The 57,671-nt window shown below is 38.8% G+C and carries 60 protein-coding genes (1 of these 60 running past the window's edge); 31 read left to right on the top strand and 29 right to left on the bottom strand.

Annotation, left to right across the window (positions count from 1 at the left end; all coding sequences use genetic code 11):
* On the top strand, positions 1–69 hold the final stretch of the coding sequence (locus tag LXM54_RS21800) for an aldo/keto reductase (protein WP_233317349.1). It extends 756 nt beyond the left edge of the window; 69 of the gene's 825 nt are visible here — the last part of the coding sequence; its start codon lies beyond the left edge, outside the window; the stop codon is at positions 67–69.
* A 198-nt stretch (positions 70–267) separates the two neighbouring features.
* A complete protein-coding gene (locus LXM54_RS21795) occupies positions 268–522 on the top strand; it encodes a GlsB/YeaQ/YmgE family stress response membrane protein (protein ID WP_233317348.1) in 255 nt (84 codons plus the stop codon).
* A gap of 48 nt (positions 523–570) precedes the next feature.
* On the opposite strand, the gene LXM54_RS21790 is transcribed toward LXM54_RS21795, so the two are convergent.
* Entirely contained in the window at positions 571–1,497 is a 927-nt protein-coding gene (locus LXM54_RS21790; protein ID WP_233317347.1) for an RluA family pseudouridine synthase, read from the bottom strand.
* A gap of 155 nt (positions 1,498–1,652) precedes the next feature.
* On the opposite strand from LXM54_RS21790, the gene LXM54_RS21785 reads away from it, so the two are divergent.
* Both LXM54_RS21785 and LXM54_RS21780 read left to right on the top strand, forming a co-directional pair.
* The gene (locus LXM54_RS21785; protein WP_233317346.1) at positions 1,653–2,039 is read left to right on the top strand and encodes a DUF5365 family protein; all 387 of its coding nucleotides are present in this window, start codon (positions 1,653–1,655) and stop codon (positions 2,037–2,039) included.
* A 126-nt stretch (positions 2,040–2,165) separates the two neighbouring features.
* The gene (locus LXM54_RS21780) at positions 2,166–3,713 is read left to right on the top strand and encodes a bifunctional GNAT family N-acetyltransferase/carbon-nitrogen hydrolase family protein (protein ID WP_233317345.1); all 1,548 of its coding nucleotides are present in this window, start codon (positions 2,166–2,168) and stop codon (positions 3,711–3,713) included.
* A 54-nt stretch (positions 3,714–3,767) separates the two neighbouring features.
* Here the strand turns inward: LXM54_RS21780 and LXM54_RS21775 are convergent, their stop codons facing one another.
* Positions 3,768–4,013 (bottom strand): YhdB family protein, encoded by a 246-nt coding sequence (locus tag LXM54_RS21775; RefSeq protein WP_233317344.1) that lies wholly within the window; start codon positions 4,011–4,013, stop codon positions 3,768–3,770.
* A gap of 175 nt (positions 4,014–4,188) precedes the next feature.
* Between LXM54_RS21775 and LXM54_RS21770 the strand changes: the two genes are divergently transcribed.
* Both LXM54_RS21770 and LXM54_RS21765 read left to right on the top strand, forming a co-directional pair.
* A complete protein-coding gene (locus tag LXM54_RS21770) occupies positions 4,189–5,181 on the top strand; it encodes a M14 family zinc carboxypeptidase (RefSeq protein WP_233317343.1) in 993 nt (330 codons plus the stop codon).
* Positions 5,182–5,209: 28 nt separating this feature from the next.
* Positions 5,210–5,539, top strand: a complete 330-nt coding sequence (locus LXM54_RS21765; RefSeq protein ID WP_233317342.1) for a DUF3889 domain-containing protein — start codon at positions 5,210–5,212, stop codon at positions 5,537–5,539.
* 29 nt (positions 5,540–5,568) lie between these two features.
* Here the strand turns inward: LXM54_RS21765 and LXM54_RS21760 are convergent, their stop codons facing one another.
* From LXM54_RS21760 to corA, 5 genes are all read right to left on the bottom strand, one after another.
* A complete protein-coding gene (locus tag LXM54_RS21760; RefSeq protein ID WP_233317341.1) occupies positions 5,569–6,549 on the bottom strand; it encodes an ABC transporter permease subunit in 981 nt (326 codons plus the stop codon).
* A complete protein-coding gene (locus LXM54_RS21755) occupies positions 6,542–7,453 on the bottom strand; it encodes an ABC transporter ATP-binding protein (protein WP_233317340.1) in 912 nt (303 codons plus the stop codon). Before LXM54_RS21755 ends, LXM54_RS21760 begins: the two co-directional genes overlap by 8 nt.
* On the bottom strand, positions 7,446–8,237 hold the full coding sequence (locus LXM54_RS21750; protein WP_233317339.1) for an SGNH/GDSL hydrolase family protein: 792 nt from the start codon (positions 8,235–8,237) through the stop codon (positions 7,446–7,448). Before LXM54_RS21750 ends, LXM54_RS21755 begins: the two co-directional genes overlap by 8 nt.
* A 171-nt stretch (positions 8,238–8,408) precedes the next feature.
* Positions 8,409–9,278 (bottom strand): YitT family protein, encoded by an 870-nt coding sequence (locus tag LXM54_RS21745; RefSeq protein WP_396953795.1) that lies wholly within the window; start codon positions 9,276–9,278, stop codon positions 8,409–8,411.
* A gap of 191 nt (positions 9,279–9,469) precedes the next feature.
* Positions 9,470–10,420, bottom strand: coding sequence for a magnesium/cobalt transporter CorA (gene corA / locus LXM54_RS21740; RefSeq protein WP_233317337.1), 951 nt, complete (start codon positions 10,418–10,420; stop codon positions 9,470–9,472).
* A 146-nt stretch (positions 10,421–10,566) separates the two neighbouring features.
* Between corA and LXM54_RS21735 the strand changes: the two genes are divergently transcribed.
* A complete protein-coding gene (locus LXM54_RS21735; protein WP_233317336.1) occupies positions 10,567–11,193 on the top strand; it encodes a nitroreductase family protein in 627 nt (208 codons plus the stop codon).
* A gap of 159 nt (positions 11,194–11,352) precedes the next feature.
* Entirely contained in the window at positions 11,353–12,054 is a 702-nt protein-coding gene (locus tag LXM54_RS21730; RefSeq protein ID WP_233317335.1) for a response regulator transcription factor, read from the top strand.
* Positions 12,055–12,092: 38 nt separating this feature from the next.
* Here the strand turns inward: LXM54_RS21730 and LXM54_RS21725 are convergent, their stop codons facing one another.
* The 3 genes from LXM54_RS21725 to LXM54_RS21715 all read right to left on the bottom strand — a co-directional run bounded on the left by LXM54_RS21725 (position 12,093) and on the right by LXM54_RS21715 (position 15,945).
* A complete protein-coding gene (locus tag LXM54_RS21725; protein ID WP_233317334.1) occupies positions 12,093–13,469 on the bottom strand; it encodes a hemolysin family protein in 1,377 nt (458 codons plus the stop codon).
* A gap of 441 nt (positions 13,470–13,910) precedes the next feature.
* The gene (locus tag LXM54_RS21720; RefSeq protein ID WP_233317333.1) at positions 13,911–15,209 is read right to left on the bottom strand and encodes a hemolysin family protein; all 1,299 of its coding nucleotides are present in this window, start codon (positions 15,207–15,209) and stop codon (positions 13,911–13,913) included.
* 178 nt (positions 15,210–15,387) lie between these two features.
* Entirely contained in the window at positions 15,388–15,945 is a 558-nt protein-coding gene (locus LXM54_RS21715; RefSeq protein ID WP_233317394.1) for a GNAT family N-acetyltransferase, read from the bottom strand.
* Positions 15,946–16,232: 287 nt separating this feature from the next.
* Here LXM54_RS21715 and LXM54_RS28330 point away from each other — a divergent pair, with 287 nt between their 5' ends.
* Together LXM54_RS28330 and LXM54_RS21705 are read left to right on the top strand one after the other, a co-directional pair.
* Positions 16,233–17,474 carry a methyl-accepting chemotaxis protein gene (locus tag LXM54_RS28330; protein ID WP_442780527.1) on the top strand — a complete coding sequence of 414 codons (1,242 nt, stop codon included), beginning with the start codon at positions 16,233–16,235 and terminating at the stop codon, positions 17,472–17,474.
* 159 nt (positions 17,475–17,633) lie between these two features.
* On the top strand, positions 17,634–18,089 hold the full coding sequence (locus LXM54_RS21705) for a helix-turn-helix transcriptional regulator (protein WP_233317331.1): 456 nt from the start codon (positions 17,634–17,636) through the stop codon (positions 18,087–18,089).
* A gap of 51 nt (positions 18,090–18,140) precedes the next feature.
* Here LXM54_RS21705 and LXM54_RS21700 read toward each other — a convergent pair whose 3' ends face one another.
* Complete coding sequence (locus LXM54_RS21700) at positions 18,141–18,443, bottom strand: hypothetical protein (protein WP_233317330.1); 303 nt, start codon at positions 18,441–18,443, stop codon at positions 18,141–18,143.
* Positions 18,444–18,678: 235 nt separating this feature from the next.
* Here LXM54_RS21700 and LXM54_RS21695 point away from each other — a divergent pair, with 235 nt between their 5' ends.
* From LXM54_RS21695 to LXM54_RS21685, 3 genes are all read left to right on the top strand, one after another.
* A complete protein-coding gene (locus LXM54_RS21695) occupies positions 18,679–19,965 on the top strand; it encodes an MFS transporter (protein WP_233317329.1) in 1,287 nt (428 codons plus the stop codon).
* A gap of 418 nt (positions 19,966–20,383) precedes the next feature.
* Positions 20,384–22,150: an ABC transporter ATP-binding protein gene (locus LXM54_RS21690; protein ID WP_233317328.1), complete on the top strand. Its 1,767-nt coding sequence runs from the start codon at positions 20,384–20,386 to the stop codon at positions 22,148–22,150.
* Positions 22,147–24,147: an ABC transporter ATP-binding protein gene (locus tag LXM54_RS21685; RefSeq protein WP_233317327.1), complete on the top strand. Its 2,001-nt coding sequence runs from the start codon at positions 22,147–22,149 to the stop codon at positions 24,145–24,147. Before LXM54_RS21690 ends, LXM54_RS21685 begins: the two co-directional genes overlap by 4 nt.
* Before the next feature lie 61 nt (positions 24,148–24,208).
* On the opposite strand, the gene LXM54_RS21680 is transcribed toward LXM54_RS21685, so the two are convergent.
* Complete coding sequence (locus tag LXM54_RS21680; RefSeq protein WP_233317326.1) at positions 24,209–24,412, bottom strand: alpha/beta-type small acid-soluble spore protein; 204 nt, start codon at positions 24,410–24,412, stop codon at positions 24,209–24,211.
* 274 nt (positions 24,413–24,686) lie between these two features.
* Here LXM54_RS21680 and LXM54_RS21675 point away from each other — a divergent pair, with 274 nt between their 5' ends.
* A complete protein-coding gene (locus LXM54_RS21675; RefSeq protein WP_233317325.1) occupies positions 24,687–24,926 on the top strand; it encodes a hypothetical protein in 240 nt (79 codons plus the stop codon).
* A gap of 38 nt (positions 24,927–24,964) precedes the next feature.
* Here LXM54_RS21675 and LXM54_RS21670 read toward each other — a convergent pair whose 3' ends face one another.
* From LXM54_RS21670 to LXM54_RS21635, 8 genes are all read right to left on the bottom strand, one after another.
* Positions 24,965–26,062 (bottom strand): ABC transporter ATP-binding protein, encoded by a 1,098-nt coding sequence (locus LXM54_RS21670; RefSeq protein ID WP_233317324.1) that lies wholly within the window; start codon positions 26,060–26,062, stop codon positions 24,965–24,967.
* 162 nt (positions 26,063–26,224) lie between these two features.
* Entirely contained in the window at positions 26,225–26,851 is a 627-nt protein-coding gene (locus LXM54_RS21665; protein WP_233317323.1) for a metal-dependent hydrolase, read from the bottom strand.
* Positions 26,852–26,973: 122 nt separating this feature from the next.
* Entirely contained in the window at positions 26,974–27,873 is a 900-nt protein-coding gene (locus LXM54_RS21660) for a PucR family transcriptional regulator (RefSeq protein WP_233317322.1), read from the bottom strand.
* Between the two features lie 175 nt (positions 27,874–28,048).
* The gene (locus tag LXM54_RS21655) at positions 28,049–28,219 is read right to left on the bottom strand and encodes a hypothetical protein (RefSeq protein WP_233317321.1); all 171 of its coding nucleotides are present in this window, start codon (positions 28,217–28,219) and stop codon (positions 28,049–28,051) included.
* A gap of 42 nt (positions 28,220–28,261) precedes the next feature.
* Entirely contained in the window at positions 28,262–29,446 is a 1,185-nt protein-coding gene (locus LXM54_RS21650) for a YheC/YheD family endospore coat-associated protein (RefSeq protein WP_233317320.1), read from the bottom strand.
* The gene (locus LXM54_RS21645; protein WP_233317319.1) at positions 29,443–30,807 is read right to left on the bottom strand and encodes a YheC/YheD family endospore coat-associated protein; all 1,365 of its coding nucleotides are present in this window, start codon (positions 30,805–30,807) and stop codon (positions 29,443–29,445) included. The genes LXM54_RS21650 and LXM54_RS21645 overlap by 4 nt, the downstream gene beginning before the upstream one ends.
* Positions 30,785–31,879: a YheC/YheD family endospore coat-associated protein gene (locus tag LXM54_RS21640; protein WP_233317318.1), complete on the bottom strand. Its 1,095-nt coding sequence runs from the start codon at positions 31,877–31,879 to the stop codon at positions 30,785–30,787. Before LXM54_RS21640 ends, LXM54_RS21645 begins: the two co-directional genes overlap by 23 nt.
* Complete coding sequence (locus tag LXM54_RS21635; RefSeq protein ID WP_233317317.1) at positions 31,872–33,272, bottom strand: YheC/YheD family endospore coat-associated protein; 1,401 nt, start codon at positions 33,270–33,272, stop codon at positions 31,872–31,874. Before LXM54_RS21635 ends, LXM54_RS21640 begins: the two co-directional genes overlap by 8 nt.
* Before the next feature lie 284 nt (positions 33,273–33,556).
* Between LXM54_RS21635 and LXM54_RS21630 the strand changes: the two genes are divergently transcribed.
* A complete protein-coding gene (locus LXM54_RS21630; protein WP_233317316.1) occupies positions 33,557–33,910 on the top strand; it encodes a YlbF family regulator in 354 nt (117 codons plus the stop codon).
* Between the two features lie 84 nt (positions 33,911–33,994).
* Here LXM54_RS21630 and LXM54_RS21625 read toward each other — a convergent pair whose 3' ends face one another.
* A complete protein-coding gene (locus LXM54_RS21625) occupies positions 33,995–34,192 on the bottom strand; it encodes an alpha/beta-type small acid-soluble spore protein (protein ID WP_233317315.1) in 198 nt (65 codons plus the stop codon).
* Positions 34,193–34,403: 211 nt separating this feature from the next.
* Here LXM54_RS21625 and LXM54_RS21620 point away from each other — a divergent pair, with 211 nt between their 5' ends.
* From LXM54_RS21620 to LXM54_RS21575, 10 genes are all read left to right on the top strand, one after another.
* Positions 34,404–35,270: a Cof-type HAD-IIB family hydrolase gene (locus tag LXM54_RS21620; protein WP_233317314.1), complete on the top strand. Its 867-nt coding sequence runs from the start codon at positions 34,404–34,406 to the stop codon at positions 35,268–35,270.
* Positions 35,271–35,432: 162 nt separating this feature from the next.
* Complete coding sequence (locus LXM54_RS21615) at positions 35,433–36,929, top strand: coproporphyrinogen III oxidase (RefSeq protein ID WP_233317313.1); 1,497 nt, start codon at positions 35,433–35,435, stop codon at positions 36,927–36,929.
* Positions 36,930–37,122: 193 nt separating this feature from the next.
* Positions 37,123–38,421, top strand: coding sequence for an NCS2 family permease (locus LXM54_RS21610; RefSeq protein WP_233317312.1), 1,299 nt, complete (start codon positions 37,123–37,125; stop codon positions 38,419–38,421).
* Positions 38,422–38,545: 124 nt separating this feature from the next.
* Positions 38,546–39,445: an ABC transporter ATP-binding protein gene (locus LXM54_RS21605; RefSeq protein ID WP_233317311.1), complete on the top strand. Its 900-nt coding sequence runs from the start codon at positions 38,546–38,548 to the stop codon at positions 39,443–39,445.
* Complete coding sequence (locus LXM54_RS21600; protein ID WP_233317310.1) at positions 39,438–40,682, top strand: ABC transporter permease; 1,245 nt, start codon at positions 39,438–39,440, stop codon at positions 40,680–40,682. Before LXM54_RS21605 ends, LXM54_RS21600 begins: the two co-directional genes overlap by 8 nt.
* 120 nt (positions 40,683–40,802) lie before the next feature.
* Entirely contained in the window at positions 40,803–41,672 is an 870-nt protein-coding gene (locus LXM54_RS21595; RefSeq protein ID WP_233317309.1) for a S66 family peptidase, read from the top strand.
* A 64-nt stretch (positions 41,673–41,736) separates the two neighbouring features.
* Positions 41,737–42,951 carry a metallophosphoesterase family protein gene (locus LXM54_RS21590; protein WP_233317308.1) on the top strand — a complete coding sequence of 405 codons (1,215 nt, stop codon included), beginning with the start codon at positions 41,737–41,739 and terminating at the stop codon, positions 42,949–42,951.
* 3 nt (positions 42,952–42,954) lie between these two features.
* The gene (locus LXM54_RS21585; protein WP_233317307.1) at positions 42,955–45,951 is read left to right on the top strand and encodes an ATP-binding protein; all 2,997 of its coding nucleotides are present in this window, start codon (positions 42,955–42,957) and stop codon (positions 45,949–45,951) included.
* A gap of 52 nt (positions 45,952–46,003) precedes the next feature.
* The gene (gene yhaM / locus LXM54_RS21580) at positions 46,004–46,972 is read left to right on the top strand and encodes a 3'-5' exoribonuclease YhaM (protein ID WP_237940779.1); all 969 of its coding nucleotides are present in this window, start codon (positions 46,004–46,006) and stop codon (positions 46,970–46,972) included.
* 44 nt (positions 46,973–47,016) lie between these two features.
* Positions 47,017–47,304: a sporulation YhaL family protein gene (locus LXM54_RS21575; protein ID WP_311315889.1), complete on the top strand. Its 288-nt coding sequence runs from the start codon at positions 47,017–47,019 to the stop codon at positions 47,302–47,304.
* A gap of 39 nt (positions 47,305–47,343) precedes the next feature.
* On the opposite strand, the gene LXM54_RS21570 is transcribed toward LXM54_RS21575, so the two are convergent.
* Entirely contained in the window at positions 47,344–48,228 is an 885-nt protein-coding gene (locus LXM54_RS21570; protein WP_233317305.1) for a peptidylprolyl isomerase, read from the bottom strand.
* A gap of 358 nt (positions 48,229–48,586) precedes the next feature.
* Between LXM54_RS21570 and LXM54_RS21565 the strand changes: the two genes are divergently transcribed.
* Both LXM54_RS21565 and LXM54_RS21560 read left to right on the top strand, forming a co-directional pair.
* Positions 48,587–48,670, top strand: coding sequence for a YjcZ family sporulation protein (locus LXM54_RS21565; RefSeq protein ID WP_060670486.1), 84 nt, complete (start codon positions 48,587–48,589; stop codon positions 48,668–48,670).
* Positions 48,671–48,722: 52 nt separating this feature from the next.
* Positions 48,723–48,815 carry a YjcZ family sporulation protein gene (locus LXM54_RS21560; RefSeq protein WP_127736325.1) on the top strand — a complete coding sequence of 31 codons (93 nt, stop codon included), beginning with the start codon at positions 48,723–48,725 and terminating at the stop codon, positions 48,813–48,815.
* A gap of 101 nt (positions 48,816–48,916) precedes the next feature.
* Here the strand turns inward: LXM54_RS21560 and LXM54_RS21555 are convergent, their stop codons facing one another.
* The 6 genes from LXM54_RS21555 to LXM54_RS21530 form a co-directional block, all read right to left on the bottom strand.
* On the bottom strand, positions 48,917–49,096 hold the full coding sequence (locus LXM54_RS21555; RefSeq protein WP_233317392.1) for a hypothetical protein: 180 nt from the start codon (positions 49,094–49,096) through the stop codon (positions 48,917–48,919).
* Between the two features lie 157 nt (positions 49,097–49,253).
* Positions 49,254–49,799 carry a DUF3267 domain-containing protein gene (locus LXM54_RS21550; RefSeq protein ID WP_233317304.1) on the bottom strand — a complete coding sequence of 182 codons (546 nt, stop codon included), beginning with the start codon at positions 49,797–49,799 and terminating at the stop codon, positions 49,254–49,256.
* 187 nt (positions 49,800–49,986) lie between these two features.
* Complete coding sequence (locus LXM54_RS21545) at positions 49,987–50,556, bottom strand: HTH-type transcriptional regulator Hpr (RefSeq protein WP_233317303.1); 570 nt, start codon at positions 50,554–50,556, stop codon at positions 49,987–49,989.
* Positions 50,557–51,082: 526 nt separating this feature from the next.
* A complete protein-coding gene (locus LXM54_RS21540; protein ID WP_233317302.1) occupies positions 51,083–51,445 on the bottom strand; it encodes a YtxH domain-containing protein in 363 nt (120 codons plus the stop codon).
* A gap of 122 nt (positions 51,446–51,567) precedes the next feature.
* The gene (gene serC, locus LXM54_RS21535; protein ID WP_233317301.1) at positions 51,568–52,647 is read right to left on the bottom strand and encodes a 3-phosphoserine/phosphohydroxythreonine transaminase; all 1,080 of its coding nucleotides are present in this window, start codon (positions 52,645–52,647) and stop codon (positions 51,568–51,570) included.
* 255 nt (positions 52,648–52,902) lie between these two features.
* A complete protein-coding gene (locus LXM54_RS21530; protein ID WP_233317300.1) occupies positions 52,903–53,322 on the bottom strand; it encodes an HIT family protein in 420 nt (139 codons plus the stop codon).
* A 615-nt stretch (positions 53,323–53,937) separates the two neighbouring features.
* Here LXM54_RS21530 and LXM54_RS21525 point away from each other — a divergent pair.
* The 4 genes from LXM54_RS21525 (at position 53,938) to LXM54_RS21510 (ending at position 57,480) form a co-directional block, all read left to right on the top strand.
* Entirely contained in the window at positions 53,938–54,678 is a 741-nt protein-coding gene (locus LXM54_RS21525) for an ABC transporter ATP-binding protein (RefSeq protein ID WP_233317391.1), read from the top strand.
* The gene (locus LXM54_RS21520) at positions 54,671–55,888 is read left to right on the top strand and encodes an ABC transporter permease (protein WP_233317299.1); all 1,218 of its coding nucleotides are present in this window, start codon (positions 54,671–54,673) and stop codon (positions 55,886–55,888) included. Before LXM54_RS21525 ends, LXM54_RS21520 begins: the two co-directional genes overlap by 8 nt.
* A gap of 107 nt (positions 55,889–55,995) precedes the next feature.
* Positions 55,996–56,715: an EcsC family protein gene (locus LXM54_RS21515; RefSeq protein ID WP_233317298.1), complete on the top strand. Its 720-nt coding sequence runs from the start codon at positions 55,996–55,998 to the stop codon at positions 56,713–56,715.
* A gap of 108 nt (positions 56,716–56,823) precedes the next feature.
* On the top strand, positions 56,824–57,480 hold the full coding sequence (locus tag LXM54_RS21510; protein WP_233317297.1) for a phosphatase PAP2 family protein: 657 nt from the start codon (positions 56,824–56,826) through the stop codon (positions 57,478–57,480).
* A 58-nt stretch (positions 57,481–57,538) separates the two neighbouring features.
* On the opposite strand, the gene LXM54_RS28600 is transcribed toward LXM54_RS21510, so the two are convergent.
* Positions 57,539–57,671: hypothetical protein (locus LXM54_RS28600; protein ID WP_442780525.1), on the bottom strand; the 133-nt coding region annotated here is incomplete at its 5' end.

Below are 57,671 nucleotides of genomic sequence, written 5' to 3'. Positions count from 1 at the left end.
ATGAATTTAATTGACAGCCTAAATATGAATGAACGAATTGGCCAAGATCCAGATAAAATGATTTTTTAATCTAAAGTATATAAGAAGGTGCAAGCTGTTTTGACGGCTTGCACCTTCTTGTTATACTGCTAGGTTTAAAAATAAAAACATGTGGTAAATATAGAGTACAAGCAGATAGCATAAAAGAATTACAAACAAGCTGCAGCTAATGTTACCTTGCTATCGCAATTTTTACTTAACAAAATGGAACTAAAAGGAGTGTTTAAGATGGGCTTTATTTGGTCTTTAATTATAGGTGGTATTATCGGTTGGCTTGCAGGGCTGATTGTCGGGAAGGATATTCCAGGAGGAATTATCGGTAACATTATCGCCGGATTTGTCGGTGCATGGTTAGGGTCATTAATTCTAGGAGATTGGGGTCCAACACTTGCTGACTTCGCTATCATTCCAAGTATCATTGGAGCAGTAATTCTAGTGTTTGTTTTAAGCTTTATTTTGAGAAAGATGCGCAAAACAGCGTAAATATAACTAAAAAACGGGATAAAGGCAGAGTGCCTTTATCCCGTTTTTTTATTCTCCGAGCAGCGTAAGTGCATTTTCAGGAAATACTGGCGGATCATCAAGGAAAGGAGCATATACTGTTAAGCTTTCCCCTGTAATCGGATGTGTCAGCTCAAGCCTTGCTGCATGCAAAGCCTGCCTGCTATACACAGGTGTTCCGCCGTACAGAATATCTCCTGCAAGAGGATGGCCGATGGAACTTAAGTGGACGCGGATTTGATGCGTTCTGCCAGTATCCAGACTGCAGGAAACTAATGATAAATCTTTTTCAGGAAAATAAGCAAGCTTTCTGTAGTTGGTGACAGCGGCTTGTCCATTTTCTGAGATCCTTCTTCTTGTAGCATGATGACGGTCTTTACCAATTGGCTTGTCAATCTTGCCTTTTTTTCCTTTAACATATCCGTGAACAAGAGCTAAATAGGTTCTTTTTATTTTCCGTTCCCGCAAAGCATAATCTAACATATTTCCAATTAGTTCATGCTTGGCAAATAATATACAGCCTGTTGTATTCCGATCTAGTCGATGAATATGTTTAAGCTGTCGTTCCTCTCCATTCATTAACAAATGAAATGCTGCCCCGTTTGTAAGGGAGGAAACATCTTCTAAGGAATTAGGATGGGTATCTATCTCTGCAGGTTTATTTATGATTAATAAGAAGTCATCTTCATACACAATGTTTAGCTCCATATAGGTAGGTTCTATATTAGCAGACTGCGAATCAAACATCTTAATGGATAACGTATCACCAGTAGTTAATGTTGTGAGCCAATTTGTGATTATTTTATTGTTCAGCATTACTTTTTTTTGCATCTTGAAAAGATGCACTTGTTTTTTAGATGCAAGCATTACCGTGCGGAATAAGTCCTCAAGAGACATATTCTTCCATTTAGCAGGTATAGCCAGCTGCATCCATTCTCCTTTTCTTTCGAAATGCATAATTAAACCTCCATTAGTGCTGGTTTTGGCAATTATTAATAATCTTGCATAACCCATCATATCATGGTTTTAATTACCACGGAAAACTGGATGTGGTCTATGTTATTCTATTGATAATACTTTATGTATATTTTTAAAGAGGGTGGTAAAATCCAATGAAGGTAGCTTATGCTTCAACACCTGCACAGGAAGAGCAAATAAACGAACTTATACAAACTTTTTATACGTCCATTTTCCCCGACTTTTTTTCTGACGATGAAATTAACAAGTTCTCACGTTTGAATGTACTGCGTTTAACACAAGAGCAAGCCTATATGCTTAGCACCCTAAAAAACTCCTACCAAGTTATAGCAGCATTGCAGACCATTATTTCTATCGTCGAGAATGCGGAAGAAAGTGACCAATATGATTCATTATTCGAAAAGAATGTCGAGATTTTAGATGAGTTCGAGTTATTTTTCCCTTTCCGTCTGGATAATTTCACAAAAAAAGATAAAAGCCTAAGTATTTATGTAGAGGCAGCCAATGAACATTTAATATAAAGATGCCGCAGGATAAGCCTGCGGCTCTTTTTTTTGCATATACATAATATTATGTTCATAACAAGATTATCTTACAGGGAAATAGGGAAATGTAGAATTAAAAAGTGGAAAAAGGGAGCAGCTTAAATGACAAAACTAGATTTATCCAAGTTTGAAAAGCGGTTGATTATCAGAAATACAGAATATAAAGATATAGACAAAATTATGCAGCTTCAGGCAGAGTGCTTTCCTGGCATGGAACCGTGGACGAAAGCCCAGCTAAAAAGCCATTTGGATTTATTTCAGGAGGGGCAATTTGTTGCTGAATATAATGGAGAAATTATTGGGTCATGTTCTAGCCTGATTATCAATTTTGATGAGTATGATGACAGACATACATGGGATGATGTTACAGACAAAGGGTACATAACGAATCATAATCCAGACGGCTATAATTTATATGGTATTGAAGTTATGGTTGATCCAAAGTATAGAAGAATGAAAATAGGTCATCGCCTCTATGAAGCGCGCAAAGAACTGGTACGCCGCCTAAATTTGAAAAGCATCATTATTGGAGGCAGAATCCCGAACTTTTATAAATATGAAAATGAAATGTCTGCGAGAGAGTATGTGGAAGAAGTTATCCATCACCGGATTTACGATCCTGTATTATCCTTCCAGCTGATTAACGGTTTTACGATGATGCGCATAAACCCTAATTATCTGCCGGATGATAAGCAGTCCAGCAAATATGCGACGTTAATGGAGTGGAATAATGTTGAATATTTGCCGCAGTCAAAGCGTTTTTTCAAAAGCAGTTATCCTGTCAGAATCTGTGTAGTTCAGTATATGATGCGGCAAATTGACAGCTTTGAGGACTTTGCTAACCAAGTTGAGTATTATACAGATGTTGCATCAGATGCCTCATCTGATTTTGTTGTATTTCCTGAAATTTTTACAACACAGCTTATGTCTTTCCTTGACGAGAAGATACCGATAAATGCTATCCGTAAAGTGACGCAATATACAGAGCAGTATATAGAGCTGTTCTCCAGTCTTGCGATCCGATACAATATTAACATTATCGGGGGCTCCCATTTTGTGCAAGAAGACGATGAAGAGATTTATAATATCTCGTATTTATTTAGACGAGATGGAAGCATTGAGAAGCAATATAAGCTTCATATTACTCCGAATGAGCAGAAATGGTGGGGAATCAGCCAAGGTGATCAAGTTCGTGTATTTGACACAGACTGTGGTAAAATTGCGATTCTGATTTGTTATGATATTGAGTTTCCGGAGCTTGCAAGGATTGCGACAGATATGGGCGCAAAAATCATCTTTACACCATTCTGTACAGAAGACCGCCAAGGATATTTACGTGTCCGCTATTGTGCTCAAGCAAGAGCTGTGGAAAACCAAATTTACACTGTTATCGCTGGGACTGTCGGTAATTTACCGCAGACCGAAAACATGGATATTCAATATGCCCAGTCTGCGATCTTTTCACCATCTGATTTTGAATTTGCAAGAGATGGAATTGTCGGTGAGACGAATTCAAATATTGAAATGGTCATGATTGGCGATGTAGATTTAGAAGTGCTTCGCCGTAAACGGCAAAATGGTACAGTAAGACATTTGAAGGACAGAAGAGACGATCTTTATGAAATTAATTATAAACATAAAAGATTTTAATGAAGTAAAAACCGCGGAACCCTAACCGCGGTTTTTTTTTGGTGGAATTCTTTTTTACATCATTGTTGTGTGAATGTCATATCCGCTTACATTGTCGTTGGCATGGTCAATGTAGCGGAGCAAAGAATATAAATGATTCTCGATTACAGTATAATCATGTTCGAAATTATAGGCGTGCAGGAAATGTTCAATTTTTTTTGAAAGAAAATGATCCTTAGTGCGCACCATTAATATTAAAAGATTATCCCATTCTGAACGATGGGTGTAGTACAGTGCACGATCATAATCGACTTTATTCAAGCTGTCCGCCTCCTTTTGTTTGAAGGAGATACTTATAGTATATAGCTGATCTGAACAAAATCTCATTCTAAAACTTGGCTATGTTGAATTATCAGGGTTTTCTTTTTTTACCTGTATAAAAAAGCTGAATAAAAATCTGTAATTGATAAAAAATAAAAGGGAAAAGGAGGGCAATATGAAGAAAATAACCATTTTTATGCTTTGCCTTGCACTTTTCCTTCCATCTTCAGCTAAAGTTTTAGGAAAGGAGCTAAGCAGGGAGGAGCAATACACATATGATGAATATCAGCGAGATATATGGAAAATGAAAAGCAGATACAAAAGGCAATTGGAAGTACATACAATTGGCTATTCAGAATATGGGAGAAAGCTGTACGGAATAAAAGTTGGAAAAGGTGAAAAATCCATTCTGATTAGCGGAGCGCATCATGGCAGAGAGTGGATCACTGCTCTTTTAATGATGAAAATGATTGAAAATCAAGTGCAGCAGGAGGATTTGTATAACCGTATGGGAGAGTATTCTATCTGGTTTGTGCCGATGCTCAATCCAGATGGTGTTACCATCCAGCAGGGAGACCTGCAGAAGTTTCCGCTGTTTTCACGTATTTCTTTAAAAAGGATGAATGAAGGATCGAAAGACTTCACCCGCTGGAAAAGCAATGGAAGAGGAATTGATTTAAACCGTCAATATCCGGCAGGCTGGGATGAGTTGAAGGGTGAAAGTCCGAAGCCTTCTTATAAGAATTATAAAGGCAAAAAACCGCTTGAAGCAAAGGAGGTTCAAGCGATCGTAAGCTTGACGGAAAAAATCAAGCCGACAATTGCTGTCGCTTATCATTCCTCTGGCCAAGAGATTTATTGGGAATACAACAATAAGGAAAACACAGAAAGAGACCGAGCTATTGCTGCAAAATTGGCAGAAACAACAGGCTATGACCTCGGCACTCCTGATGTGGACGCAATTGGCTCAGGTTATACAGACTGGTTTATCAGCACCTATCATTTGCCTGCATTCACCATTGAAATTTGTCCTTCTGTTGAAGAGACAAATCCGCCAATGGACACATTCGGTGAAGAATGGAAGCGGAATGTTCATGTTACGTCTGTTTTGCTCGAGGAAGCAAAACAATTGGAAAATGTACATAAAAAGAATCTAGACTACAGATAATAGGAAAAAAACCAAACGGAGGATTACTATGAAAAATCGGGCTTTTCCTATTTTAGTTGCTTCTATTCTTATTATGGGATTTTTGTTTCCGTCCCATAATATAGCAGTCCAGAAAGTGGATTATGAAAAGTATGGGAGCATTGCCATTGCTGTAGTCAAAGCAGATTATCCTGAACAAGCTGTTACAGACTATAAATACATGGGCCGAAAGAAAATATCGACAATGGAAGTGGAAGACAGCTTTCAGTTTATAGTGAAGGAAAATAGCAAAGAGAAAACAGTTCAAGTGACAATTAAACATGATATAAAGAATGATAAGTTTATTTCTTTAACGGTAAGCGAACCTGAGCAGCCATAAAAAAAATCTGGGGGGAACCCAGATTTTTTTTAATAGACATCCTTTTTTGTAAAAGTGAAAAAGGAAACAGCTAATGCCGCGATTCCCCAAACTGCCAATACTGTTAACGAAAACGGCAAGGACATGCCTTCAATAGGCGGGATATTTCCTTGCAAATAATCGGTTAGCCTCAAGTTCACCATAAATAAATATTTGGCAGCTTCCCATGATGATGCAATATTAGAGATGATGGTCCCAGAAATTAAAAAGGCAAGCATCACTCCCATGCCAGCAGCTGTACTCCTGACAAGAATAGACAGCATAAAGGAAAGGGTCCCGACAACAAGGGAGACAAACCAGGCTAAACCAAACACCATCAATATATACTGCCATTGAGGAACGAGATGGACTCCTGCAGTATTAAGCTCTCCAGCTTGGACCGTAAATCCAGTCAAGATTGGAGCAGTCCAGCCTACATAGCCAAAGAACAGTCCGCTGATAAGATAAGAAAATAAACCGAACATAAACAAGATGAACGAGATGGACAGCACCAATGTGATGTATTTGCTGAGCAATATTTTCCAGCGGCGGACCGGCCTTGTTAAGAGCAGCTTTATGGTGCCGATGCTCCTTTCAGATGAAACTAGGTCGGCTGCGACAATCATCACCATTAACGGCAGCAAAAGCTGCATAGAGTTATCAAGAAACACTCGCAGAAATGTTGGCGCCCCAGGCTCCTGCGGATTAATATCATGATCAAGATAATATTGGGATTGACTGATTCGGACTTTTAGCTGATTCCGCCATTCGTCAGAAATCCCGCTTGAGCCTATTCTGTTTTGAGTGTCGATAATGGATTGCTGCAAGGTTGTCCGCCAATCCACATCTCCTAATCGTTTCTTTAAGTTTTCCATTTCGCGAAACTGTGCATATGTGAACATAGCAATCATCACGGCAATAATTAAGGTAACAATATACAGCCTTTTGCTCTTAACAAGCTTAAGCATTTCGTTATAGACAAGATTACTCAATCGTGCCACCTCCTGTCAGTTCAAGGAAGAGATGCTCTAAAGAAGGAATTTGTCTATTCATTTCAATTATATTAACATTCGCCTCAAACAACATTTTGCTCCACTTGCTTGCCTCTTCTTCTAAAAAAGGCGTAATGACGTTTTCGCCGTCAATTTTGACAGAAGGAGAGACGCTCTTTAATAGATCAATACCAACATCCATAGGAGTAAAGCGCCAAATAATTCTTTCTTGTGCAGTAAGCAAGGATTGAACAGATTCTGTATGAATAATCTTGCCATTCAAGATGATTGAGACTCTGTCACAAAGCAGCTGGATTTCACTGAGGAGGTGGCTTGAAACTAAAACACTTAAGCCTTCCTTTTCCGCCAAAAAGCGGATAAATTGTCTCATTTCTCTTATGCCGGATGGATCTAAACCATTTGTCGGCTCATCAAGTATTAAAACTTTAGGTCTGCTTAAAAGTGCCTGCCCGATGCCAAGTCTCTGTCTCATCCCGAGTGAGTAGGTTTTTACCTTATCATGAATTCTGTCTTTCAAACCGACAAGCTCGATGATATCTTCAATCCGTTTATCATCAACCCCCTTTAACATGCGCGCAAAAAATTGCAGGTTTTCCCAGCCGGTTAAGTAAGGATATAGCTCTGGATTTTCTACAATGCAACCAAGCCTTTCCATTGCTTTAGAAAAATCCTTTTTAACATCATAGCCGCAAATTTGGATGGAACCAGAGGTTGGCTTAATCAAACCGACAAGCATTCGAATTGTTGTTGTTTTTCCGGCTCCGTTTGGTCCAAGAAAACCAAATACTTCTCCGCTTTTCAGTTCAAAGCTGATATCTTTAATAATCTTTCTTTTCCCAATCGTTTTCGTCAGGTTTTTAACTGCCAGTGTTGTTTCACTCATTTTCTTCTACCTCCCAGGAAATTAAGGAAGCGACTCTGTCTGCCATCAATTCGTATCCTTGTTTGTTCGGATGGAAATGGTCTGAATAAAGATAGGTTTGGACATTCTGCTGGAAAATATCATATGTAGGAACAAAGATTGTCTTCGCAAAAGCTGCACTCGTTTCCGCACTTTCATAATTCCAGTCCCGGACAATTTTAGAGGTAAGCTCACTATCTTCCAAATCACTGAAAGGATTATAGAGACCAATCAGGTAAATTGGTGTCTTCTCATTTGTCGCTCTAATTGTTGTCAAAATATCCTCTAAATTCTGATTATAGGTTGCGGATAATTTGGAAACAGTACCATCATCAAAATGGGATAGTGTTTCTCCACCCTGGAATAAATCATTTCCGCCTATCGTAATAAAAATGATGTCGGCATTTTTAATTTGCCGCTGTATTTCCTGCTGCTTGACCTGGGCCGAGAGCTCTGTAGAGGTTTGGCCTTTAATACCATAGTTTTTTAGTGTAATGTCTTCATCTGTTTTATCAGACAGCTTGTCTTTCAGATAGCCGATATAGCCTTTTCCTGCCTCATCGCCAGTTCCCCTTGTAAGAGAATCTCCTAGAGCTAAAAGCTGTACCCCTCCAGATGGTGCTGCTTCTGCAGGTTTATTGGATGTGTCTAATTCCTTCTTAGAGCCTTGGGCATAATCGACAAGCACCCAGCCGAGACCAAACATCCACATCAAACAGACGAGCAAAGAAAGCGAAGTAATATAGATGGTTGCCTTCTTTTTCAATATGTCTCCCCCTTTTTCTTTTTTAAGTTCTTATGTCATATTTTATCGATGCTTGTAAGCGGAAGCAAACAATAGCTAGTTTTAAGTGTTGACAAGTAAAAGATTAAATAGACGTTATCGATGTTAAAGCAAAAAAAGAGTCAGGCAAAAGCGCAAGACTCTATTTCTATGTTAATGAATGTCCTTTTTCTTAAAGCGTCCGCCTCGAACCTCTGCAATATTAGCTACTGCAAGGAAAGCAGTTGGGTCCAGCTCCTCTACAATCAGCTTCAGCTTCGCTTCTTCCAATCTGTTGATGACACAGAAGATGACTTTCTTATTATCTCCAGTATAGGCACCTTCACCTTTCAGATAAGTTACCCCCCGTCCTAATCTTGCGATAATTGTCTCACCAATCACTTCAGCATTGTCGCTGATAATCCAGGCTGACTTTGATTCATCGAGTCCAGCTATGACAATATCGATCACTTTAAAGGCAATAAAGTAAGCGATGATGGAATACATTGCACGATCCCAAGTGAAAACAAAACCTGCCGTAATAAAAATAAAAAAGTTAAAAAACATAATAATTTCTCCGACAGAAAAGGGAAGTTTCTTACTGAAAAGAAGTGCGAGTATTTCGGTGCCATCCAATGAGCCTCCGAAACGAAGAACGATGCCAACGCCAACACCAAGAATAATTCCGCCGAAAACAGTTGCAAGCAGTAAATCTTCTGTAAATACAGGTACATCATGAAGCAGAATGGTTGTTATGGAAAGAACCGTTATTCCTAATAATGTGGAAAGGGCGAATGTCTTCCCAATTTGTTTATAACCGATGTAAAAAAACGGAATATTCAAAAGGAAGATAAAGAAGCCTAGCTTAACGGATAGCAAGTGGGAAAGGATAATGGAAATACCGACAATTCCGCCATCAAGGATTTGATTAGGAACAAGAAATTCTTCAATGCCAATTCCCATCATGACACTTCCTAAGATAATAAAAAGTGCTCTTTTCAATAGAACGCTTTTAGGCAGCACTTTATGCTGCGGTTTTTCCATATTTATAGATGTTTCAAGCTGTGGTGATTCCATTCAGTTTCCTCCAATCAATATAGTGAATTTTAAGAATTATTAAAATTTAAAAAGGGCAAATATAAAGGGGATACTCTAAATAGAGGGGTTAGTATTATTTTATCATACAGATGTTTAGTTGGCATATTCTAAAGCTTAAAGAAGAAGCTAGGCTGGCTTTATTTAAACCAGCCTTTTCGTTTGAAGTATAAGAACATGCAGCAAGCTATCAGAACCATTGTTCCTAATAAACTAAAGTAACCATATTTCCAGTTTAACTCAGGCATATACCGGAAATTCATGCCGTAAAGGCCAGCAAGAAAGCTCAGTGGCATGAATATGGTTGTAATCACTGTCAGGATTTGCATAATGCGGTTGGACTGGTGGGCATTATAAGACAGGTAGCTGTCTCTAATATCAGCAGTCATTTCTCTGTTAGATTCAATTACTTCTGCCAGCTTCAATAAATGGTCGTAAATATCTGAGTAGTATTCCCGTTTATTAGAAACAGCTGTTAATCTTTTTGTGTTTAACAATGTATAGAGGAGATCTCTCATCGGCACAACTGTATGGCGCACAGATAATAATCGATGCCTTGTTTCATAAAGGTCGTCTAATAATACTTCCATTGATTTGTTTTCAGGGTTTTCGTCAATTTCATTCAGAAAATCTTCAATTTCATAAATAATGGGTATATAGTTGTCAACAAGTCGGTCTAATAATTCATAAAGTACAGTGAATTGACTCCACTTAGCTGGCTTTTTTTCACCTAAGAGCTTTTTGGCCACAAATTGGACTTCGATGGAAGGTTCCTTATGAAAGCTGACGATATAATTATCACCTATGAAAAGATTAAGTTCTTCTTTCGCATATGTTTTAGCTTCAAGACTGTGGGTAACCAAAAAAGTATACTCGTCAAAATAGTCTATTTTAGGACGCTGCAGATTATGGAGGCAATCTTCAATAGATAGGGGATGGAATTGAAGAGGCTCCCGTAAATATTCAATTTCACTATCCACAGGGCTATTGAAATCAATCCAATACCACTCATAATTGCCTTCCTGCAAGTCCTCCATAGTCAGGCCAGTTTCTAACGTATTCTGTTTTGTTAATGCGATAATGTCAATCATGTTTTCTCCTTAATACTGGGAGCAAGGATATACCTTATGTCCATAATAATAATAGTGTATATATTATCATATTCTTGACGAAAAAACTTTTCAAGGTTATTATTTCATTAGTTAGTTACAAAAAGTAAGTAAAATGGAGGGTACCAATGACTACAGAAATTAGCAGTGAACAGTTTATGGATATATTAAAAGCACGCAGAGCCGTGAAAGTTTACGACGAGAGCTATCAATTATCAAAGGAAGAAATTGAAGAGCTTCTTGAGTTAGCAGGTAGAGCGCCGTCTGCTTGGAATCTGCAGCATTGGCATTTTGTTGTTTTTCATGGAAATGAAGCACAAGAAAAACTTCTTCCGATTGCTTTCAACCAACAACAGATAACACAGTCATCTTGTGTTATCGCTGTGCTAGGTGATTTAGAAGCAGATAAAAACGCAGAAGAAGTATTCGGGAAAGATATGGAAAAAGGCAGAATAAAAGAAGAGCTTGCTGATGTTATTAAAGGCCAGATTAAAGGAGCATACTCTAACGACGTATATCCTAGAGATGCAGCTAACTCTAATGCTTCCTTGGCTGCTATGCAGTTAATGATTGCAGCAAAAGGCAAAGGACTGGATACATGTGCTATCGGCGGTTTCAACCGCGGGAAGTTTGTGGAAGAGTTCCAAATCTCTGAGCGCTATTTGCCGATAATGCTTATCACAGTCGGAAAGGCAGCTGCTCCTGGTAGAGAAACAGACCGCTTGCCATTAGAAAAAACAACTACTTGGATTTAAGGAAAAAACCGGACAGATGTCCGGTTTTTTGTCTATATGCCCATTCTTTTATGAGGCTATACATAACGATTTTTTGCATCAGAAGTAATGCTTAAATGCTTTTTTTGCTATAATAGTGATAATTAAATCGCATGTTAATGCCTGTGAGGATGAATGGATATGAAAATACTTGTTATAGAGGATAATGAAAGTGTATGCTCCATGCTGGAGATGTTTTTTCTAAAGGAAAACTATGAAGGCGTATTTATACATAATGGTAAAGAAGCGCTAGATTATTTTATGGAAAATCAGGAGTGGGATATCATCATTGTCGACTGGATGCTGCCTGGAATGGAGGGCGTGACAATCTGCAGGAAAATAAGAGAGGTCAGCTCTGTTCCAATTATCATGCTGACTGCAAAAGACAGTGAGTCAGATCAGGTGCTCGGACTGGAGATGGGTGCAGATGATTATGTGACGAAACCTTTCAGCCCATTGACACTGATGGCGAGAATTAAAGCTGTTACCCGCCGTTATCAGAAGGATGCTGTCAGCAAAGTGGATTCTAATTTCCTGACAAGCGAACATTTTAAAATCAGCAAAGAAACGAGAGAAGTAATCTATAATGGCAAGACACTTTCCAACTTGACTCCGAAGGAATTTGATCTGCTTTATTATTTGATAAGCAATCCGAAACAGGTGTTCACTCGAGAGCAGCTGCTTGACAGAGTATGGGGTTATCAGTTCTATGGAGATGAAAGAACAGTGGATGTTCATATTAAAAGGCTCCGCAATAAGATTGGCACAAAAGAACAGCCGTTTATTCATACAATCTGGGGAGTAGGATATAAGTTTGACGAAAGTGCCGGCAATGGAGAATAAAAGAAAAATAAAAGAGGAGGGATTTGTCCCTCCTCTTTTTATACGATTTCTGCTTCTGATGGGGAAACAGCTGGCTGAGCTATCTGCCTTTGGCTGGAGCTTCCAGGAAGCTCCTCAAGCTCGCGCATCTTCATTACTTCCACATATTTAATATGGTGGTCTTCCATTTCAATTATTTTAAAGCTGTAGGAATCGAATGTCAGGATATCTCCTTCTGTTGCATCATAATCAGAAGTCAAAATCCAGCCACCTAATGTATCAATATCCTCATCATCCATCTCAATGGACAGCAGGGAGTTGACTTGTGTTATCAACAGCTTTGCATCGAGGATAAAGTGGTTTTCCTTCACCTTTTGAATGCTTGGAATCTCATCCATATCAAATTCATCGCGAATATCACCGACAATCTCTTCAATGATGTCCTCAACTGTTACTAAACCTGAGGTTCCGCCGTATTCGTCCATTAATATCGCCATATGAATTCGTTCCTTCTGCATTTTAACGAGCAAATCATGGATTGGAACGGTTTCAATGACTCGGATAACTGGACGAATATAGGAATCTAGCTTTTTCGCGCTTAAATCTTTTGAACGAATCAATGCGGTCATAATTTCCTTGACGTTAATCATGCCGACAATATGATCCTTGTCACCATCTGTAATAGGGTATCTTGTAAACTGTTCACCTTGAATGACGTCCATTAGGTCATCAAGGTTGCTTTCTTGTTCCAATGAGATGATCTCTGTACGCGGAACCATAATTTCCTTTGCGATGCGATCATCAAAATCGAAAATCTTGTTTACATACTTAAACTCTGATTGGTTTATTTCGCCGCTTTTAAAACTTTCAGAGACAATAATGCGAAGTTCTTCCTCCGAATGGGCTAAATCATTTTCAGAAACAGGCTTTAATCCAAACATGCGAGTAATGATTCTTGCAGATCCGTTTAAGACCCAAATGAATGGGTACAGCACCTTATAAAAAGCAATCAATGGTCTTGCTGCCATTAAGGTAATTAATTCTGCTTTATGAATAGCGAATGTTTTTGGAGCCAATTCTCCCACTACTACATGAAGAAACGTAATAATGGCAAATGATATGGAAAAGGACAAGATTGTCACAGCTGCTTCCGGAATGTGAATAAAATGGAATAAAGGTAACAGAATGTCATGAATTGTTTCCTCACCAAGCCACCCGATGCCAAGTGCTGTAATGGTGATACCCAATTGACATGCCGATAAATATTCATCAAGGTTTGTGATGATTTTTTTTGCGGCAATGGCATTTTTGTTGCCTTCCTCCATTAACTGGTCAATTTTAGAACTGCGCACTCTGATAATAGCAAACTCTGAAGCTACAAAAAATGCAGTAAAAGCAATCAAAATGGCTATAATAACCAAGTTAAATATGTCCAATAAGTTTCCTTATCCCGCAATAGGCGAGTAAGGAGTCACCTCCTGATTAATACATGATATTAAATTTTCAAATGGCTAATTGACATGTCTATATTTCTGGATCCTTTTTTAAAATGAATGTGATCTAGTCTTAGTTTGTATGAAGCTGATTGTAGGTTCTAGGATATGATCAATCATTTTAGGAAAAGAATCAGAAGTTCTTTTTAGATTTACGATCCCATCGTACCACCTCAATCTTTCCGTTAGATATAATAATAATTATACTTTAAGCCAAACTGCGCAGTCAAACGATGCAATTTTTCAATTTTCAGTTTATTGAATGATGGCTAAAGCTCTTATTTATCATTTTATGTGAAAGAGAAAAAAATATGTTTAAGCATTGTTTGTCTTTTTGCTCAATATTTAGTGCGGTCTTTAAGCTTTGACCGCACTCTTATGTAGTTATTTTGCCTTTACCACTTCTATAGAAGAAATGTGATCGTTTTGTACTTCGGCTACTTTGAATATATAGCCTTCATATTCAATAGAATCTCCTAAACTTAACTCAGAGCTGACAGAAAACAGCCAGCCGCCAATCGTGTGCATTTCGTCATTTTCAATGGAAATGGAGAGAAGTTGGCTCACATCATTTATATGAAGTTTAGAATCGATTCGATAATGGTTTTCGCCGATTTTCTCGATGGAAGGCTTTTCGTCTACATCGAATTCGTCCATAATATCTCCGACTATTTCTTCTAAAATATCTTCGACAGTAACAAGCCCTGCTGTCCCGCCAAACTCATCATGAAGAATGGCAATGGAAGTCCGTTCCTTCTGCATTCTTATTAAGAGCAGTTGGATTGGTATTGTTTCCATCACATGAATAATCGGTTGAATATACGTTTTTAATGGAGAATTATCCATGCAGCTGTCTCTAATACAATCAGTCAATATTTGTTTTGCATGGATAAAGCCGACAATCATATCCTTATTCCCGTCTTTCATAATCGGAAATCTTGTGTAGCGATTAGAGCTGATTGCTGTAATGGCCTCATTTAATGGCATGTCCTCTGATAATGCTACCATTTCTGTTCGCGGCACCATCACTTCATGAGCAAGTCTGTTATCAAACTCAAAGATTCGTTGGACATAACGATATTCCGTCCTGTTTATTTCTCCATTTTGATAGCTTTCCTTCAAAATAAGCTGAAGCTCTTCTTCTGACAGTGCGTTGTCATTCGTATCAGTGCTTTTGACCCCATATAAGCGGGCTACTAGTCTAGCTGCATGATTCAATACCCATATAAAAGGGAAGGTGATTTTATAAAACAAAATGAGAGGTTTCGATAAAGACAAGGTGACTCTTTCCGCATAACGGATAGCGATAGATTTAGGAAAGAGCTCCCCAATGACAACATTAATATAAGTGACAACAGAAAACGCCAGCACAAAGGAAATAATATGTGCTGCAGAATCTGGCAGCTGTAATTTTGCTACAACCGGCGCCATAATTTTCAGCACAGTCGGTTCACCGAGCCAGCCTAAACCCAATGAGGTTATGGTGATTCCGAGCTGGCAAGCAGATAGGTAGCTATCCAAATGGGTCGTGATTGTTTTGGCAGAAGCTACGTTCTTATGTCCAGCTGCCTCCAAAGAATTCAACCGGCTTGGTCGCACTCTGACCATGGCAAATTCGATTGCAACAAAAAAGGCAGAAAAGGCTATTAGTACAAGTATGAGAAGAAGATTGGAAATAATCACTGCGCTCAACACCATTCGTTATTGTCTTTGCTGCTACTCCTAAACTAATTGTTAGTCTGCACTAAATGCAGAATTCTTAGTAAGAATTTAAATAGCATTATTTTTTAAATAGCGCATTTCCAATAATTTTAAACATTTTAGTGTTTTTAGAAGAATTCAAAAGGGGAAAAGGAGGGGATTAGGTACGGCGATTTAATGCTGTCCAATCTCGCTCTAGCATGCTGTACAAATATAAATCATGGTAATGATCATAAAGCCATTCTCCGTCCCTAAGGATACCTTCCTTTTTGAAGTGGAGCTTCTCAGGTATTGCTTGACTTTTGAAATTGTTAACTCCACAGCGTATTTCAATTCTGTTGAGGTTTAAATAATAAAAAGCGTGATTTAAAACAGCAACGACACATTTAGTCATGATTCCTTTTCCTTGGACAGCTTCTCCTAAATAATAGCCGATGCTTGCTTGGCGGCTCATCCAGTCCAGCTGCTGAAGAGATATCATACCGATAAGTTTGTCTCTGTAAAAAATTCCGGCCTGGAAGCCATTGTTATCTGCAAGCTGTTTATGCCAGTCAGGAATGATCGACTGGTATTGATAAGGAGAGATAATATGATCAATCCAAGGAAGCCATTCCTTTAAATAGGCACGATTCTGGTCAACAAGCTGAAAGAGCTCATTGCTATCCTGCATATGAAGCATGCGGATGTGGATTTCATGATCGACAGCTAAATGAAATATATAGAATCATTCCCTTCTATGAATGATAATTAATTCCCTTTAGCTTATGCCAAACTAACGTTTCTTGTTATCAGAAATGCTTTAAATTCCAACGAGAATAGGCGTTTTGACTAGAAAAGGAATATTGCAAAAAATATAAAAAATAGCTTAATATTCTCCTATATACGCCGATAGACATAGTAAATGAGTAGTTATTTTATCCTATGTTGTTAGCGCTTTTATAAAGCGAACTAGTTTGCTGTGAAGGGAGATAGATTGTTGTGAAAAAGAAAAGTTTATTAGCTAAAATGGTGGCACTTGTATTCCTAGCTGTCCTAGTTGGTGCAGCTGCAAGTGGAACGGCAGTATATTTGTTAAACAGCGGGTTTGAACAGTCTGTTCTCTTGATTGGAGCTGTTGCATTAATTCTTGCTGTCGTACTTTCTGCTGTATTCTACATAGTCTGGAGAAGGAAGTTTGTTGTATTAGCAAATGTAAGCGAATCCTTCATGAGGCTGTCTGAGGGCAATATGAATATCAATATGCAAGCTCATTCATCAAAGGATGAGGTAGGGATACTTTGCAATGCGATGGAGAATTTAAAAGATCAGCTTGAATATTTGCTGAATGAAAGCAGCAATATTAGTAATTTAATTTTAGAATCATCTGCTGAACTATCAGCTGTTGCTGAGCAAACATCTGCAAGCTCAGAGGAGATAGGCAGAGCGATGGGAGAAATCGCCCATGGTGCAGGAGAACAGGCTGCAGCATTAGAGGATGTAAATAAGGAAATGGGAAGACTGAATAATTCTATTAACAAAATGAATGAAAAGAATGACCAAATTGATAATGCCGCTCATAGCTCAGAAACGGCAACTAAAAAAGGGCAAGAAATGATAAACCAACTGAAAAAATCAAATGAATTGGCAAAGAAAGCGACAGATGAGGTAAGTGTCGGAATTTCAAGCCTTTATACAAAAATTCTTGATATTTCAAAAATCACGGTCACAATTGACCAGATATCCGAACAGACAAATCTGCTTGCATTAAATGCCAGCATTGAAGCGGCTCGTGCCGGAGAGCATGGCAAAGGATTCTCTGTTGTTGCCAGTGAAGTAAGAAAGCTGGCAGAAGGAACGAATCTGGCGACAAAGCAAATTCAGGAAATGATTCAAGCGATAGAAAAGGAAACTGAAAAAACGGTTCAAGCATTATTTGAAACAACCTCTCAATCAGAAGAGCTGAATAATGCCGTAAATGGGACAGAAAATGAATTCACAAACATATCGGCTGCTGTTAATGAAACAATCCATGCTGTTAAGGATCTGGGAAATGAGCTTGCATCCGTGGTAGATCAAAATAATCATATTTTAGAATCTGTTACTGCAATATCTGCTGTTTCTGAAAGTGCAGCAGCTGCAGTTGAAGAGGTATCCTCATCAACAGATGAACAAATTGCTGCAATCAGTAATGTGACAAAGGCAGCAGAAGCAATGATCAGTCGCGGCGAGCAGCTGAAGGATATCTTAAAAAATTACAAACAGCATTAAATATACTGGCCTGCTGCAAAATGTGCAGCAGGCCTATTCTAGGTTAGTCAAGCAAGGTTTATAAATGATTAGGCTAAAAATTGAAATTTGACTTATATAAGCTTATAATATAGATATCGGTGTAAAATTACACATAACTAATAAGGGAATGAATGCATTTTGACAAGAGAAGAGATTATTTTTAATGTATCGGAAAAAATGCGGTTAATACGAACGGAAGCAGGTTATACCCAGGATAAGATGGCAGAGGTTATTGGCTTGTCTAAAAAGACATTAGTTCAGATTGAAAAAGGACGACTATATGCAGGCTGGTCGACTGTTGTTGCTGTGTGTGCGCTTTTTAGGGAAACAGAAACAGTGCGTTTCCTTTTTGGGAATGAGCCATTGGAAGTGCTAGAGACAGTTGCGCGCGACGGCATGGATTATCGGAAAGAAAAGACGCTCGGAGGCAAAGTATGGTGGCGTGAAGTCGACCGGAAAAACGGCTTTATTTTTCAGCAAAACATCATTAGCCAGCATTACAGAATTATTGATGAAGATCATTTTCGCATCTTTTCAAGCTTTGATGAAAAGGAATCAATGGAAAGATTTCAAGAATTATCGACAGCACAATAATTTGCCAACAAAAAGCTTGAAATGATCAATCATTTCAAGCTTTTTGTTCTTTTAATATTCTTCTGTTAGATTGTTTCTGTTATATGACTTTACGAAGGGATTTTCACCATTGGAAAGCAGGCTCTTCCAAAAGGTGTTTGCTTGAGTTCCCTCCAGCTTAATTTGGATATCTTGTCTTGCGCCTGCCGTTAAGAAAAAAGAAACAAGCTTTGGAAGGCTGGTCGTCTCCACGACGTGTTTTTTGCAGAGCAGCTGACATTTCACATTAAATTTCTTTGTTGCCTCGTAGAAAGATAAAATATCTTTCACCGTCATATTTTCATGAAGTGTAACCTTTTTCAAAAATGTCTCCATTATCCTTGCTCCTTTTTTTAGAATTTTATATTTGAAGTATCGTCCATTATTTTTTTGTTATGTAACAACAAGTACCCGCATCTGCTCGAATTAAACGTTCAGATGGGAAAACACGACTTAAATACTAAACGAACTCCGACTTAAGGCTGAAATCAAAACCATCTACTGGCTATTATCGCAACTACCAGAAAAAGGTAGAATGGACCTTATCACATAAGAAGATGAGGGATGCAAAGTGAAGCAATTTTCAGAGGTATTCAGCAATAAGGATTTCAGGAAGTTATTTATGGCCAACATTACTTCGCAATTAGGCGGTTTAGTTGGGCTGACTGCGTTTATGTACTATATACTGGACCGGTTTACGAGCCAGCCTGCATATGCATCTGTAACAGAGCTGATGTATTCTGTGCCTACACTGGCTGTGTTTTTGTTTGTCGGTGTAGCTGCAGACAGGCTGGACAGACAAAAAATTGCTTATACATGCAATTGGGTAGCAGCTTTTTCTTCACTATGCCTGCTTGTGGCAGTTGCCATCGGATGGATGCCGCTCATCTTTTTTATTCTGTTCCTGAGAAGCGCTGTTCTTAAGTTCTTTTTTCCGGCAGAGCAAGGGCTTATGCAGGGGATTTTAAAGAAGGATGAATATACAATAGCAGCAGGGCTTAATCAATTCGTGAACAGTATTTTCATGCTCTTTGGCAATGCTTTAGGGATCTTTGTTTATTGGACATTAGGGATATATGGAGCAATACTGATAGATGCAGGAGCTCTGTTAATTGGCAGCCTGCTTATCAAGCTGACGCCTCTTAGTGAAAATATTAGAATGCCAAATGGAGAGCACCGCATTCAGGATTTAAACTTAAAGATTGTCTGGCAGGATTTTAAACGAGGTTTTACGTACATTCTAAATAACAAGCTGCTGCTTGCGCTTATTTACGGGTTTATTGCATTTGGAGTTGTTAATGGCGGTTTTAGTGTAATGCAGGTGTTCATTTTAAAATATAAGCTTTCTCCATTAAACTATGAGGAAATGTCGATATATTTAGGAATTGTCTTTGGCAGCGGCATCTTGATTGGAAGTCTGGCAGCATCATTGCTTGCTCAAAAGGTCAAGCTTCATAAGCTCATCATTACTGGTGTACTGTTTGTAGCTATATTTACTATCGCAGCATCTTTCGCCGCTACCACAGCAGTATTTATGGTGTTCTATTTCTTTATTGCTTTAGCATTGCCACTGATTAATATTGCAATCGGAGGGTGGATGCCTACCATTATTGCGCCTGAAATGATGGGCAGAGTACAGGGCTGGATAAACCCGCTTATGATGCTTGCACAGTCGATTACATTAGGTGTTATTACGATCGGCTTTCCTGGTGTAATTTCTATTGAAGCTATATTCTGGTTAGTGGGAGCCTGCTTTATTGTCGTTGGCATCTATTACAGTCTAGTGCTCCCAAAGCTTGCGAAAACCTCGGGAGAAACTGAAAAGAGGGAAGCGGTTGTGCCTGCCCATGAAGGGTAATTTGTCGAAATATTGGCAATTGACTTTAGTATAGGAGCATGTTAATCTTCTATTATATTATATTGGAAAATTAATGAAATGAAGGGAGGCGACTGACATGAGAAACAAAATCAATCTAAATCGTAATAAATTTTATATGTCAGTGGCCTTCGCTTCTGTTAAATAATTGATGCATTAACCATAATTGCCATTTTGTGGCTGTTACGGCCGTTTTATGAGCATCAAAAAGAGACAGAAACGCATGTAGCGGGTCTGTCTCTTTTTTCGTGGCGAGAAATAGAGGAAAACCTCTTTTCTATAGATACTTGAAAATTTAAGGAGGAAGATGTTAATGATTGTAATGAACAGAAGTCATGGAGCAAATAGAAAGGATATAGAAAGCGGCTAGTAAAGTTAGTTTAGAAGAGGAGAGAACAGCATGTTTTCCATATTATTAAAATTGAAGTGGTTTTTTAAAGAACATTGGAAAAGATATACGGTTGCTATTGTCCTGTTAATCATTGTTGGTGTAATTGATATTTTACCGCCGCAATTGCTCGGGATGTTTATTGATGAAATAAATGTCGGGACTCTGACAAAAGCAAAGACAGCCCAGTATTTGCTGGGTATTGCGGCAATTACAATCAGCTCTTATGTGATAACTTATTTTTGGATGTATAAGCTGTTTGGAGGGGCTATAGTGCTTGAGCGGAAGCTGCGGAGCAACTTCATGGGACATTTATTGAAGATGACTCCGACATTTTTTGAGAAGAACCGTACAGGCGATTTAATGGCAAGAGCGACAAATGACTTGAAGGCAATCAGCATTACAGCAGGATTTGGTATATTGACACTCATTGATTCAACAGCGTTTATGATTACAATTCTTATCACAATGTGTCTTTTAGTAAGCTGGAAGCTCACACTTGCTGCCATTTTGCCACTGCCGATTATGGCAATTATGATGCAAATATATGGAGATAGAATTCATAAACGATTTATGGAGGCTCAGGATGCTTTTGGTGATTTAAATGACCGCGTGCTGCAATCCATTGCTGGGGTCCGAGTTATTCGGGCATATGTATTAGAAAAGGATGACGAAAAAGAATTTCACCACATGACAGAGGATGTTTACAATAAAAACATTCGAGTTGCGAAAGTGGATTCACTGTTCGAACCGACAATCCGTATTCTTGTAGGGCTAAGCTATATTATCGGTTTAGGCTATGGATCTTATCTCGTCTTTCAGCAGCAAATAACGATTGGGCAGCTTGTGAGCTTTAATGTTTACCTCGGTATGATTGTGTGGCCGATGTTTGCAATCGGTGAGCTGATGAATGTTATGCAACGGGGAAATGCTTCATTAGACCGGGTGCAGGAAACATTAGATTATAAGCCTGATGTCTTAAACCATGGTGACAGTAAAGCAGTAGCTGTTCCTGATACGATCGTGTTTGATTCTGTCCAATTTCAATACCCATCTTCGGCTGTGAAAAATCTCGATGATATCGATTTGAAAATCACAAGGGGAGAAACAATTGGTGTTGTTGGGAAAACGGGAAGCGGAAAGACAACGCTTATTAAGCAGCTGCTCAGAGAGTATCCAAAAGGAAAAGGGGAGCTTTCTGTCAATGGAATAAGCATTGATGATATCAGCTTGGATAAACTTCGCGGCTGGATTGGATATGTGCCACAAGATCACGTCTTATTTTCAAAAACAGTGAGAGAAAATATTCTGTTTGGCAACAAGGAAAACGCATCGGAAAGTCAGCTAAAAGATGCGATTCAGTTGGCATCGTTTCAGCAGGATATTGAAATGCTTCCTGAAGGATTGGAAACGCTTGTAGGAGAGAAGGGTGTTGCATTATCAGGCGGTCAAAAGCAGCGAATATCCATTGCGCGGGCGTTAATTAGAAATCCTGGGATTCTTATTTTGGATGATTCGTTGTCAGCAGTCGATGCGAAAACAGAGCAGAATATTATCCAAAACATCAAAAAAGAACGTGCAGGAAAAACAACAATTATTACCACCCATCGCATGACAGCCGTTCAGCATGCTGATCAGATTATTGTCCTTGAGGATGGAAAAATCGTCGAGCGCGGCTCACACGAACAGCTTATGCAAAAAAATGGCTGGTACAAAGAACAGTTTGAAGTCCAGCAAACAAAAACCGCACAGTCTGCAGGACAGGAGGTGCAAGCATGAGTACTGGCAAAAGATTAGTGCAGTATGCCTTACAGTTTAAAAAAATAATTATCTTTGCCTTAATTATGCTGACAATTGCAGTTATAGCAGATTTAGCAGGACCTTTTATCGCAAAAAAAATAATTGATGATCATATTATGGGAATCGAAAACAGCTGGTATGAAACGTCTTCAGGTGAAGGGGCCGTGCAGTATAAAGGCAAATATTATACGAAAGAGAAACCACAGGCAGCCGATGATGCTGATGCAAGAGTATTGCAGGCCGGAAAGGATTTTTTGTTTATAGAGGAGGAAATTTCCTTTGACGGAGAGAGAAGCTATGCCGATGGAATCTTGACTATCTCATCAGGAAATGAAGTGGCCAAGTACGAGGCTGACCGTCTCAGAGTTGAACAGGTTTTTGCCTTTTACAAACCGGAAGTTCCATCGATTATTAAGCTGCTTGCCTTTTATTTCGGGCTTGTTATCGTTGCTTCTGTGTTTCAGTATGGACAGCATTTATTTCTGCAGAAATCTGCAAACAGAATTATTCAAAAAATGCGGGAAGATGTGTTTGCGCAAATCCAGCGCCTGCCAATTAGGTACTTTGATAATTTGCCTGCAGGCAAGGTTGTAGCAAGGGTTACAAATGATACAGAAGCAATAAGAGAGCTGTATGTGACCGTTCTTTCCAACTTTTTCTCAAGCGGAATTTATATTATTGGAATTTATGTTGCCTTATTTATTCTTAATCCTACGCTTGCGGCAATCTGCCTCATCCTATTGCCGATCCTTTATGTATGGATGATTGGATACAGACGCTTTGCGGCTAAATATAATCATGTGATAAGAGCAAGAATAAGCGACATTAACGGTATGGTAAATGAATCGATTCAGGGGATGAACATCATTCAGGCTTTTGGTAAAGAAAAGCACACAATGGGTGAGTTTGAGACGTTGAATGAAGAACATTTCCGTTACCAGAACAAGATGCTGAATTTAAACAGCTTGACTTCCCATAATCTTGTAGCAGTATTGAGAAACCTAATCTTCGTAGCATTTATCTGGTTTGTTGCAGGTCAGACATTAAGCGTGTCTTCTGCGATATCATTAGGTGTTCTTTATGCATTTGTTGATTACATTAACCGCTTGTTCCAGCCTGTGCAGGGAATTGTTAATCAACTGGCAAATCTTGAGCAAGCACTTGTTGCCGGGGACAGAGTATTTGAACTGCTTCGAGAAGATGGCATTGATGTGGCAGAGCCTAGCACGGAGAGGTACAAAGGCAATGTTAAGTTTGATCATGTTAACTTTGCATACAAGAAAGAAGAATATGTTTTAAAAGATATTTCCTTTGAGGCAAAGCACGGAGACACTGTTGCGCTTGTCGGTCATACCGGTTCAGGTAAAAGCTCTATCATGAACTTATTGTTTCGATTTTATGATATTCAATCAGGAACGATAACAATAGACGGCAAGGATATCTCCAAAATGCCGCGGCAAGATTTACGGAAGCATATGGGAATCGTACTGCAAGATCCATTTTTGTTTAAAGGAACGATTGCCTCCAATGTGACATTAAATAATCCTGCCATCACGAGAGAAATGGTTGAGAAAGCATTAAAGGATGTCGGTGCAGACAGGGTTCTGAAAAATCTTGAAAATGGATACGACGAGCCTGTTATTGAAAAGGGAAGCACATTGTCAAGCGGACAGCGTCAGCTTATCTCCTTTGCCCGGGCTCTTGCCTTTAATCCGGCGATACTCATATTGGATGAGGCAACCAGCAGTATTGATACAGAAACAGAACAAATTATTCAGCACGCGATGGAAGTGCTCAAAAAAGGCAGAACCACCTTTATCATTGCACATCGCCTTTCGACTATCCGTAATGCGGATCAAATTATTGTCCTAGATCATGGGGAAATAGTTGAAAAAGGGAATCACGAAGAATTAATGAACCTAAAAGGAAGATATTATCAAATGTACCAACTCCAGCAAGGTACGAAAGCAGGTTAATTAGGTAAGCCCCCATTTTAAAAAATGGGGGCTTTGGCCATTTTATATTAAGTTGTGCAAATTAGAATTGAGAACCGCCAAGTTGACGTTCAGCCATTTGAACTAAGCGTTTAGTGATTTCTCCACCAACTGATCCGTTAGCACGAGAAGTAGTTTCTGCACCTAAGTTAACACCGAACTCTGATGCGATTTCGTATTTCATTTGATCTAGAGCTTCAGATACTCCTGGTACTAAAAGGTTGTTAGATGAATTGTTGTTTGCCATTGTGTTTCCAGCTCCTTGTAAATTAGTTTTTTTTTGGTTGGACCAGCTGGATTTGCACCAGCAAGTAAGAGAATCTTACTACCGCTTGGTATGGCCCAATGCTTTGTCGCTGCTTGTAATCTTATTATGGTCTGTGACTGTGTTTCTATGCATTTGTTTTTAGATGAAATTTATTCCAATTTTTCTGCTTGTTTAAAATAATTCCTAAAGAATAGTTTCTTCTTGACCAACAAAAAATAAACGGAAATATGAAAGGTTTTAATGAGGTGAAGGAATGAATATTTGCCCTTTATGCAATGGCTTTGAACAACTGAACAAAGTCTGTGCTGATTGCGGACAGCAGGTAGAGGACAAGGGAAGAATTATGGATTATTATGATGACTATAGTGCGTATATGCCAATTGACCAAATGAAGCTGGAGAACGGCTATCCCGATTTGGAACAGCATTTATGTCCCCATCTTGTCCTATGCCCGTCATGTGAACGTGAGGATTTAGTTTTTATTCAGGAATAGAAAAAAGGAAGGGGAATTCCCCTTCCTAATCTTTGATATTAGCGGATACGGTTTTCTGAGTCTTTGTCAAAGAAGTGGCCTTTGTTCATATCAAAGCCTAGTTGAACAGTAACTCCTGCTGCCAAGTTAGCTCTTGAATCAAGGCGAGCAACGAACTCTTTCCCAGCAAGCGTTGAGTATACTAAGCTTTCCGCACCAGTCAATTCAAATACATCAACTCTTGCATCAAAGCTTGTATTTTCAGAGCTGCTCAAGAATAATAGCTCATCGTGAATATCTTCTGGTCTGATGCCGAAGATTACTTCTTTGCCGATATAGTTTTGCTCACGAAGGATTTTCAATTTGCCTTCAGGGATGACAAAGGATGCATCGCCGATGACTAATTTATTGTCCACGATTTTTCCAGTAAAGAAGTTCATTGCTGGAGATCCGATAAATCCGCCAACGAAAACATTTTCAGGTTTTTCATAAACTTCTTTCGGAGCACCAACCTGCTGGATAACGCCGTCCTTCATAACAACAAGTCTTGAAGCCATTGTCATCGCTTCTGTCTGGTCATGCGTAACATAAATAGTAGTAGTTTGCAGTCGTTGATGCAGCTTGGAAATTTCAGCACGCATCTGTACACGAAGTTTTGCATCAAGGTTGGAAAGAGGCTCATCCATCAAGAACACTTTTGCATCACGGACAATGGCACGGCCAAGGGCTACCCTTTGGCGCTGACCGCCTGATAATGCTTTTGGTTTTCTTTTCAGGTACTGCTCCAAGCCAAGAATTTTTGCAGCATTATTCACACGTTGTTCAATTTCTGCTTTTGGAAATTTTCTTAGCTTTAATCCGAATGCCATATTATCATAAACAGTCATATGTGGATACAAGGCATAGTTTTGGAATACCATGGCAATATCGCGGTCTTTTGGAGCAACATCGTTAACACGCTGTTCATCAATAAAGAAATCTCCTTTTGAGATATCCTCCAAGCCTGCAATCATACGCAATGTCGTAGATTTACCACAGCCTGAAGGCCCAACAAATACGATAAATTCCTTATCTTCAATATGTAAATTAAAGTCGCGAACCGCTTCTACTTTTTCATCATAAATTTTATAGATATTTTTTAAGACTAACTCTGCCATCTTTTTCATACCCCCTGCGATTTGATATATATAATGTAACATGTTTGGGAACGTTTTCAAATTGGCGGTTTGCATGAAAAAAACCAGTGTTGTTTTGAGCAAGTTGCACTAAAGCGCTTTCTTTTTATAAAAAAAGAGAGGAACTGTTTGTCCCTCTCCTTGTCAAAATTCCTTCGATGAGAAGGGAAGAAATAATTTAACTCCTCTTCTGTTAAATGGGAAAATCGACATATCTGCTACAAGATGGCTGATATAAGCTAATACACATGTCCAAAACACACCATCAATTTGCAGAGATTGTGCAAAATGAAACGATATGTAGGCAAAATAAACGGTTCCAATGATGGAATGTGTATAGCTTCTATGCGGTACGAATGAAGCAATCAATATAAAGACAGCCAAAAGGATAAGCCAGTATTCCTGAAGGGAAACCCCGCCAAACAAAACACCAGCGCCAGTGATTGTTAACATATGCCGCTGCTTAATTAAACTAGAAACGAGTATGATGGCAATCCCTGCACCAATGCTGAATAACAGCTCTGACGCGCTTCCGGCATAAATACTGTATAAAATCATCAATGCTCCAACTGCTTGGGCAATGGATCGAAACACCTTATGGGAAATCGTAATTTTGTTGCTTAGCTTACCGTCAATGTCCATATCAGGCATCAGTGCCGAAATACCGCCAATCCCGACTAAAAGCAATGTAGTGGAAGGGGAGGCATCAAAATAATTCGCCGCTGCGAATCCAACCCCTGCTCCAATACAAGAATGTGCTGTACCTTTCAACTATAATCCTCATTTCTTTCTAGCATATAAACTAGCATTCTAGTGCTCTATTATATGCCAAGAAAAAAGAGTTTACCAGTTAATAAATGGAAACATACGTTCTTGTGAAAGATTTGTTTATTCTAAGCCTTTTTTTGGCTGAAATATAGGCAGGCTAAATAGGCGGTAAAGAAGTTATGATAATTTTTTAAAGGCAATCCGGTTTTTTCAGTGAATTTGTCTAATCTGTATTGCAATGTATTGCGGTGGATAAATAGTTTTTTTGCTGTATTTGTATTATGTCCGTTGTTTTCAATGAATGTTTTAATTGTTAACAGCAATTCCTTATCTTCCCCTAAGATAGAGAACCAGTTTTTAAATGGCTCCAGCTCATGCTGATCAAGCCTGCTTATTAATAGATGAGGAAGGATTGTTTCAAAGGATAATACTCTTTCAGAAGAAATCACAGATAAGCCGGCTGTGAAAAAATCCCGTTCCTGAGTAAAGACGGTAGGACTTTCCATTATGAAGGGCAGGATTTTTCCAATATAAAAGGTTATCGTAAAATAAAAATCGGACTGCAGGGCTTCGGCAAAAGAGGAATATTCCTCATCCTCAAGAAAGTGCCCGTCTCGCTCTAAAATACTTCCTCTATTAGCACCATTCCAAATAATGATGCTGCTGCTGTGAATAAATCCTTTGAATACAGTTTCTACAGCTTCTTTATCAATAGGAGTGTTATTTATTTGAAATTGTATAACCCGGAAATTTTTACATACTTTTTCTGGCATGCTACCGCCGAAAAATAAGAATTGGCTCCATTTAAAGTCCTCTGTATTTTCCTTGTTGTTTTCCGGTAAATAATGCTGAAAAAGCGTTTTTAATAAATCAAGTTGAGAATCGTTCATCTCATTTTTTTGAAAGCCAAACCACCCATTTTCCCCTTCAATGTGAAACCAATGGTAGTCAATTAGCTGTGGTTGAGAAGGAGGTGCAGACTGCTCTACCGCACCTGGAAAATAGGTTAATAATTTTTGTTTCATCGTCATTCCTCCATTTAGAGATGAAAGCGTTTGAAAAAGTAAGCAAGTACGATTGCTTCTTTTTACCTAAAAACTGGCCTGAGTAAAGTGTAATCGTTACCATTATCTTATTATAGTTACAGAAAAACGGCAAACAAAAAAACACAGTCTAATAATGACTGTGTCGAATGAAAGCTCATTTATTAGGAGGAGCTTCTTCTCCAAGTTCCCTTGCTTCTTCAATATTTGTGCTAGTATCGTGACGAAAGACTTTTCCGCCAGACATCCCTTCGTTTATCATTCTGTCGATGTCTAAATAAGCTTCTTTTTTACCTTCATATTGCAGGTCATCGTTTTTATTTCCCATAAATATCCCTCCTGCCGTTAGAATGTGTCAGGAAGGTGTATTTCATTCTTGCTGTTTAAAGCCAGCAAGCTCATAAAAAAGCTGGGCTAGCTGTCTGCAGCGGTTCGTTTCAATTTCTGGCTCATCAAATAACATCGGTTTAGAGTTTACTTCAAAAATATAATAATTGCCTTGTTTATCCACACAAGCGTCAATGGAAAATTCTCCGAAAAATCCATGCTGGCTTGATAATAATGCTCCGCAATGTTCAATAGCAAGCTTAATAAAGTGATCATGTTTTTTTGTTCGCACAGCTTCATATGGAATGATTTTTCCACCTGCAGGCACATGTGTTGTGACATCTTGAAGGGAGGACTGTCTTATACCAACTCCCGTTAAGCGGTAATTACCGTCGAGATAAGTAGCCAGTATTCGAAAATCAAAGCGTTGTCCATCGAAAACATCCACATCTATTTCTTCCTGAACAATATATTCCTTAGAAGTCCATTGTGGTAAATAATCCTCGATAATTTCCTGTAATGTATGAAAGCTTCTTGTCCCTTGAATGTCTCCGAGGAGGAAGGAATTATCAGGATTTCTAGTTAGCCTGTATAAATCCTTGCCTTTAGAGCCTGAAGCAGATTTAACATAAATGGAACCATGTCTTTGGAGGAAATCAATCAGTTCTTGTTCAGATTGAAGCAGTGCGGTTTCAGGGAGAAACTTTGCTAATATTTCCTGTTGCTTTAATGCTTGATATAATGCAAATTTATGAATGAAATGCGGATTGAAAAATGGTATGTCAAAGCTTTTGATGATAGAAATAGCTGCTGCGAAATGATCGCCATCCTCTGTTTTGCGGAAAGGCACACGATTATATATAACATGGGGAAGAGGGGTTGTTATAGGAAGCCATTTATCTTTAGCTGTGATATACGTAAAACCGTCAATTTTAGTATTTGTCAGTCTTTCAGGAGGAAAGACGACAATCATTCCCCCAAAAGAATCTAGTTCTCTTTGCAGCTTTTCAAATAAAGACCGGTTGCCGATTAGCTTGTTTTTGGAATTGTAGGAAGTCAGTATGCCGACAATTGGGCCTGCATTGTTTGCCTTGTAGATCATTTTAAATGGCTGGAACTCTTTAAGGAAAGGGAATAAAGGCAGCAACGGAAGCTGATTGCTTCCGAAGGTTAATCCAGGCTGATTAGAATGCCAACTCTTTGCATTGCCATCATAGTAAATATTCATTTAAATATATCCTCAGGCTTTTTAATGCTCTGCTCATACAAGTAGATGGCATATTCTAGCGACATTCTTCTTGTCAGTAAGTCGTCTTTTTTAAGTGAACTGTGTTTAAAGATGCTTCTTCCAGGCTTAGAATTTGCTTCAAAAAGCCAAACTCTTCCTTTACGGTCTACTCCGATATCAAAGCCAATCTCTCCGATTGTTCCCTCCGTGTACTTCTCAAGTGTCTTAGATATTCTTAATGCAGAATTGATAAGCTTCTCTTTAAGCTGTTCCTTATCCTTGTCAACATCTAAGAGCTCGTCAATCGATTTAACAATACCGCCGCTATTCATATGTGTAGTTGCACTGCCTGCACCGGCAATTTTGGCGGCAATTGCGGTGACTTCCCATTTACCTTGTTTATTCTTATTAGTATGAACTCGGAAATCAATCGGTTTTTTCTCTGAGCGCATAAGATGAATGCCTTGTTGGACGAGAAGATTATTAATATTTGTTTTTGCTGTAATATGCTGTATCAGCTTTTCTAATGTATCGAATTTAAGCAGTCGTTTTTCTCCGCTCGGTTCTTTAAAACGTGTATAGTAGTTTTCGTCTTTCTTATTATAGATGACTTGATAGATTCCTTTTCCCAGGCTGCCATTCTTCGGTTTAATGTAAATATGCCCATAGTTGCTCAGCATTCGTTCTACGACAGAAAAAGAAGTGAAGGGAAGCGTTTCAGGCAAAAAATCGGCAATGCTGTTTTCTTGAAGCAGACGTTCATATATATCAAGCTTGTTAAAGAAGCCTGGATTATACCACGGAATCATATATTCCTGTTGAAGACGGTACTTTACCTTCTTTATTTTTGGCAAACTCTCTGTACGGCGATTAGGGATACGATCATAAATAACATCTGGAAACGGAACTTCAAACCGTTTCCAGCCATCATGATAAAACAGTCCGTTAATTGTGCCTTTATCCCAATCAATATGCTGGGCTCCAAATAAAAAGGCGGTGACACCTGCTGTGTTTTGGACAGCTAACAGCTTTGAAAAGATAATAGTGCGTTCACCGATTGGTTTGACCTCGACTGAGCTGAAGCCAGAGGTGAATATTCCAACAAGCGGACCGATATACAAGACATCTTTATCGTAAAAAACATGTAAGATAGGAAGAGTTGGTGGTATCTTTAAGGCTTGTATTAAATCTTCACTTATTCTAATTACATTGCCTCCGAATTTTTGGACAGCAATGAAAGCTTCTACCTTCATTGTTCCGAAGGCAGCCCGCTTAAGATTACTTGGTATTGATGCATCTGCAGGAAGGTAGATTGTATTAGTGCAATCATTTATCACTTCAATAGAGTAAAGTTTTTTCATTGCTGTTCCTCCTCTGTCCATCTCGCAGCATGGCTGCATAGGCTAGCGGTGCTTTATACAGCCTTTCACTCAAGTCTGGGTATGCCAGGAGAATGACTTTTCTGCCAGGCTTGCTGTTGACGTCGAGTATCCATAACGAGCCATTTTCGGTAATACCTATATCAACTCCTAACTCGAAGAGGGCAGGAAAGGATTGTTCTAATATAGGTGGGAGGCTAGAAAGAATGTCGTTTATTTCATTCTCAATAAAACTCTTCATTTTATAGGGAGCTGTATCAAGCCATTGTTTAAAAGGAATTACTTCTGCTCCTGCACTAAGATTGGAGATGATTCTGTCTTTGGCGCCAAGTCTTATCCCCTTTTCAATGATTTCCCATTTGTTTTGCCCATTTTTTTGCAGCAGTGCTCTAATATCAAACGGCTGTTTATCCTGATTGCATAAAGGTAAATAGCTTTGGCTAAAATAATCATTTTTCTGAAGCAGAGTAGTCAGCCAGCGTGAGAATTTTTCTTTATCTTTAAAGATATGTTCCACATGTCGCTCTTTTTTATCTGTTCTGACAAAAATGCGCTTATGTTGTTCTTTAATAAAATAAATGCCGTTTCCCTGTGAGCCGTTAATTGGTTTTAAGATAATCGGATTAACAAATCGCAAATCTTCTAATAATTCATCAGCTGAAATTACTTGTTTTGACTTAGGAATATAAGGGGCCAGCTTAGAAGCTTTCAATACATCATACAGCTTCAGTTTGTTTGGGAGCCCATTGCCAATAAAGACAATATCCTTTTTCTGTTTCAGCCACTCAACGATGTTTTTGCATTGTCTAGAATGAGAATTTTCTTGGTAATAGCAGCGGTCATATAAAAAGGAAGGGACGGGAAAGTCTTGTGTGAGCCAGCAGTTCTGCTCACTATCGAAAATCTTGCCAGATACCTTTTCTGTGAGAGGATTGTAGCTTGAAGGTACGAAATGATAAACATCAAAGGCCAGCGATTTTCCCAGTTTAGCAATTTCCGTGATATAGCTTTTTTCATTTTCTAATGAGAGTGACATGATTCCAAAACTAGACATCTTGTTGTTCTCCTTTTTTTATATGTGGAAAAGAAAGGCTCAAACAATATTCCAGTAATGCCTTTGTAGAAGGCCTTCCTTTATTTGTTGCCGAATCAAGATTTTTAGACGGTTTAGAATTGACCTCGATAATCCAAAGCCCGCCATGTATGTCAATGCCCATATCAATTCCGAGCTCGCCTAAGTCTCCGGTCATTTGCGACGACAGGGCCTCAGCTGTCTGAAGAGATATCTCTTTAAACTGTTGCTCCACCTGCTTAGCAGAAGCTTCACCAACTAATGCTTGAAGCACAGATTTTGATGAGATCATTTCTGCACCTTGATACAAATTAGCGACAAATGCTTCTGGCTGGGCACATCTGGCGACAATAGAGGTTATCTTCCATTGGTGCCGTATATCCTTATGGCAGAGAATTCTAAAATCAAGGGAACGATTATGATATTGTTGAAAGTTAATGCCTTCCTGACAAATATAAGCGCGTTTTTTAGTCAATTGCGAAAGCCATCTCCATAATTTATTAAATGAAGAAAAGAAGCGGATTTTTCCTTTTTCTTTACCAGAAGAAACGCTCGTTTTCCATGCATGTTCCTCGCGGCGTATCTGGATAATTTGCCGGCCTTGACTGCCATGAATCGGCTTTACATATAAAGTGCTGAATAGATTTAACATTGCTTCCAGTACCTCTTTAGAGAGCAGGTTCGTTTCTGGAATATATTTTTTTAATGCAGGAAGTTTGTTTAAGATTAAGGAGGTATCATATTTAGAAAAGAATTGTGCATTAAAGATAGGAATATTTCGTTTTTGCAAATCCTTTTTTAGGTCGTTAAATTGCGTTGATGCTTCTGCCTTGCGTATATGAATGCGATTATAAACAACATTGGGATATGGCAGGGCCGTCTTTTTCCAGCTGTCCTGCTGGTAAGAATAGCCTTCGACATATCCTTCTTTCCAATCATAAAGGCTGCATACATAAAGAATTCCGCCAAGGCGTGACAGCTCTTGCTGAAATTCCTCGCAAAACTGATGAATGGAACGGAAAGAAGGTCCATCTTCCGCAGAATCATGTGCAGGAGCATCTGTCAAAATGGCTATTACCGGCCCAAGTGTTAATGTCTGGCTCTGTTTATTGAAATGACTGAGCAGTGTTAAATCTTGATTTGGCACTGCTAATGACTGAAGCAAGCTGTCACAGAAAAATATCGCTTGCTTATCCTCATGTACAGGTTCAACTAGGACAGGAACTGCCGTGCTACCTAAGTTGAGCAGAACAGGATTATTGCGATCTATTTCCCAATGATGAACTAAGGAGTGGCTCAAACGTAGTACCGTCTCCTTGTTTGCTGGGAAGGAGGAATTTTCTTTCATATACAGGGGAAGCAAATTTAGTTTCATCGCAATTCCTCATTTGTAAGGTGAATTTTTTAGTTTAATTTTTCTTATAGGCTAAAGCTGATATGGTATCGTATGTTAAATGGAATGATTTGTGCATGTATCTAAAGGGATGAAGGGTACTGCAGACTTTTTGTGGGCATTGGTGAATTGCATGTGAATTTATATAATTGTCCGGTCTTAACAGCGAACACTTGTCCAGTCTTAAATGAAATAAAGGGTCTTATTGGCAATATGAAGCATAGTTTGATATAGTGGAGACAATTGTTAAAAAGGAGTTGTTAATAATGGCAGTAAACCTTCATGATTCTGCTTATGAACTAGAAAAAGCTATTCGTCAAAGTGATGAATATACAAACTTAAAAAAAATGTATGACTTGGTTAATGCTGACCCATCTGCAAAGGCCATGTTTGAAAACTTCCGCAACATTCAAATGCAGCTGCAGCAAAAACAAATGTCAGGGATTGAAATTACACAGGAAGAAGTGGAACAAGCCCAAAAGACAGTGGCATTGGTTCAGCAGCATGAGTCTATCTCCAAACTGATGGACGCAGAACAGCGTATGAGCATTGCTATTACTGAGCTTAACCAAATTATTATGAAGCCACTTGAAGAGCTTTATGGAGCTCCACAGCAATAAAATAGCAGAAATACATAAGTGCCCAAAGCTATGCTTTGGGCACTTTTTCCATATTATAATGTTGCTTATTTAAACTAGCTTACATTAAAACTGAGTACCAGACAGCTGCTGCTGAGCCATTTGCACTAAACGCTTCGTGATTTCTCCACCAACAGAACCGTTGGCACGAGCAGTTGTTTCAGCACCAAGGTTTACTCCAAACTCAGTCGCAATTTCATATTTCATTTGATCTAATGCTTGAGAGACTCCAGGTACTAGTAGTTGATTTGAATTGTTTGACATTGTTGTTTCCTCCTTTAGTGATTGTCGGTGTTACAGTCAATAGTTTGTAACAGACAGAGATATCTATGCAGTTTACGAGTCTGTAAATGTTTCCAGCAACAAGCATAGATTGCATTGGTTAAAACGGATAATTAGTGAAAGCCGGTTCTAATACAGGTGGTTTTTTCATACATGTTTATAAAGACAAAACAACCTGAAATGGGGGAACAAGATGATTTATCGCTTATTAGCTTTAAATATTGATGGGACTCTTATCCAATCAAATGGACGTCTGAGCAAATCCACGAAGGATGCAATTGAATACGTTCAGCAAAAAGGAATATATGTAACATTAGTCACATCAAGAAGTTTGCCTTCCGCAAGAAAGGTTGCCAAAGCATTAAAGCTGAATAATTATATTGTGACACATCAAGGTGCACTTATTTCAGACAATGCCGACCAAACATTGTACGTAAACAGGCTGACTGATGAACTTACATATGAAATTGTCCGTTTCCTAGAAGGGTTTATTTGTCAGATTAGAATCGTGCATGAGAAATTTTCTTTAGCGAATAAGTCAAGGCTTAACCATAATATGCTTGCTAAAACAGTGTTTAACTCTGGCGATCCTGTGTTTTATTCCCATCAATTTGTAGAAGTTCTTAGTGAAGTTTTGCTGGAAGAACCTGTCAGCGCTCCGAAAATTGAGGTGTATTTCGAAGACAAGAAAGATTGTTTAGATGCTAAAGAGGTTTTAGACAAGATGTTTGATGAAATCAATATTGTCCAAATGAATGACCTTCGCTTAGAAGTGCTGCCTGAAGGTGTTAATAAGCTCAACGGGCTGCTGTACTTGGCAGAGCATCTCGGTATTAACAGAAGGGAAGTAGTAGTAATTGGCGACAGTCTTGATGATAAAGATATGATAGAAGCAGCCGGCCTTGGAGTAGCTATGGGAAATGCGCCAAGTGAGCTGAAATTTGCAGCCGATTGGGTGACAAGATCCAATAACCAGGACGGAGTTGCTTACATGGTAAAGGAGCATTTTCGTAAACAGCAGCCTATTGAGTTTCTGCGCAAAATGAACATTATTAAATAGCAATTATTATACTCATCTTAATAAACCAAAAAATTCCTTAGAGCGTAAGGAATTTTTTGTTTTTCTAGCCAATATTTTGACCTGGCTGGTCACTTTTTGTAGACTGAAGTATAATGGAATTTTAGAAGCTATTAACTATGATAATTAAAGGTGAATATAAAAATGAAATCAATTTCGATAAGCGGGTTACATGACGACCGACTAATCAGACCATTAGAGCATATCGGCAACTTGTTTTTTGAAGATACTAAGGTTGCTTTCGCTGAAGACGAAGCAGATATTTTAATACGTTTTGATGTTTCAGAAACAGACGACCGGTTTTTTGTTGAAGGAAAAATAGACGGCAAGTCAGCATTCGATTGCGAAAAAGCTGTAGCCGGTCTTGATGAAAAGGAAAGATTTAAGGAACAAAAGAATGCCATTTCACAAGTTTTCCTAAAGGTATTACAAGATTATACTGGCATGATTCAAAAATGGGGAATTTTGACGGGAATTCGCCCGACAAAGCTTCTTCATAAGCATATGCAAAACCAAACGCCAATCGAAGAGGCGCATCAGGCATTAAAGGATGAGTATTTAATGTCGGATGAGAAAATCGATCTCATGCAGCGCATTATAAACAGACAGCTTGCGGTTATTCCAGATTTATATGATTTGAAAAGAGAAGTAAGCATTTATATCGGGATTCCATTTTGCCCAACTAAATGTGCGTACTGTACGTTTCCGGCTTATGCTATAAACGGCAGACAAGGTTCCGTATTTTCCTTCTTAGGAGGTCTTCATCATGAAATAAAGAAGACTGGAGAATGGCTGAAATCTAAAAATATTAAGATAACGACCGTCTACTATGGTGGAGGAACTCCTACAAGCATAACTGCTGAGGAAATGGACATGCTTTATGAGCAAATGAATGAATCCTTCCCGGATGTGCAAAACATCAGAGAAATAACGGTAGAAGCTGGCCGGCCAGACACCATTTCTCCTGAAAAGCTGGAAGTACTGAATAAATGGAATATTGACCGCATCAGCATTAACCCACAATCGTATACACAACAAACATTAAAAGCAATCGGAAGGCATCACACTGTTGAAGAAACGATTGACAAGTATCATCTAGCCAGACAGCATGGAATGAATAATATCAATATGGACTTAATTATTGGCCTTCCTGGAGAAGGTGTGGAAGAGTTCCAGTACAGCCTTGATAAAACGGAAGAACTATTGCCGGAATCACTGACTGTTCATACATTGTCATTTAAACGGGCTTCTGAAATGACGAGAAATAAAGCGAAATATAAAGTTGCTGACAGAGATGAAATCCAAGAAATGATGAGAATGGCTGAAGTTTGGACAGACAAATATGATTATGTGCCATATTATCTGTACAGACAAAAAAATATTCTTGGCAATCTGGAGAATGTAGGATACTCCAAGGTTGGCCAGGAAAGCATTTATAACATCATGATGATGGAAGAACTGCAGACAGTAATTGGTCTTGGCTGCGGTGCTTCAAGCAAATTTATCCATCCAGTAACAGGAAAAATCACTCAGTTCTCTAATCCGAAGGACCCTAAAACATATAATGACAGCTTTGAAGAATATACAGACAGAAAATTAGCGCTGTTAGAAGAACATTTTTCAGCAGAAAAATCGATTTAATACAAATAAAATTAGCGTTATTGAAGGAAGATAGAAAGAGCAGGACACTGCTTTTACTGTCTTCCTTTTTTCGTAGACTAAAGAAAACGCCAGCAACTTCTAAATAAAAGGCGAAGAAAAAGATTGCGTTTTTGTTAGAAAACGAATAATATAAAAGAGTTGTGTAAAAATGTTCGTTTTTTCGGAGGTATACATGTTTAAACTTAAAGAGAACAATACAAATGTGAAAACGGAAATAACAGCCGGCTTCACTACTTTTTTGACAATGGTCTATATCGTTATCGTTAACCCTGCAATCTTATCTAGTGCAGGCATTCCTTTTGACCAAGTATTTATGGCAACAATAATTTCTGCTGTCGTTGGTACACTGTGGATGGCGGTATTTGCTAATTATCCAATTGCTATAGCTCCAGGTATGGGCTTGAATGCTTACTTTGCCTCTTCAGTTGTCGGAAGCCATGGAGGAATTGATTATACAATTGCCTTATCTGCTGTATTTGTTGCAGGAATAATCTTCTTAATTCTTTCTTTAACAACTTTCAGGGAAAAGCTGATAGAAGCTATTCCAGAAAACTTAAAGCATGGTATCACTGCTGGTATCGGTTTGTTTATCGCTTTTATTGGTTTAAGACAGACACAAATAATAGTCGATAATAAAGAAAATCTTGTTGGACTTGGTGATTTTCAGTCACCTTCAGTCATTCTTTCATTAGTAGGTCTTGCGATTACCATTATATTATTTGCTATGAACGTAAAGGGAGCGTTGTTCTTTGGAATGATCGCAACAGGCATTATTGCTTTCTTTACAGGCCAGCTGTCATTTGATGGTTTTGCAGCTGTTCCTCACTTGCCAGAAGGACTAATTATCACAAATCCTTTCTCAGCAATCGGTGATGTTTTCCAGCATAGCTTATATGCAGTTGTGTTCTCCTTCTTGCTTGTGACAATCTTTGATACGACTGGTACGATGGTCGGTGTTGCTGAACAAGCAGGATTAATGAAGAATAACCGTCTTCCTAAAGCTAGACAGGCTTTGCTTGCAGATTCTATCGGAACTTCTGTTGGTGCTATGTTCGGGACAAGCCCGACGACTGCATTTATTGAGTCGACTTCTGGTGTTGCAGCAGGAGGAAGAACAGGACTGACTGGTGTCACGGTTTCTGTATTGTTTATTATTGCTGCTTTCTTTGCACCGCTTGTCAGCGCTGTTTCTGGCTTGTCTGCTATCACAGCTCCTGCCCTCATTATTGTCGGAAGCTTAATGATGGGAGCAATTGCACAGGTGCGCTGGTCTGAATTTGATGAAGCTTTCCCAGCTTTTCTTGTGATTTTGAGCATGCCGCTTACTTCAAGTATTGCAACAGGAATTGCACTAGGATTCATATCTCATCCGTTGCTGAAATTAGTGACAGGCAAGGGTAAATCTGTACACCCACTCGTTTATATATTCGCCGTATTATTTTTATACCAGCTCGTCTTTTTATCTCACTAGAGCATAAAAAGTCCCATGAAGTTTGTTCTTCATGGGATTTTTTTTATTTTTGTCCAATCTTTACAGTTATTTGTGAAACCTTCAGCATATCTTTTCGTATGAATGAAAGAAGGAGGAGATCGGAATGTCATTAGAAATAAAAAATGTTACAAAAAGATTCGGTTCATTTGTTGCAGTCGATAATATATCCTTATCAATTCCAGAAAATGAAATGTTTGGATTTTTAGGAGGAAACGGTGCTGGCAAAACGACAACCTTTCGCATGCTGCTAGGCATATTAGATATTAGTGAAGGGACCATTACTTGGAACGGGAAAAGCATCAACTATTCGACAAGTCCAGAAATCGGTTATCTGCCTGAAGAAAGGGGACTTTATCCGAAATTAAAAGTAAAGGACCAGCTTATTTACTTAGCAAGATTGCGAGGAATGGATAAAAAGGAAGCGTTGACAGAATTGAAAGGATGGCTGGAACGCTTTAAAATATCCGATTATTTAGAAAAAAAGGTGGAAGAACTGTCAAAGGGTAATCAGCAAAAAATTCAATTCATCAGCGCTGTGCTTCATAAGCCGAAGCTGCTGATTTTGGATGAGCCGTTCAGCGGTTTGGATCCGGTTAATGTGGAGCAGCTGAAGACCGCCGTCATTGACTTAAAAAATTCGGGAACGACAATTGTATTCTCTAGCCACCGGATGGAGCATGTGGAAGAAATGTGTGAAAATCTTTGTATTATGCATAAAGGAAAGCCAGTCGTCCATGGGGGCTTAAAGGAAATTAAACGCAGCTTTGGGAAGAAAAATGTTGTTATTCATGCTGATTTCGATTTGGCCTATTTAATAAAGTTTCCTGGTGTTGTCAAGCTGAAGCAAACGACAGAAGGCGCTGCTCTCCAGATTGAAGGCGAGGAAATCGCGGAAAATATATTAAAGGATATCGTAGGAAAAGGCTTCGTCCGGAAATTTGCGTTAGAGGAGCCGACTTTAAATGATATTTTTATCGAAAAGGTAGGTGCTTCACTTGAATAGTTTCTGGATTATTTTATTGCATACGTATTGGACAAAGGTAAAGACAAAATCCTTCATCTTCACAACGGTTATTACATTGCTGCTTATTTTAGGCTTAACAAATCTCCAGTCCATCATCCAAGTGTTTAACGATGATGATATAGACAAGATTGCAGTCATCGACAACACAAAAGAACTATATTCATCTGTTGCCGCAATGTCAGAAACCCTTAACGAAGATATCGTGCTAGAGGATTATGTAGACGGTGAAGCGGAAGCGAAACAAAAGGTGGAGGACGGTACGTATCAAGGATTGTTAATTCTTGATTATGATAAGGAAAATCTGCCGCAGGGATCCTTCTACAGCATGGATATTACAGACTCCTCGACAGCAACCGGTATTGAGACATTGGTTCAGGCTGTAAAGAGCCAGCTTGCTGCAGCACAGTTAAATCTCAGCAGTGAACAGCTTGAAAAGCTTAATGAGCCTGTTGAATTTGAACATATTGCTCTTGAACAAAATGCAAAATCAGAAGAAGAGCTGAACCAGGCAAGAGGGCTTGTCTATGTCTTATTATTCCTTATTTATTTTGCAGTCATCCTTTATGCTAATATGATAGCGATGGAAGTAGCGACAGAAAAATCATCTCGGGTTATGGAAATTTTAATTTCCAGTGTGTCACCGATTAAGCATATGTTCGCAAAAATACTTGGTATTGGCTTGGTGAGTATAACACAATTAGTGGTGCTACTAGTGGTTGGCTATTTTTCGGTTACAAATAATGAAGATATGAGCACACTTGATGGCTTTCTAGGCTTCAGCGGCATACCTGCAGCCACCATTATTTATGCTGTTTTGTTTTTTGTGCTTGGTTACTTTTTATATGCCACACTTGCAGCATTCCTCGGTTCTCTTGTCAGCCGAATCGAAGATGTTCAGCAGATGATTACCCCAATGACTTTAGTTGTCGTGGCAGGCTTTATGATTGCGATGTTCGGTTTAGGTAATCCAGATACGACATTCATTACGATTACATCGTATATTCCGTTCTTTACACCAATGCTGATGTTTATGCGTGCAGGCATGCTGAGCCTTCCGGTATGGGAACCGATCTTAGGAATGCTTATATTGGCCGTTTCTATTATCCTCTTAGCAGTCTTTGGCGGCAGAGTTTATAAAGGTGGAGTGCTGATGTACGGCAAATCGAATTCCTTTAAAGACATTAAAAAAGCACTGCAACTGACGAAAAAAGAATAACATCACAAGACTCACGAAATTCGTGAGTCTTTTTTTATTAATAGCAGGAAAAATATTTGGCGATTTCAGAGTCAATTCCGTACAATTAACAGTAGTCTTTTAGAAAGAAGGAATGTCAGGATGAGTATTTTACATAAAGGTGATAAAGTCGGATTTATTGCGTGCTCTGACGGCAGAGACCGCTCCAAATCAAACATATATTTAACATTAGAAAATATATTGGCACAGTTTAGTGTTCATGCCGTTTACGCGAAAACCTTTTATGCTGTCGGTAACACGCCATTCAGCGGTACACCAGAGGAAAGAGCAGCAGAATTAGCGGAATTATACCAAGATAAGGAAATAAAGGCCGTTTTTGATTTGTCAGGAGGAAATGCTGCCAACGAGCTGCTCCCATCTATCAATATGGAAGTAATTAAAGAAAATCCAAAGCCTTTTGTCGGCATGAGCGACCTGTCTGTCCTTAATAATGCCCTGTTTACATTAACTGGTGTTCCTAATCTTCATTATCAAACAACCAATTTACTGGGACCAGACAGTGCCTTTCAAATGGAATTGTTTACGAAAGTGTTTTTGGCTGACTGGCACAATCCGAATGAATTAGTAACATTTCCTTATACATGGCTGCGAGGAAGCAGTATGGAGGGTACTGTTATTGGCGGAAATGCAAGATGCTTCTTGAAACTGGCTGGCACTCCTTATATGCCAAATCCAGAGGATAAGCTGCTTTTCTTGGAAAGCCTCGGTGGTGGACCGGCTGCGATTGCCTCTTATATTGCTCAGCTTACCCAGCTTGGTTTTCTTGAGAGATGCAATGGCATCCTGTTAGGTACCTTTACGGAGCTAGAGCAGAGTGCAGGCATGCCGACAGCAGAGGAGCTAGTGCTTGCTGCCACAGAAAAGTTTGGAATTCCTGTGGCAAAAACAGCTAAGTTAGGGCATGGGTACGACAGTCACTGTCTTCCGATTGGAATGAAACTTCAGTTATAACTTTTTTAGAACGTGCATTCGTATTTTAAGGATGATAATATAAAAGAAAAAGGAGGTGGTCATTATGGAGGAGATAACATTTATACATTGTGCAGACCTTCATTTGGACAGCCCTATGCTCGGGTTGAAAAATCTGCCTGCGCCTATACGAACACAGCTGCGGGAAAGCACCTTTACGTCGTTCAAAAGGATTGTTGATACTGCCATTGCCAAGCAGGTCGACTTCGTTCTTATTGCCGGGGATATTTATGATGGGGAAGACAGAAGCTTGAGAGCGCAAATATTTTTCCGGAAAGAGATGGAAAGACTGAATACCTCTGGCATTGAGGTATATATCATCCATGGAAACCATGACCATTTAAGCGGCAAGTGGCTGGAGATTAACTTTCCGGACAATGTACATATCTTTCCTTCCGAGGTCACTGTCTTTGAGCACAGAAAAAACAATGCGACAGTTCATTTATATGGCTTCAGTTATGAAGCGAGACATCTTTATGACAGAAGAGTAAACAGCTTTGAAAAAAAGGCAGGAGCAGATTACCATATTGGCATACTGCATGGCAGTTTGGAAGGAAACAGCGAACACAGTCCATATGCTCCTTTTAACTTACAGGAGTTAGCTTCAAAGGAGATGGATTACTGGGCATTGGGTCATATACATAAAAGAGCAATACTGCAAGCAGAACCGCCGGTAGTGTATGCAGGAAACATTCAAGGAAGGCATAAAAAGGAAACAGGAAAGAAGGGCTGCTACTACGTAAAACTAAGCAAGCTGGCTGCAGAGCTAGAATTTATCCCGACAGCGGCATGTTTATGGAAATCAGTTGAAATAGATGCAGCTGCAGCCAAAAACGTTGATGAGCTTTTGCGCTTATGTCAAAGCGCGCAAAATATCGAAAGAGACAATGGAGTACCTGTAATCATGTCCATTAATGCTGTTAACGCAGAAAAACTTGGCAGCTTCCACGCAGGAGAACTGCTGGAAATCCTTCAAGCTGACGAATTGGAGGAATCGGATTTTGTGTGGGTGTCGAGCTTATCGATAACAGAACGCAGCAGCTGGGATAAAGAGCAGCTGCAAACAGAATCTGCTTTTTTTGCTGAGCTTTTTCAAGCTGTTACAGACTACGATTCAATCGCAGAAGCTGTTGCGCCGCTTTATCGTCACCCAGGTGCCTACCGATATCTTTCAGAATTAACGGAAACAGAGAAGCAAGAGCTAGCAGTAGAAGCGGAGCGGGTGCTTCTTCACATGCTGAACGGAGCAGCCAGGGGGTAAAATATGCGGATTAAAACAATAACTATTTACGGGTATGGAAAACTAGAGAATATAACGTATAATCTGGATGCAGATCTTCAAGTATTTTATGGAGAAAATGAAGCAGGCAAGTCGACGATCATGAGCTTCATCCACAGCGTTCTGTTTGGGTTTCCTTCAAAGGTTCAGACAGAGCTCCGCTATGAGCCGAAAAATCAAGCTAAGTATGGCGGTAAATTAACAGCATGGTTTCCTGAACATGGTATGGCAACAATTGAGCGTGTTAAAGGAAAAGCAGCCGGTGATGTTACTGTCATTTTGGAAAACGGCCGAAAAGGGCAAGAGGATTTGCTCGGTGAATTACTGCAGAGAGTAGATAAAGGTCTCTATCAATCGATTTTTTCTTTTAATCTTGATGGCTTGCAAAATATCCACGGACTAAAGAGCGAGGAGATTGGAAGATTCCTGTTTTCAACAGGTGTAATCGGTTCTGATCTAATAGCAAGGACAGATACAGAGCTGCAGAAAGAGCTGGATGCCCGCTTTCGACCAAACGGAAAAAAGCCAGTCCTAAACGAACTGCTGGTGTCTTTAAAGGATGCTCACCAACAGCTGAAAAATGCAGAAAAAACAAATGAGCAATACAGCGGGCTGCTGCAAAGAAGAGAGGAGCTGGCCCAAGAGCTGGAAGCAGAAGAAGACAATGCTGTCAGTCTAAAGGAAGACATTAATAAACTGGAGAGCTGGTTAGAAGCGGCTCCAATAGTAGCACAAACAGAGCTTTTAGAGCGTAAAGAGGAAAAGTATGCTGATTTGACGTTTCCCAATGCTGGTATGGACAGATGGGACCGAATCAAAGACCGAATCTTAACAGTCCAAAGCCGAATTCAGCATGTGCAGAACAAGATTAAAGGATTAGAAGACAAAGACAGGCAACTTCAGCCTAATGAGGAGCTGTTAGCAGCTGCTGGAGAAATAACAGAGGCTAGCGGGAAAATGCCCGTCTATGAAGAGCTTCAAAAACGAAAGAACCAGCTGTTGAACCAGTTATCCATATTGGAGAAGGAAATGGAAGTTTTGCAGGCGAAATTGCATGTGCCAATAACAGAAGAGGATATTTCTGATATTAATACGAGCATCTTTATGAAGGAGCAATGTGCAAATGCAGATGCCTTGCAAAAAAGGCTTAAGGCCTCCAGATTAGAGCTTGATGCGAGATTAAAGGAAGAACAGCAGCAGCTCGAAAGCATGGAAAGGGAAACCGCTGAACTGAATGGTCGACTGCTTTCAGAGGATAAGCGCCAAGAGCTAAAAACGCAACTTAAAGCAGCGGAAAACATAAGCTGGCATAAAGAAAAGCTTGCAATTCTACAGAGGGATATCGAAAGCGTCCAAAAACAGCTTGAGGCTAATCGGAAAGTCCATCTTGCAGCTAATATGCAGTTTCTGTTCGTTCTAATCATGCTGATTGCAATCGGGCTGGCAGGTGCAGCTGAACAGCTCCTATACTTAATGCTTGCAGCCTTGTTAGGCAGTATTGCAGCCATTCTTTTCTTTTTTAATAGAAGGAAGGCAACGAAGAAAGAACGGTCAGAGCTGCAAAGAAAAGCAAAAGAGCTAAAGCGGGATAAGGCTGGCATGAGAGAGGAAACTGGCGGTTTTGAATTGCCTGATGCATTTTCAGCCAAGCATGCCTTAGAGAAGGATAATCAAGCAAGAGAAAGCTACAGCTTACATCTAGTAAAGCTGGAGCAGCAAACGAAGGCGTATGAGAGAATTTTAAGCGGCTATGAAAGCTGGGAACAGCAATACAGGGAGCATCAAACTGTTCTTGCAGAACTTGGCGATACATTGAGGATACCTGCTTCTCTCGCATATGATTATATTTACGATGCTTATTTGCTGTTAGACGAATGGAAGGTAAAGCTTAAGGATAAAAGGGCGGTTATTGAGGAAATAACGGCAATAGAGACAGAGTTAGAACTTATTGGAGCGCGAATCTCCAAACAGTATGAAAAATTCTTCTCCTTTAAAGCAGACTCACTTGCTCAAATGTCTAACCAGTTAATGAATGCTGTGAAAGAAGAAAATGAAAGAAAGATTTATTGGCAGGAGAACAACCGGGCGTTAGAAGAATGCAGGCAGGAGTTGCATGGGTTAGCAGGAGAGCTGTCGGTATTTTCCGCTGAAACCGAAGCGCTGCTCGACATTGCTGAAGTGAAAACAGAAGAGGAATACCGGAAAAAGGGAGAGTTATATGCAGAAAAAATCGAGCTAGAGCAGAAGCTTTCCACACTAAAGCAAAAACTGGAGCATTTTCGTCTAACACAGGAAGAGATCGAGTTTCTTCGCACAATCGATGAGCCGGAACAGGAGCAGTTACTGTTAACTGAAAGGTTAGCGGAAACAAAAGAAAGAATAAAGCAGATTATGAAGGCCAGTGCTGAAAATCAACTAACCATAAGTCAAGCCGAAAGCGGCGGAACGTACACAGAGAAATTGCATCATTTCAAACAGCTGCAGGATGAGTTTCAAGAGGAAGTAAAGATATGGGGAAAATTTGCTGCTGCCAAGCACTTCTTGACACAAACAGTCAATGTCTACAAAGATAAGCAGCTCCCAGTTATGCTGCATAAGGCAGAGGAGTATTTTGCTATTTTAACAGACAATCAATACGTTAGAATTTTGCCGAAGGAAGAAGGCATCGGCTTTTTGGTGGAAAGGGAGGATAACACCTTTTTTGAAGCAAAAGAGCTGAGCAGGGGAACAGCAGAACAGCTTTATGTGGCGCTTCGACTTGCCTTGACACAGACATTTTATCAGAAATATCCGCTGCCGATTATTATCGATGACAGTTTCGTCAATTTTGATAATAAACGGACGAAGAAAGTGCTTGAGCTTTTAAAAACTTGCAGAAATAATCAGCTGCTCTTTTTTACATGTCATACCCATCTATTGGAGCATTTTCCTGATGGTCAAATACATTCTCTGCTGCTGCCCTCTTTAGAGCGAGACCGTTAATATAGATAGTGTTATACTAGGAACGAATAGATTAAATAAAAGATTGTACAAGATGAAAAAGGAGCGAAAAGCCTTGGATAAAAAAGGAATCCTACACTATGCGGTTGGGGACCAGTTTGATTCACATTTATTAATAAAAAGTTCAGCGAGAGCAATGGCCAGCAATGGCAAACCTTTCTTAACATTAATTTTTCAGGATAAAAGCGGAGAAATAGAAGCAAAGCTGTGGGATGCTACTGATGAAGATGCACAGTCTTATCAGCCCCAAACAATTGTGAGAATAAATGGAGACCTCCAAAACTACAGAGGCAGGCTGCAGCTAAGAATACGCCAAATAAAGGCAGCATCCCATGAGGATAGTGTACGCTTATCTGACTTTATTGAAACAGCACCGCTTGAAACAGAAGAAATGCAGGCGAAAATTAATCAGTATATCTTTGATATGAAAAATCCTAACATCCAGCGGATTACAAGACATCTCGTGAAAAAGCACCAGCAAGCATTTTTAGAATATCCGGCTGCAACAAAAAATCATCATGAGTTCGTTTCAGGACTTGCTTATCATGTTGTTAGCATGCTTGATTTAGCTAAGTCTATTGCCACTCTTTATCCGAGCCTTGATACAGACCTGCTGTACAGCGGTGTAATCCTTCATGACTTAGGGAAGGTGCTTGAACTGTCAGGTCCAATTTCAACGACTTATACAGTGGAAGGAAACTTACTTGGACATATTACAATAATGGTAAATGAAATTGGCAAAGCAGCCGATGAACTTAGTATTAAAGGTGAAGAAGTAATGGTCCTTCAGCATCTGGTGCTTTCACATCATGGAAAAGCAGAGTGGGGCAGCCCGAAAGCTCCACTGATTAAAGAGGCAGAAATTCTTCATTATATAGATAATCTGGATGCTAAAATGAATATGCTAGACAGAGCGCTTGAACGTGTTCAGCCAGGCGAGTTTTCAGAAAGAATCTTCCCATTGGAAAACCGTTCCTTTTACAAACCTTCTTTCCATAAATAATAATTTAATCCTATGGTCTCCTTTTAATAAAGGAGGCCTTTTTTTTGTTTAGTGAGGGCTTCTGCGAAAAGGTGAATATTCTAGTTTATCTAGCATATGATGTAGTAATTAAGAGGAAGGGAGTTAATAGTATGTTTGAGATTCCGATGTGGGTTCTGTTTGTATTAGGAGGTATTGCTGTAAGTGCATTTATGGCTGTTAAGACAGGAAAAGAGGACAAGCAGCAAGAGAATGAATATATCGAAAAGGAAGGAGAAGTATATATTAAGAGGATGGAAGAGGAAAAACAAAAGAAAAGCGGAAATACTCAAGAACGCGCATATGAAAATTAAAGGGAAACTAGAGTATATCTCTAGTTTCCCTTTTTTTTGTTAACTGCCTGAAGTTGTGTTTGTTGAACCGCTTGTAGACGTTGCATCAAGCAAGGACTCTAAGTCCTTATCCTCGATTTTTACATCTGCATCCTTTAGTTCTTTTTCCATGGCACTGTTGATTGTATCAGATGTAAGCTTGGACACTTTTAATTCATATTCCATGTCATCCTTTACATCTTCATATTTGCCTTTTTTCTTTTTATCTGTTACTTGAATTATATGGTAGCCATTTTCTGTTTTGACTGGATCACTGATTTCGTCTACATCCAGCTTGTATGCTGCCTCTTCAAACTCAGCAACCATTGTGTTAGCACCGAACCAGCCTAAGTCACCGCCATTTTCTTTAGAAGCAGTATCTGTAGAATATTCCTTCGCTAGATCTTCAAATTTTTCGCCATTATCAAGCTTCTTTTTGACTTCTTTTGCTGTTTTTTCATCAGCAACAAGAATATGACGAGCTTTAATTTCAGGCTTATAGTCATCGTAATATGCTTTAATTTCATCTTCTGTTACATCAACTTCTTTAACTGCGGCTTTTTCTTGAAGCATTCCAGTCTTAATCATCGAACGCAGCTCATCTTCATCCTTATAACCATATTGCTGAAGGGCCAATTCGAAGTTATCGCCAAGCTGTGATTTAATGCTATCAACTCTCTCGTCTAACTCTTCATCGGATACGTCATACTTATCTTCAAGTACTTTCTCATATAGAAGGGACTGCAGTACAGTCGTACCGTATTTTTCCTTCATCGCATCGTAGAGTTCATCTTTAGTAATATCACCTGCATCTGATTTTACAACTGCGTCTGAACCACCATTGCTGCATGCGCTAAGTCCAATGATGCCAGCAGCGAGAGAGATGGATAGTAGCCTTTTTTTCAAGTTAAACACTCCTAAGTTAGTTTTATCTGTAACATCCATCATTACTATATCATAAATTTTCAAAAGAGCAAAAATCCCTTTTAATGCAAAAGAAAAACGATAGGCAAAAGCAACAAATTAAAAATTGGGTAAATGTCCTGTTCCGTTTTTAGGTCCTAGACATATGATACATTGAGCTTGAAAAACAGCTTAAAGAATTAGCCGGTGGCTTATTCGTGCTGAATTGTGCAAAGGGTCAGGATGGGGGCAGCTTAGTATGCTGCATGTAACTGACTTTTGGCAAGCAAGTCTTTAGTCTTATTAGACTTAAACCATTTATCAAAAGGATACAGTAGCAGCCTTAAAAGGAGGTGTTACTATGGGTCATGCATACGGCGGAGGATTTGCGTTAATCGTAGTACTTTTCATTCTTTTAATTATTGTTGGCGCTGCTTGGCTGTAAGAGCCAAAGTAATGCAGAACATGAATTCAACTGATAGAAAGGAGGAGTCTTCATGTCAGGTACAGGTGCATACGGCGGAGGATTTGCATTATTAGTGGTGCTATTCATCTTGCTTATCATTATCGGAGCAAGCTGGGTATACTAATACTCTCTAAGAAAATAAAAGCAGCGATGAATAATCATCGCTGCTTTCCTTCCAATAAAGGGATATGAAGCACCTTGTTAGGAGCATATTGTCCGTTTATGTCAACTAAATAATAAATCAACATAGGAAGAAATCAAAAGAATCGTTATAAGGACATTGATTGTGCGGAAAACCTTCGGCTGTTTCTCTTCCGGGATTTCCTTTTGTGCGCATAGTGCATTTGTCATTCTATTAATATTATATAATATTAATATGGCTAAGATAATAAAAATGGAGATCATCATTGATTCCCTCCTTAAAACAGAATTATTGTATGATACTTACAATATCAAATTAAGGGATAAAAAGATAGTATTATATCCTATGATATGTCAATTAAATACATGCATCCTTTTCCTTTATTATCTTATGTCCTGACCGCAAGTGTTGCCTCCAGCATTAGCTGACATTGCTGACCAAAATTTCAATGCCATCTTCATTTTCTTCTACATAGCATGACCTTGGAGATTTCCATAAGCTTTTTATGCGAATAAAATCAGGTACACACATCCCGAAATGATAGGCAAACAAAATTAAGAAATAATGGACATAATGAGGAAACAGGAAACAGCAAATGACCAATGCAGTGTTAATGACGAGCATCGGCATAATCAAAGCAAATATAAACTGAATTTTCCCGATTGGGTCTGCTGCCCTAATACATATTAACGGAAAAATACCATAGTGTATATCAATTGATTTTTTTATTTTTTTGCCTAAATGGACAACCGGCAGAAAGTGCAGCAATTTATGAGCAGGATAAACGAGCAGAAATGCTGCCATAAAAGGTAAAAAGTAGTTGTCATTTAAACTGTTATACCCAAAAAATGCAATTGTCGGAGTGTAAAGGAACAAAAAAGAAAAAACCATTGTTAAGGAAGACATAAAAAGTATGCGTTGAAAGCCGTACTGTTTATGAAAATTAATTGTCTTCCAGCAGTTCATAAAGTAATCACCCTCCAAAAGGAGAAATTTTCTAGTTTAATAAAACTCACCTTGCTACTTTACGACGAATAGGGCAAAAAATCAATAGTTGTTTTTGATTATTTACTGGTGTTTTAAAACAAAAAAAGATAAGACTCTGTCTCATCTTTTTTTTGCCCTTTATTCCATTTTTACGAGTATATGTGGATTACTTCATAGGCGCCGGTTCTTTATGTTTAAGCTGCCCATTTTGTTCAACGAATGAATCTTCGATATTGTTGAAGGAGTTTTCGAATATTTCCATGAAGTTGTCTCCATAAATATTCTTGACGATTGTCATCATTTCCAGCAATTCTGGAAATTTTCCATATAAGTTTTTGATTGGCAATGCAGCTGAATATGCTGAGCTGTTGTCAGGATTGTATTCCTCCATGATATTAAGGAACAATTGCTCACCTTTTTCTGTGAGACAAACATAAGTGTTCCGTTTATCATTTTCTTTTTTGGAGAACTGCAGCAGTCCTCGTTCTTCTAATTTCTTAGAGAAGTTAAAGGCTGTTGAGACATGCATTACCCCAAAATTGGCCACATCTGATATGGAAGCGCCATTTAACTGATAAGCTATCCATAAAATATGATGTTCATTGATATTAAGATCATACGGCTTAATCCAATTTTGCCAATCCTTTTCAATTGATTTCCATAGTGCTTTACTGAGTTGTCCTACTCTTTGAGTAAACATTAAAGCTTCCTTCATCGAGCATTCTTTTTCATTCATCCCCAAATCTATTCACCTACTTTTCTATATTTATAATCATTATGCCAATAAAACAAAAATTAATAAAGAAAAAATAAGCGAAATTTTTAGAAATAAGCATATTTTTTGAAAGAAAACGTTTTATTGTATAATTATTTCTAAAATTAAATAAAAATTCACCCTTTTTCTACCAGCATTATACACGTTAACTTTCTGGAGTGAAAGAAATATTAAGAAGACCGAACTGCTTGAAATCAAGGTTTTAAACATCAGATTTTAAAATCTGAAAAATAGTTTCATATTGAAATATTTCTATACTCTAAAAACAAATCGAGAAAGAATGAATAGAGAATAAGTTTTTTAAAAAGTCAGAATATGTACTTTGTTATACTTTTCTTACATGAATTTTTATATTTACTATACGCATATATTTATTTTTCCAAATTTTAGATGTTTTTATGTAAGGAAATTTAACATTACTCAGGAGGAGATGAAGGGGTTTAGCAAAAAGAGAGGTAAACTATGTTAGTTTTCCTCTCTTTGTGTGTTATTGTTGCTTTTTTAAGTCGTTTTCTAATTCAGTTACTGTTTGTTCAATTTGGTTTAGTTCGATTTTCAGCTGTTCTTGATGTGGTTGAATTTCTGTTTTCCATTGCTCGAGCGATTCTTTTATATCTTCCACGAAGGTGCCGATGACATTTTTCCCTTCTTTGCTGGCAGTAGCAATGCTGTCTTTAATTTCTATAAGGTCTTCTTTTAAATCTTTGAATTCCTTTAGAAATGCTTTGCTGTTGTCCACACATGCTTTTCTTGCCTCTTTACCCGATACAGGGGTAGTGAATAAGGTTGCTGCTGCAGCTGCAAGCCCGCCAATGATAAATCCTGATAGAAATGTTTTTCCACTCATCATGTTCACCTCGTCTTTTTTTTCTAATTATAGCCTATTTTAGGTTAGGTTTGCATATATATGTCATTACCCATAGAAAGGCAAAAAAAACAGATAGGCGAAACCTATCTGTGTAAAGCCTTGTTTTAAGCGTTTTGCTGGAAGTCTTTCATAAATTGAGCTAAAGCCTCAACATGCTCTAATGGAACAGCGTTATAAATGGAAGCTCTGCAGCCGCCAACAGATCGATGGCCGTTCAGTCCCACAAATCCAGCAAGTTTAGCTTCATCCAGGAATTTTTTTGTCAGTTCATCAGATTGCAACGTGAACGTTACATTCATCTTAGAGCGGCTGTCTTTAACGGCATGGCCTTTGTAAAAACCTTCGCTGTTGTCAATGACATGATAAAGTGTTTCCGCTTTTTGGTTATTAATTGCTGCGATTCCTTCAATACCGCCTTGGTTTTCCGCCCACTTCAGCACAAGTGATAATAAATAAATAGCCAAAGTTGGAGGTGTATTGAATAAGGAGTTGCTGCTGGCATGTGTTTCATAGCTCAGCATCGTAGGAAGCTCTGGGTTCTTTTTAATGAGCTCCTTTTTTATGATAACAACTGTAACACCTGATGGTCCTAGATTTTTTTGTGCACCAGCATAAATGATATCGAAGTTTTTGATATCAAGTGGTGTACTCAAAATATCGCTGGACATATCAGCAATCAATGGAACCTTCAACCCAGTCGGGAATTTATGCCATTGAGTTCCGTATATAGTATTATTCGTTGTAATATGAAGATATGCCGCATTCTCAGGAACTTCTATTTCTGCTGGATCAGGAATATACGTATAGTTATCATCTTTGCTTGAAACTGCAGTCTCTGTTTTTCCTACTTTTGCAGCTTCTTTAAGTGCTTTCTCCGCCCAGACGCCAGTAAGTGCATAATAACCTGTTTTATCATCTGCCAGAAGATTCATTGGCACCATAGTAAACTGCAGGCTTGCACCACCTTGGAGGAAGAGAATTTCATAATCATCCGGTATAGAAAGCAGGGATGCAAGCAGAGATTTTGCTTCATTATGGACTGCTTCATAGTCTTTGCTGCGATGGCTGAGCTCCATTATGGACATGCCTGTGTTGTTGAAATCCATCCAGCTTTTTTGTGCCTCCTGCAATACCCATTCTGGCAATGCTGCAGGACCAGCATTAAAGTTATACGCGCGTTTCATGTTTTTTCCTCCTTGTGCTTTTACTACGATTTTGATTGGAAGTTTACCCTTATACTATCAAATTGTGAAGATTTGTACAGATAAAAAAAGCAGCCTTAAAGCGAATTTCACTGCTTCAAAGCTGCTGTTGTTACATTACGAAAATAATATATGTGTTGGAATACTCGAAAATCCAATGTGTAAATCATTGATAACGATTTCATGAAGCTATTGGATAATAGCTTTTTTATGTAGAAATTTTTAAAAATTTTCTGTTTACAGCTTTTCTTTAATGTCATTTGCAATTTGGGAAAGCTGTTCATCAGAATATGCGTCGAAGTTCGTTTTCCAAACGGCTCCAAAGCCATCGCCTTTTCCGTAGCGGGGAATAAGGTGCATATGATAATGGAATACAGATTGACCTGCTTTTTCACCATTATTATTAAGTGTATTCAGCCCTACCGGCTCAAAAGCTGCTTTTAATCCGTTTGCGATAGAAGGGACAACTTCAAATAAGTTTTTAGCAATTTCAGGCGTTAATTCATAAAGATCTTTTACATGCGTTTTCGGAATAACTAAAGTATGGCCCTTTGTTACTTGGCTGATATCTAAAAATGCAACAACATGCTCGTTTTCGAATACTTTTTTGGCAGGAATTTCCCCTGCAACAATCTTGCAGAAAATACAATCACTCATTAACAATTTCTCCTTTTCCTGTTCATTTTTCTATTTATTTTATCATAGAGAGGAAATTCTAAAAACAAAAAACAGAGACAGGATCAAGAGATCCTGCCTCGTTGAAGAGGAACTTCTTATTGCGCTCGATTAAAGGTCATTCTCTTTGATAAACACCTCATTTAATAATGAATTGTTTTCTATGAGAAAAATCGATCATTGTTCAAACGAACCATCCCCTTAAATTAGGTCTTTATATGCGTTAACGTATAAAGAATAGATGACAGTCTGCGACACCACACCTCATTCCGTAATGGAATTTTTAACTACTTGGATAAGCAACTATTGGTGTATTGATCTTCTGGTATACTTAACAAATAATGCAAGCTAACCATCCCCTTGTTTTGAACGAATGGAAGTTTCAGTTGATTATTTAATCTAAATAATCTTTTGCAAACACCTCATTTTTATTATTGAATTGGTTCAACAATATTTAAGTGGTGCCCCTCTTCAATAATTAGAATGTCCGTTATGGAGATATATATACACAAAAAAATAAAAAGCCAAGGAAAAATTTCAAATTAACGCTGTTTGTTGATAAACTATAGGTAATACATAAGTGGAGGTACGTTATTGATGACGCTTTTGGAAGTGAAGAATTTAACGGGGGGTTATACCCGTAACCCGGTTTTAAAAGATATTTCCTTTTCGATTGCTTCAAATGAGATTGTTGGCCTGATTGGATTAAACGGGGCGGGAAAGAGCACGACAATACGCCATATAATCGGGTTAATGGAGCCGCATAAAGGAGAAATAAAAATAAATGGCAGCAGTTTTGAAAGTGACAAGGATGCTTACCGCAAGCAGTTTACATTTGTTCCAGAAACACCGATTTTATATGATGAGCTGACATTAGAGGAGCATTTAAGAATGACGGCGATGGCATATGGTATCTCGGAAGAGCAATATAAAGCAAGAATGCCAAAGCTTCTTAAAGAATTCCGAATGGAAAAAAGATTAAAATGGTTTCCAGCTCACTTTTCCAAAGGGATGAAACAGAAGGTGATGATTATGTGTGCCTTCCTAGTTCAGCCTTCTTTATATATCGTCGATGAGCCCTTCGTTGGACTTGATCCTCTTGGAATTCAATCGCTCCTTGACATGATGAAGCGAATGAAGGAAGAAGGAGCAGGTATCCTTATGTCGACACATATCCTTGCCACAGCGGAGCGATATTGCGACAGAATCATCATTCTTCATGAAGGCAAAATTAAATGTGCCGGGACAATGGAGGAGCTAAAGCGGGAATTCCAAATGCCAAATGCAACCCTGGATGATATATATATCCGGCTGACAAAGGAAGAGAGCCATGATTGAATTCAGTGAGAAGCAGCTGTGGAGAGACAGGTTAAGCTCTACAGTGAAGGAATATGTTCGCTATTTACGCTATATTTTAAATGGGCATCTAGTTCTAGTCCTTGTATTTTTATTAGGGGCGGGTTCTTATTATTATCAAGAGTGGCTTAAAGGGATTTCTAAAGGTTTTCCGGCTGCGATAATCATGAGCCTGTTGCTCGCATTACTCGTAACAAAAAGCCCAATTTATACGTTTTTAAAGGATGCTGACAGAATCTTTCTGATTCCTGTCGAGTCAAGAATGAGGAAATACTTTATCAACTGCATGCTGGTCAGCTTTATTTTCCAAGTTTATATCCTTTTAATGGGTCTTGGCATTTTAATGCCGCTGTATGCCAGTGTGAACGATGGGCAGTTTAATCGTTTTTGGTATTTCTTCCTTATTTTAAGTATTGTAAAAGGTGTAAACTTACTAATACGCTGGCAAGTTCAGCATTTTGTTAATGCGAGTCATCATACAACAGACACACTTATCCGTTTTTGCATAAATTTAGTTATCTTGTTTTTGCTTTTCTCTAATGCCTCGCCTCTGTTTGTGCTGGCTGTCCTTGTAATCCCTGTTCTATTGCTTGTCTATTATCAGAAGGCAACAAAACATATGGGTATTAAATGGGAATATTTAATCGCACAAGATGAAAAGCGTATGGCTGGTTTTTACCAGTTGGCAAATATGTTCACAGATGTGCCTCATCTGCGGAACCGAATTAAGAGAAGGAAGCTTTTAGATGTTTTCGTATCCCAAATAAGCTATAAGCAAGAGCTTGTATTCAGCCATCTGTATTGGCGGACCTTCTTCCGTTCAGGTGATTATTTAGGTCTGTTCGTCAGGCTAACAGTTATAGGCGGAATTGCGTTGTTTTTCCTTTCCTTTGGAATGGGACAAGTGTTGCTTGCGGTCTTGTTCTTATATTTGACAGGTCTTCAGCTTATGCCATTGTGGAACGCCTATCAAGATAAGTTATGGATCAGTCTTTATCCGCTGTCCATTGATATGCGTAAATCTTCCTTTAAAAAGACAATCAGCACTGTTCTTTACTTGCAAGGGATTATATTGTCAGCTGTTGTAGCATTAAAGGGAGATTTCACGGCAGGTCTTATGACGCTTATCGCAAGTGTTGTTTTCACCTTTGTCTTTGTCTCTCTCTATATGAATAAAAAACTTCAGGCGTGATGTCTGCTTTAAAAACTCCAGCTAGGAGTTTTTTTTTTGCGAAGTTTACGGCATAGGGAACAATTAAATGAATAATACGTATGTATAGGTTAAAGGGAGTGAAACAGATGAAGGACTATGAAAGCAATGTCAGACAAGAAGTAAAGGACTGGAAAAGACGTATTCTAAAAAGACCTACCATGCTTAATCGAGTATCTAAAAAGGCACAGACCAAAATGAATGGTTATATTCCTCAAAAGGTTCATCAAGTCATAACGGAAGCAATTAAGCAGATGATAACAGGCACACTTGCCGGCACAAATAAAATAACGAAGAAACCATCGTCCTCTGAAAGAACATTAAAAGCATTGGATGAAGAGATGGACAAAAAAATCACTCAGTTTCAAAAAGCAGCAGCAGTAGAAGGAGCGGGAACTGGAGCAGGTGGTATTCTTGTCGGATTGGCTGATTTTCCGCTGCTGTTAGCAATAAAGATGAAATTCTTAATGGAGTCAGCATCATTGTATGGACATGATCCAGAGGAGTATGAAGAAAGAGTGTTTTCGCTGTATGTCTTTCAACTTGCCTTTTCTAGTGAAGACAGAAAACAGGAATTAATAGAAATTATTGAAAATTGGGATGCAAAGAAGGAAGAAGTGCTAAAGCTAAATTGGCAGGAGCTTCAGCAAGAATACAGAGATTATATCGATTTCGTGAAGATGCTGCAGTTAGTTCCAGTAATTGGTGCTGCTGTTGGAGCAGTGGCTAATTATAATCTTTTGGAACAGCTTGGGGAAACGGCAAAAAACTGCTACAGAATTAGGCATTTTAACAAAAATCACGAGTGATACCCTCATATTGGGAGGAAGCAAAATTACCTGTAAACCATATTTCCACGAAAAGAAAGATTTGATAAAATAGGCAATAAAAAGCAATCTTTACTTACGGAGGAAAAAATGACCATCAGGAAATCGAAAACAGCTTTGGCTTTAGTGGCATTATCATTGTTTATTTTTATTTATTTTGTTTCTGTAATAGCAAAAGGAAAAGACTTGTTTTTTGATGGAAGCATCCAAAAGACTATAATGGATTTATTCCCTGAAGGCACTCATTCTTTCTTTGAATTTATCTCAGCATTTGGTGATAAAATAGGCATTGGTGCAATCGCGATAATTGTTCTAGTATGGCTATGGATAAGAAAAAAGGATTATTTAGGAATGGCAGCCTTTGTGCTTAGCGTTGGTCTTGGCAATGAATTCAACAAAATCGTTAAAGACGCAATCGCCCGCCCGAGACCGCATTTTCATGATATTGCCGACGCAGACAGCATGAGCTTTCCAAGCGGCCATGCAATGGTTGGCTTTGTCTTATATATGTTTATCGCCTACCTAATCTCAAGGAAATTAAAAGGAAGCACACAAAAATGGCTAGTTACCGCTGCCGCCTTTCTGTTTATCCTGCTGATAGGAGTAAGCAGAGTAGTCCTCGGCGCCCACTTTCCATCCGATGTAATCGGCGGCTACGCATTAGGGCTAATTTGGCTGTATTTGTGGATTGCTCTTTATGAAGTGCTACAGGTAAAACTTACTAAGCGAGTAAAGATAAGAACATAATTTTTTAGCTTCTTACAAGCAGAAGCTCCATCTATCCTTCACATAGATGGAGCTTTTTTTATATCAGTATTATGGCCACAATCGTCGTAACGAATAAGCCGACAGCAACGGGGATAAGATTCCGTCTTGCAAGCTCGAACGGATCGACGTTACAGATGGCAGCAGCGGGGATTAGGGCCCAGGGAACTAGG

Source organism: Bacillus sp. Au-Bac7, from assembly GCF_021341655.1.
GTDB lineage: Bacteria > Bacillota > Bacilli > Bacillales > Cytobacillaceae > Niallia.
Note: the sequence above shows the minus strand (reverse complement) of the source record. Positions and strands in the feature narration are given on the sequence as shown.

Bases quoted from the DNA above. Each gene is read 5' to 3' on its own strand.
- LXM54_RS21795 (WP_233317348.1), top strand. From the start codon at position 268: ATGGGCTTTATTTGGTCTTTAATTATAGGTGGTATTATCGGTTGGCTT.
- LXM54_RS21790 (WP_233317347.1), bottom strand. From the start codon at position 1,497: ATGCATTTCGAAAGAAAAGGAGAATGGATGCAGCTGGCTATACCTGCT.
- LXM54_RS21785 (WP_233317346.1), top strand. From the start codon at position 1,653: ATGAAGGTAGCTTATGCTTCAACACCTGCACAGGAAGAGCAAATAAAC.
- LXM54_RS21780 (WP_233317345.1), top strand. From the start codon at position 2,166: ATGACAAAACTAGATTTATCCAAGTTTGAAAAGCGGTTGATTATCAGA.
- LXM54_RS21770 (WP_233317343.1), top strand. From the start codon at position 4,189: ATGAAGAAAATAACCATTTTTATGCTTTGCCTTGCACTTTTCCTTCCA.
- LXM54_RS21765 (WP_233317342.1), top strand. From the start codon at position 5,210: ATGAAAAATCGGGCTTTTCCTATTTTAGTTGCTTCTATTCTTATTATG.
- LXM54_RS21755 (WP_233317340.1), bottom strand. From the start codon at position 7,453: ATGAGTGAAACAACACTGGCAGTTAAAAACCTGACGAAAACGATTGGG.
- LXM54_RS21745 (WP_396953795.1), bottom strand. From the start codon at position 9,278: ATGGAAAAACCGCAGCATAAAGTGCTGCCTAAAAGCGTTCTATTGAAA.
- corA (WP_233317337.1), bottom strand. From the start codon at position 10,420: ATGATTGACATTATCGCATTAACAAAACAGAATACGTTAGAAACTGGC.
- LXM54_RS21735 (WP_233317336.1), top strand. From the start codon at position 10,567: ATGACTACAGAAATTAGCAGTGAACAGTTTATGGATATATTAAAAGCA.
- LXM54_RS21730 (WP_233317335.1), top strand. From the start codon at position 11,353: ATGAAAATACTTGTTATAGAGGATAATGAAAGTGTATGCTCCATGCTG.
- LXM54_RS28330 (WP_442780527.1), top strand. From the start codon at position 16,233: ATGGTGGCACTTGTATTCCTAGCTGTCCTAGTTGGTGCAGCTGCAAGT.
- LXM54_RS21700 (WP_233317330.1), bottom strand. From the start codon at position 18,443: ATGGAGACATTTTTGAAAAAGGTTACACTTCATGAAAATATGACGGTG.
- LXM54_RS21690 (WP_233317328.1), top strand. From the start codon at position 20,384: ATGTTTTCCATATTATTAAAATTGAAGTGGTTTTTTAAAGAACATTGG.
- LXM54_RS21685 (WP_233317327.1), top strand. From the start codon at position 22,147: ATGAGTACTGGCAAAAGATTAGTGCAGTATGCCTTACAGTTTAAAAAA.
- LXM54_RS21680 (WP_233317326.1), bottom strand. From the start codon at position 24,412: ATGGCAAACAACAATTCATCTAACAACCTTTTAGTACCAGGAGTATCT.
- LXM54_RS21675 (WP_233317325.1), top strand. From the start codon at position 24,687: ATGAATATTTGCCCTTTATGCAATGGCTTTGAACAACTGAACAAAGTC.
- LXM54_RS21670 (WP_233317324.1), bottom strand. From the start codon at position 26,062: ATGGCAGAGTTAGTCTTAAAAAATATCTATAAAATTTATGATGAAAAA.
- LXM54_RS21660 (WP_233317322.1), bottom strand. From the start codon at position 27,873: ATGAAACAAAAATTATTAACCTATTTTCCAGGTGCGGTAGAGCAGTCT.
- LXM54_RS21655 (WP_233317321.1), bottom strand. From the start codon at position 28,219: ATGGGAAATAAAAACGATGACCTGCAATATGAAGGTAAAAAAGAAGCT.
- LXM54_RS21650 (WP_233317320.1), bottom strand. From the start codon at position 29,446: ATGAATATTTACTATGATGGCAATGCAAAGAGTTGGCATTCTAATCAG.
- LXM54_RS21645 (WP_233317319.1), bottom strand. From the start codon at position 30,807: ATGAAAAAACTTTACTCTATTGAAGTGATAAATGATTGCACTAATACA.
- LXM54_RS21640 (WP_233317318.1), bottom strand. From the start codon at position 31,879: ATGTCTAGTTTTGGAATCATGTCACTCTCATTAGAAAATGAAAAAAGC.
- LXM54_RS21635 (WP_233317317.1), bottom strand. From the start codon at position 33,272: ATGAAACTAAATTTGCTTCCCCTGTATATGAAAGAAAATTCCTCCTTC.
- LXM54_RS21630 (WP_233317316.1), top strand. From the start codon at position 33,557: ATGGCAGTAAACCTTCATGATTCTGCTTATGAACTAGAAAAAGCTATT.
- LXM54_RS21625 (WP_233317315.1), bottom strand. From the start codon at position 34,192: ATGTCAAACAATTCAAATCAACTACTAGTACCTGGAGTCTCTCAAGCA.
- LXM54_RS21620 (WP_233317314.1), top strand. From the start codon at position 34,404: ATGATTTATCGCTTATTAGCTTTAAATATTGATGGGACTCTTATCCAA.
- LXM54_RS21615 (WP_233317313.1), top strand. From the start codon at position 35,433: ATGAAATCAATTTCGATAAGCGGGTTACATGACGACCGACTAATCAGA.
- LXM54_RS21610 (WP_233317312.1), top strand. From the start codon at position 37,123: ATGTTTAAACTTAAAGAGAACAATACAAATGTGAAAACGGAAATAACA.
- LXM54_RS21605 (WP_233317311.1), top strand. From the start codon at position 38,546: ATGTCATTAGAAATAAAAAATGTTACAAAAAGATTCGGTTCATTTGTT.
- LXM54_RS21595 (WP_233317309.1), top strand. From the start codon at position 40,803: ATGAGTATTTTACATAAAGGTGATAAAGTCGGATTTATTGCGTGCTCT.
- LXM54_RS21590 (WP_233317308.1), top strand. From the start codon at position 41,737: ATGGAGGAGATAACATTTATACATTGTGCAGACCTTCATTTGGACAGC.
- LXM54_RS21585 (WP_233317307.1), top strand. From the start codon at position 42,955: ATGCGGATTAAAACAATAACTATTTACGGGTATGGAAAACTAGAGAAT.
- yhaM (WP_237940779.1), top strand. From the start codon at position 46,004: ATGAAAAAGGAGCGAAAAGCCTTGGATAAAAAAGGAATCCTACACTAT.
- LXM54_RS21565 (WP_060670486.1), top strand. From the start codon at position 48,587: ATGGGTCATGCATACGGCGGAGGATTTGCGTTAATCGTAGTACTTTTC.
- LXM54_RS21560 (WP_127736325.1), top strand. From the start codon at position 48,723: ATGTCAGGTACAGGTGCATACGGCGGAGGATTTGCATTATTAGTGGTG.
- LXM54_RS21555 (WP_233317392.1), bottom strand. From the start codon at position 49,096: ATGATCTCCATTTTTATTATCTTAGCCATATTAATATTATATAATATT.
- LXM54_RS21550 (WP_233317304.1), bottom strand. From the start codon at position 49,799: ATGAACTGCTGGAAGACAATTAATTTTCATAAACAGTACGGCTTTCAA.
- LXM54_RS21545 (WP_233317303.1), bottom strand. From the start codon at position 50,556: ATGAATGAAAAAGAATGCTCGATGAAGGAAGCTTTAATGTTTACTCAA.
- LXM54_RS21540 (WP_233317302.1), bottom strand. From the start codon at position 51,445: ATGATGAGTGGAAAAACATTTCTATCAGGATTTATCATTGGCGGGCTT.
- serC (WP_233317301.1), bottom strand. From the start codon at position 52,647: ATGAAACGCGCGTATAACTTTAATGCTGGTCCTGCAGCATTGCCAGAA.
- LXM54_RS21530 (WP_233317300.1), bottom strand. From the start codon at position 53,322: ATGAGTGATTGTATTTTCTGCAAGATTGTTGCAGGGGAAATTCCTGCC.
- LXM54_RS21525 (WP_233317391.1), top strand. From the start codon at position 53,938: ATGACGCTTTTGGAAGTGAAGAATTTAACGGGGGGTTATACCCGTAAC.
- LXM54_RS21520 (WP_233317299.1), top strand. From the start codon at position 54,671: ATGATTGAATTCAGTGAGAAGCAGCTGTGGAGAGACAGGTTAAGCTCT.
- LXM54_RS21515 (WP_233317298.1), top strand. From the start codon at position 55,996: ATGAAGGACTATGAAAGCAATGTCAGACAAGAAGTAAAGGACTGGAAA.
- LXM54_RS21510 (WP_233317297.1), top strand. From the start codon at position 56,824: ATGACCATCAGGAAATCGAAAACAGCTTTGGCTTTAGTGGCATTATCA.